Genomic DNA, 57,671 nt, shown 5'->3' on the forward strand with positions numbered 1-57,671 from the left:
GTCCTTTTCTCAGTTCGGCGACAAATTTACTCAACACTCCGGCATCTCACGTCTGATGGAAGACATGGGTGAAGGCCTGCGCACGCCCGGCACCATCATGCTTGGCGGCGGTAATCCGGCGCAGATCCCGGCGATGAATGATTATTTCAACCAGTTGCTGATGCAGATGCATCAGGACGGCAAGCTGAGCGAAGCGCTGTGCAACTACGATGGTCCGCGCGGCAAAGCGCTGCTGCTGGATGCGCTGGCGAAGATGCTGCGTGAAGAACTTGGCTGGCCTTTAACCGCACAAAACATCGCGCTGACCAACGGCAGTCAGAGCGCGTTCTTCTATCTCTTCAATCTGTTCGCCGGACGTCGCGCCGACGGCAGCAAAAAGCGCGTACTGTTCCCGCTGGCACCGGAATATCTCGGCTACGCCGATGCCGGTCTGGAAGAGGATCTGTTTGTCTCCGCCAAGCCCAACATTGAGCTGCTGCCGGAAGGCCAGTTCAAATATCACGTCGATTTCGATCATCTGCCGCTGAATGACGATGTCGGCTTGATTTGCGTATCGCGCCCGACCAACCCAACCGGCAACGTGATCACCGATGACGAACTGCTGCAGCTGGATGCGCTGGCACAGCAGCACGGCGTACCGCTGCTGATTGATAACGCCTACGGCGTGCCGTTCCCCGGCATCATCTTTAGCGAAGCGCGCCCGCTGTGGAATCCCAATACCATTCTGTGCATGAGCCTGTCGAAACTCGGCCTGCCAGGCGCACGTTGCGGCATTATCGTCGCCGATGAGAGCACAATCGCCGCGATTGGCAACATGAATGGGATTATCAGCCTGGCACCGGGCAGCATCGGACCTGCCATTGCCAATGAGATGATTGTGCGCGGGGATTTGCTGCGTCTGTCGGAAGAGGTGATTAAGCCGTTTTATCAGGCCAAAGTGAGCGAGACGATTGCGATTCTGCGCCGCTATCTGCCAGAGGATCGCTGCCTGATTCATAAACCCGAAGGCGCGATTTTCCTCTGGCTGTGGTTCCGCGATCTGCCGATCAGCACCGAAACGCTGTATCAGCGCCTGAAAGCGCGCGGCGTGCTGATGGTGCCCGGCCACTTCTTCTTCCCCGGCCTGGAACACGAATGGCCACATACCCATCAATGCATGCGCATGAATTATGTGCCGGATGCTGAGAAGATTGAGCGCGCGGTGCAGATATTGGCGGAAGAGTTGGAAGCCGCATTTAGCGATTAATAGGCAAGGTCGCCGATAATCGTGCGGTGTTCGGCCAGGTCGCCATAAATGGCGACCCTACAATCCCGCCGGCAACGACAACTGGCACCACTGCGCCAGTTGCTGAATCGCCTGCTCCACTTCGGCATTCCAGCCAAACCCGGCATTGAGTCGAAAACAGTGATCGTAGCGGTGATCGGTGGCGAAAATGTGGCCCGGCGCGATACCGATGCCCGCATTGCGCGCCTTGAGAAACAGCGCGCGCACATTCAACGCGCCGATCGGCATTTCCACCCACAACACATAGCCGCCTTCAGGATCAGAAACCCGCGTGCCCGGTGGGAAGTAGCGCAGCACCGCCTGACGCATATGCTGGATTTGATTCTTCAACTCACGCCGTAGCTTACGCAGATGCGCATCGTAGCCGCCGCTGCGCAGCAGTTCGGCAATCGCCGCTTGCGACAATACCGACGTGCCCATGCTGGTGGTGTATTTCAGCGAGGCGATTTTGCGCATGTAGTTGCTGCTGTGCACCCAGCCAATGCGAATGCCGGGCGCGACGGTTTTCGAGAAGCCGCTGCACAAAATAGCGTTCGGGCTGAAGGCGCGCATCGGGAACGGGCGGCGTTCACCGAATGCGGTATCGCCGAAGATATCATCCTCAATGATCACCACATCGTTCTCGTCGGCCTGACGCGCAATATAAGCTTTCTGCTCGTTGGGAATGCTTTTGCCCAGCGGATTATTGATGTTGTTGATGGTGAGATAGGCCTGCACCGCCTTACGCTGAAACAGCGCGGTGAGTTTCTCCACATTAACGTAGCCTTCCGGCCCGGCTTCCACCTCAATTACCCGAAGATTGAGGTTATGCAGCATCTGCAGCAGCACGAAATAGCAGGGCGACTCCACCGCGACGATATCGCCCGGCCGCGTAGTAGCGCGCAGCGCCAGCGAAATCGCTTCGATGCAGCCGTTAGTGATCAGGATGTCATCAGCGTTGATATTGCAGCCATAATCCACCGCGCGGCGCGCAATTTCATTTTTCAGCGGCGCATAGCCGGTGCCTTTCACGGTGTTGCCGAGCAGCGCCGGTTTGCTGTATCCCATCTGGCGCATCAGTAAACCAATCTTCTTCACCGGATAGAGTGAGATATCGCCGTTGGCCAGATCGAGCCGTACGCGGCAGTCTGAACCGAGCATCGCCAGATGCAGTTCGGTTTGCTCGTCGAGCGGCGCCACTTCGCGCGCTTGCTCGTTGATGACGGTGGGAAACGTTTTATTAGCAGGCTGCGGGGCGACAAAAAAACCGGACTTGGGACGCGCCACCGCGTAGTGCTCATCCTCAAGGGTACGTAATGTTTTCAGCGCGGTGGTCATGCTGACGCTGTACTGCGTCGCCAGCGTGCGCACCGACGGTAAACGGCTGTCGGGCGGCAGCGAGCCGCTGTGAATGGCTTGTTTTATCTGCTCTGCGATTTGACGGTAACGACTGCCCTGTTCCGTTTCACCCGCCATCTGTTCCACCCTATTTCGTCCGGATCTGTGCGTTTTCACCAGATTACATTCAAAGTACTTTAGGCTGCATTAGTTAATTGATAACCATACGCATTAGTTGCAGTGCCGCTTCCGACTAAAAAATTCATTCCGTAGCACCTTCGTGGCCCATTTCCCGTCTGTTGCCGCCAGCACGGCAACAGCGACTTTATTAGCCAAAGGATGAAGTGAAAATGAATAATCTGTCCACCATGATGCGAGAGATTAGTGGATATCTCACCCCGACGATTATCGATTCTGCGCAACACTGTTCACGCCGTTTATTGGCCGCACTTCCCGACGCCGCGCACCCGGAAAATAACCGCGTGCTGCTGGCCTACGGCGGCGGCAAAGACAGCAGCTATATGGTGGCGTACGTGCGCTACATTCAGGGGCTGATCTGGCAGCAGCACGGCAGCACCTTTCAGCTGCGCATCAGCACCAACCGTCATGCGGCGATGAACGACAGCGTGATGGAGAATATCGATCGCGTATACCGCGCGCTGCACATCCTCGATGATGACTTTACCGAATGTCTGGTCACCGACGGCCTGCAAATCCGTCACTTCGACCGCCATTTACCGATGCCCGATAGCGTGCGCCAGCAGAATCGCAACGATGTGCTGATGAATGGCCACCGCTTCCGCGCCGATGCGCGATCCACCTTTTGTAACGCCTGCAATCTCAGCATGGTGAACTCGTTTGGCCTGGCAGCGCATTACGACGGTGGCGTTGATGTGATCATCACCGGCGATTCGCCGCAGGAACAAACCGCTTATCTGGCGTGGGCGCGCCATCTTTCGCGGCTGTTTGATGCGCCGGTGGCGGATAAATCGCGCGGCTTTAGCGGCTTCCTGCAGACGCTGGATGGCGTGGCCGAGCGCTATTTCGCCGATATCTACGGCGCCGACCAGGTGACACCCGCGCACCGCATTACCTGGCAGCTGGAACGCGATCCGCTGTTCTTCAACATCTATCAAGACACCGCGTATGAAGCCGGTGCGCACTGGGCGCTACTGACCGAATTTATGCATTTCCGCTTTGATGAGCTGATGTTCAGCTTCTCCGAATCGGACTGCGGTAACCCGACGTTAATGGCACATATTCGCGGTCTGCGAGCGGAGACGCTGTTGCAGCGTAGCTACGCCGAAGGCATTCGCGAATATGTGCGCTTTGCGCTCGGGCTGATGGTGAAAAAGGATTTCCCGCCGCAGCTGATCGATGAGATGGCGGCACGCTATCAGGACGATGAGGCGATTAAGCGCGCCCGCCAGCGCGCCGCGCAGTTCGCCGAACAAGCATTTGGCCTCAATGAAACCCAACTGGTTTGCATGATCTATTCGCCGTTTATCGCCGAAGGCCATCAGCTGAAAAGCTGGCTGCAACAGCTGGTCGATGCGCCGGACGAAGCGGCGGTGCGCGCCCTGCTGCGCGGCGAAAGCGACGATCTGTTGCTGGCGCAGCAGCTGGAGCAACTTTCTGGTTTGACCGTGGCGCAGATGCGTCACTGCTGGCGCAGCGCGCAGGTGAGTTCACTGCTGGACGATCAGCGCGGCGATGCGCTTTCGCGCGTGCTGCGTTTTGACCCACATAAAGCAGTGATTCAGGTGAATAACGGTGTCATGCAAGACGTCGTCACTGAAGTGATCTCCGGGCGTTAACCCGGTAAGGCAACGCGATGAGAAAGATTTTCCTGCAGATTGGCGCCACCCGCGACGGACAAAATCCTTACTGCGCGGTGGCCAAACGCGAGGGCTACTTTACCGTGCTGGCGGAGATGGGCGACTTCGTCGATTACCAATCGCTGAGCATTCCGTTGCCGTTCGATCTGATTGTGCGGCTCGATCGCCCGGAAAATCCGTGGGATGTGCTGCAAGCCTGTTTGCACGCCGGGTTGATGGAACATCCTCACGTGGTGCTGGCAGGCTTTGAAGCCTACAACGCCAGCGCCGGTCGCGTGCGCGAACTGCTGGCGGGGCCCGACGCTGGTGTGAGCTTTATTCCGCCGGATAAGTACGCGCAGCGCATGGCGTTACGTAAAGCCTGGCAGCGCTTTCCGCAGCCGGAATTTCGCTTTTTTGCCTCGCCGCTCAGCATTCGGGATGCGCGTGAAGCGCTGCTCTATCCCTGCGTGATTAAGCCGGTTGATGGCGGCGGCGGGCTTGGCATCTGGCTGGTGAAAGAGGCCAGCCAGCTTGATGCGGTGATTGGCAAACTGGTCGATACCATGAATTACGGCGGACGCGGCTTCAGCGGATTTATCGTGGAGAGCTGGCTGGCGGGCGATGAGTATTCGCTGCAAGGCGTGGCGGCGGACGGCCACGCCGTGGCGCTGACCTGCTGCCAAAAGGTGATCGAACACCATAGCGATGCCGATGGCTGCGTCAGTTTTTACGAATCCGGTCATGTGGCGGTCGCGGCGCAACAGCTGCCCGCCAGCTTTACCAGCCTGATGAGCTTCTGCTGCGAAACCTTCGGCTATCGTCAGGGCGCGTTTCATATCGACTTTATTTTGGTCAACGGCGAACCGCACTTCCTCGAAATGGGCTTCCGCCTTTCCGGCATGGGCGTGGTGAATCTGGTGCAGGAAGTCACCGGCATCAACTGGGCAGAAGTGGCGTTTCACATTGAAGCCGGTCACGGCATGCCGCCGCTGCATTTCCCGCCGCAGCCGCAGGCGGTGGGCCGCGTGCGTTTGCGTCAGCGCCTGCAGTATGACGCGGCTGAACGCTGGATCGAACAGCATCAACGCGGTCAGCTGTTGCCGCCGCTCAATCTGCCCGCGCTGGCGGTTTCGCCGCGCTCTTCGCTGTATGCCGATTTAACCCGCCACGCCGGCATTCTCGCCACCTTCCGCCTCGCAGCCACCAGCCGCGACGAGATTCTGGCGGTGTTCCATCAGATTCTTGAGGTCTCATCGCTCACCACACGGAGAGATTTACTATGTGCAGAATGATTGTGGCGCACGGCCAATTTGATGCCGCTGCGGTGCTGGACGCCGCGCGTGCCATGAGCTGCGGCGAGACCGCCACGCACGAAGGTCCGATTAAACAGCATCCCAACGGTTGGGGCTGTTTATGGCTGGAACAAGGGCACATTCGCACGCTGCACGGCACCGGCACCTTCGCCGATGCGTTGCCGACCATTGATGTTGATCGCCTGCGCGGCCGCTTTCTGGCGGTGCATGTACGCCACGCTACGCTGAGCAAAAATCACGGTATCGAATTTTCCCATCCGCTGTGGCGCACCAGCGGCGCCACGCAGTGGTACATGATGCATAACGGTTTTTTGCCCACCGTCTATCAGCAATTGGGCATGGCGGAGTCGCGTTTTGATTCCGCTGAGTATCTGGAATATGTAGTGGATCGCGCCACGCCCGCCGATTTCACCCGCGATTATCTGCGCGACAAGATGGCGCAGGTCGCGCCGGGCGGCAGTTCGGCCAACGCCATTTTTGTCACTCGCGATAAAGCCTGGGCATGGCAATGGCATCCCGACGATACGCCCTATCCCAACTATTTCACGCTGCACCGCTTACAGAACAACAACACCACTTTCATCTCTTCTGAACCTATTTCAGCACTGGGCACGGCGTCTGAATGGCGTCGTATGAGTAACCATGAACTTCATGAATTTCCTATTGGGGAGTGATCAACATGGCGATTTTTAATCAGATCCGCGTTATTCATCCGAACATGTTTGTGGAAAGCACCTGGCTGGATGACATCGTCACCGCGCGCGTGCCGTTGCTGGTGTTACGTAACTTCCTCACGCCGGAGGTGCGCGCAGCGGTGGTAGATGATTTGCAGCAGTGTCGCGAACAGGTGCGCGTATCGCACTATCCGAACGGCGCGCTGACCACACTTGGCCCTTATCTGGCGAAGCACACCGCAGCCCCGGAAAACTACTTCACCGAACTGCGCGATATCCAGCCCGCGCTACCGCCGTCGCTGCACTGCCTGCGCGATCAGATCTACAACTGGGTGAAGCACGCGCTGCGCCTGGAAAGCCTGCAAACCGCTAACGAACCTGAACTGGGCGATTACGCCGGTTCGATTGTGCGCTTCCACGCAAACGGCGTCGCCAATCCCCTGCATAACGACAACATCGTGCGCGATGCCGCTGGCAGCGGATTGGCGGTGACCCACATCCTGCATCAACTCAGCTGCGTGGTCTGTTTGCAGGAGTGCAACGCCGGCGGCGAGCTGCGCATCTTCAATAAGAAGTGGCAGCCGGTGGATGAGTACTACAAAACGCCGGGCGAGCTCGGTTATCAAACCGGCGTCATCGAACACAGCGAGGTGTGCGAGTTCTCACCGCGCAGTGGCGATATCTATCTGTTTAACCCTGCGTTTTATCACGAAATTGATCGCGTGGAAGGCGACACGCGCATCACCATGGGCTTCTTCTTTGGCCTGACCGACAAAAAAATGAAACACGCCATCGCCTGGAGTTAATGCCAGGTTTTTGACGAGGAGACGAGCATGAATACCTATGAAAAAGTAGCGGCCCTGCTGGATCAGCATCAGGCGCGTTATCGCGTGGTGGAGCATGAAGCCATCGGCCAGACCGACCTGATTAGCGAGATTCGCGGTAACGATCTTAATCAGGCGGCCAAAGCGATGGTGCTGGAAGTGACGATGCCGGATGGCGCAGATGCGCGCTATCTGCTGGCGATTGTGCCGGGCGACTGCAAGATCAACTTCAAGAGCGCCGCTCGCGCCATTGGCGGCAAGAAGTCGAGCTTTGCGCCGCCAGAGAAAGCGCAGGAGTTAACTCAGTGCGTAATGGGCGCGGTGCCGCCGTTTAGTTTTGATGACCGGCTGGCGCTGCGCGTCGATGCGCGCCTGCGCGACGTCGGCACGCTGTGGTTCAACGCGGGCGCACTGGATCGCTCCATTGCTTTACAGGTGGATGATTTCTTTAAGATTGTCGGTGAAGAATGTTGTGCCGAGATCGCGACACCGGTAACGGCAACTGCCTGATTACGGCAGGAAGGAATGAGTATGTCAGTTAAAGATATGTTGTTAGCCCTGCTGGTTGTGGTGGCGTGGGGCGTGAATTTTGTGGTGATTAAGCTGGGCCTGCAGGACATGCCGCCCTTCTTGCTGGCGGGATTGCGTTTTAGCCTGGTGGCATTTCCGGCGATCTTGTTTGTGAAACGTCCGGCGATTCCGCTGCGCTGGCTGATCGTCTATGGCATGACCATCAGCTTTGGCCAGTTCGCCTTTCTGTTCCTTGCCATCAAGCTGGGTATGCCCGCAGGATTAGCGTCGCTGGTGTTACAGGCGCAGGCCTTTTTCACCTTGCTGTTGGGCGCGCTGTTCCTGGCGGAGAAGCTGCGCTGGAATCACATCGCCGGCATTTTAGTGGCGACGCTAGGCATGTTTATGCTGGCGACCGCAGGCATGGAAGGCCAAACCACCGCGGGCATTACGCTCACCACCATGATGCTGACGCTGGCTGCGGCGCTGTCGTGGGGGCTCGGCAATATCACCAACAAAATCATTTTGCGTAACCGCAAAGTGCCGGTGATGTCGCTGGTGGTGTGGAGTGCGCTGGTGCCGATAGTGCCGTTTTTTGCCTGCTCGTGGCTTTTCGATGGCAAGGCGGCGATTGTGACCAGCCTGCTGCACATCTCGCTGCAAACGGTGTTGGCGCTGATCTATCTCGCCTTTATCGCCACCATTGTCGGCTACGCGATTTGGGGTAACTTACTGAGTCGCTATGAAACCTGGCGCGTGGCTCCGTTGTCGCTGCTGGTGCCGGTGGTGGGAATTCTCAGCGCGGCGCTGATTCTCGGTGAAACCTTGTCGATTCAGCAGATGATCGGGGTTTCAGTGATCATCCTTGGCCTGCTGGTGAACGTGTTTGGCGGCATGGTCAGTCAGCGATTATTGGTGCGCACCTAAACAAAAACGCCGCTTTTCAGCGGCGTTTTTTTCAACTCAGATCCTGATTACAGGATTTCGATACGACGCGGTTTCGCCTCTTCCGGGACGATGCGTACTAAATCGATGCTCAGCAGACCATTTTCCAGACGCGCATCGCGCACCGTGATGTGATCGGCCAGCTGGAATTTGCGCTCGAAGTTGCGCTCGGCGATGCCCTGATACAGGTACTTACGCTCCGGCTGCTCTTCAGGATGCGCGCCGCGCACCACCAGCACGTTGTCATGCGAGGTGATATCTAACTCGCTCTGGGCAAAGCCCGCCACGGCGATGGTGATACGGTAGAAATTCTCATCCACCAGCTCAACGTTATACGGAGGATAGCCACCATTGGCCTGGTTTTGGTTGGACTCAAGCAGGTTAAACAGGCGATCAAAACCAATGGCAGAACGATAAAGTGGAGAGAGATCAAAATTACGCATAATAAGACTCCTGATATTCAGCAAGTTTAGGCAACCTTCCACCATGGACAGGTTGTGCAGTCCGTTGTTGTCCCTTCCGGCAACAGCAACAAGACCGTTCCTTAAAAGTGGGTGCAGCCTGGTCGCTTTCAAGGGCTGATGCGTATTTTTTTACAGCAATTCTGACGATATGACATACACTCAGGGGACGATTCGCCTGAGAATCAAGACGCGGCCATAGAGCTTTGCTTAACGTCAGGTGACACACTCCAGCCAGGGCCATGCCATGACTGAAGGGATGATGATGATGAATATGATGAAACGCTTTCCGCTCACAGCTGTGCTGGTTTGCAGTACCTTCGTTACCTCAGGTTGCTCCAGCGTTATGTCTCACACCGGTGCCAGCCAGGGCTATTATCCCGGCACGCGCGCCAGCGCAGAGATGATCGCCGACGACAACACCAGCTGGGCGATCAAGCCGCTGGCGCTGATCGATCTCCCGTTCTCAGCGGTGATGGATACCGTGCTGCTGCCGTGGGATTATTTCCGTTCTGACGACGATAAAAGTAAGGATTCCATCCACGAGCGCGTGATGCAGAGCGAGAAAATGGCTGGCACGCAATCCAGCCTGGCGACTGCAGCTGCTATGCCCGCGCAGCCGCACTAACGCAAAACAGCTGCCTCCAGCCGTCTACTTCCCGCATATAAGCGATCTTTTCCCCATCCGGTGACCAAACCACCGCATCACCGGATGGCGCCCGATCGCTACGTGGCGTTAAGCGCGTACATTTCCCCGTCGCCATCTCACAGCGCATCACACTGTTATCACAGATAAAGCTTATCGCGCCGCCTTGTGGATGCCAGCTAAACGCCGACTGAATGCTGCTCGCTAACTGCGTCACCTGACGCGGCTGACCGCCATTGGGTGAAACCGTCCACAGCTGAATCACGCCCTGATCGTCCGCCAGCAAAAAGGCGATGGCGCTGCCATCCGCTGAGGCGCGCAGCCAGTGACGCGGCTGCAGTGCCAGGCCGTTGGTGTGCGTGATGCGGCGCTGCTGCACGCCAGCTGGCGGCGCAGGCAATTTATCCGCCGTGCCCTGCAAGGGCGATGCGCCAGCTTTGGCGTAATCGGCTAACGCGGCGGGCAGATCCACCACGAATACTTCCGGCACTTTGTCGCCGTTAGCCGCACGCGTATCGCCGATAAAGGCGATGGCCCAGCGCTGCCAACTGCCATCCGCTTTCTGATAGCCTTGATTCCCGATCCAGCACTCTTCATAGGCGCGGTCGATCTGGTCGCTGCCCGGCTGTGGATCGCGCTGCGTCTGGCTGACCAACACGCAATAATGGCTGCCCTCATATTCACGCGGATGCTGTTTGGGCGGACACACCGGATGAAGCGGCACGGCCACGCCGACGTTGCGCAGGTCATCGCCGGCATCTTTTTCATGCATCACATGATCGTTGTAGGTAAAACTCAGGCGCGAACCGTCCGGGCTGAAGACGTGGACATGCGAGCCACCGCGCAGCGCGCCGGGCGTGTAAGGCGCGGTGATATCGCAGGCGTCGAGGTTCTCAGCGATGCCTTGCTGCACGATCACGCCACGTCGGTGATGAAAATCGTAGCGCCATTGCGCGTCCGGATGTTCCGGGCCATGAATACAGACGTAACGCGATGGCAGATCCGGACTGACGGTCACCACGCCAACGTGTGCACCATCACGCGCCTGATACAGCACCTCAACAGCACCGCTTGCCACGTTGACGCGCTCGATGGTCAGGCTGGTAAAAGAGGCGCCGGAAGGTCGCACATCAAATGCCAGCCACTGGCTGTCGCCGGTCCAGACGTTGATGTTGGTGAGTTGATGATGACGCGCGGCAAAGGTGATTTGTTGTTCTGACATGAGGCAACCTTCCATCTAACAGTTGCCGGATAAATTACGTGATTTGGCGGGGCGATGCGAATAAACCGGGTTGCGGTTATCGTGCTGTTATCGGCAAGGTCGCCATGAATGGCGACCCTACGGGCTGATTAACCTACGCGTTTTACATCACCGACTAACAGGATGTAAGACAGTGCACCGATCAGCGCCACCGCCGAGATATACACCAGCGCCGGCGCAAAGCCGTAATCCTGCGCCAGATAGCCCACCACCAGCGGCACGGTGATGCCGCCCAGGCCGCCAACAAAGTTGAACATGCCGCCGGTCAAACCAATCAGGCGCACCGGTGCCAGCGATGAGACCAGCGACCAGGTAATTGAGGCGAAGCCGTTGCCGAAGAAGGCGATCGCCATCAGCGTCATAATCCAGATGGGGTCATTGGTGTAGTTCGCGCCCATGATGCAGGTGGAGATCAGCAGACCGCAGATGATCGGCGTTTTGCGCGCAAAGCCGAGCGAACGGCCGCTGCGCACCAGACGATCGGCGACGATGCCTGACAGAATCACACCAAAGAATGCCGCGAGGAATGGCACGGTAGTCATAAAGCCCGCGGTGAGCGCCGCGATGTGTTTTTCCTGCGTCAGATAGTTCGGGAACCAGGTCAGGAAGAACCACAGCGTGGATGTCACGGCGAACTGACCGAGATAGACGCCGCACAGCTTGCGGTGGAACACCAGTTTCCAGTCGGCGGCGGTGAGTTTGGTGCGGGTTTTCTTTTCGCTCGGCGCATCGCCATCCACCATCGCGCCGCCTTCACGGATGTATTCCAGCTCGGCTTTATTAATGCCTTTGCTCTGGCTCGGCGCCTGATAGAACTTGATCCAGATAAACGACCAGATGATGCCAATGCCGCCGGTAATAATGAACACCCAATGCCAGCTCAGCAGTTCCTGAATCCAGATCAGCAGTGGCGTGAGGAACGCCAGGCCGACAAACTGTCCGGACGTGTAGAAGCCGACGGCGGAAGCGCGCTCCTGCTCGGGGAACCAGCTGGTTACCAGGCGATTATTGGTGGGGAAAGCCGGCGCTTCAAATATGCCGGTAATCGCACGCAGACCAATTAACGATAATAATCCGCTGGCGAAACCCTGTAATAAGGTCGCAACCGACCAGCCAAAGATGGCAATAAAATAGGTTAAGCGTGAACCCACGCGATCGAGGAACCAGCCGCCGGGAATTTGGCACAGCGTATATAACCAGGCAAAGGCGGAAAATACATAACCCATTTGCGCTTTGGTAATACCGAACTCTTCCTGAATATGCGCGGACGCAACGGCTAAATTAGCGCGGTCGACATAACAAATGACCACCGTAATAAATATCATCAGCAGCGTGATATAACGACGGCGCGTCGGTTTGGCCTGAACAGCAGAGAGATCCATGGTGTTTCTCCGTAATCGTTTTTGCCGTTTAGGCGCGACAGAGCACGCCCCGGCAAATGTAGGGTAGCGATATCAAAGGTAAAACCGCGTCAGCGGTAAATAAGCTGTGCCGGGAAACAGGCTGAGCGAGGCCCTATGCCCTATTTCACCGGCATATAATTATCGAGATTTAATAAAATTTAATACGTATTAATTACCACTCGGCGACAGAACCATCCGGGAATCTCCATAAGGGATTACGCCAGTCGGGAGCATTTTTACTGCGTTCGATCACCAGTTCTTCGTTAATTTCCACGCCGAGGCCCGGTTTATTTAACGGATAGAAATGACCGTCATCCATTTTAAAATCGTCTTTATTGATCACGTAATCAAGCAGTTCGGCGCCCTGATTATAGTGAATCCCCATGCTCTGCTCCTGGAACACCGCATTGCGTGAGACGAAGTCAACGTGCAGGCACGCGGCCAGCGCGATTGGGCCCAGCGGACAGTGTGGAGCCAGCGCCACATCGTAAGATTCGGCCATCGCAGCAATTTTGTAGCACTCGGTGATGCCGCCCGCGTGTGACAGATCCGGTTGCAGAATTGCCAGGCCACCCGCTTCCAGCACGCGTTTGAACTCAAAGCGCGAGAACATGCGTTCGCCAGCGGCGATGGGAATGTGAGTTTGCGCTGCCAGACGCGGATAATATTCCGCCTGCTCCGCCAGCACTGGCTCTTCGATAAACAGCGGGCGATAGGGTTCCAGCTCTTTGATCAGCACTTTTGCCATTGGCGCGCTAACGCGGCCGTGGAAATCGAGGCCAAACTCAATCTCTTTGCCAAAGGCTTCACGGATCTGCGCCACGGTATTCACCGCGTCATCGACTTTGCGCGCGTTATCGATAATGCCCATCTCTTCGCAGCCGTTGAGTTTGAAGGTATCAAAACCGATGGTGCGCAGTTTCTTGATGCCATCAATCACATCTGCGGGACGATCGCCGCCCACCCAGCTGTAAGCTTTGATGCTGTCGCGCACTAAACCGCCAAGCAGTTGATATACCGGCACGCCGAGCGCTTTGCCTTTGATATCCCACAATGCCTGATCGATACCGGCGATGGCGCTCATCAGAATCGGGCCGCCGCGATAGAAGCCACCGCGATACATCACCTGCCATAAATCGTTGATGCGCGCCGGATCCTGACCAATCAGGTATTCCGACAACTCATGCACCGCCGCTTCTACGCTGCGCGCGCGGCCTTCAATCACCGGTTCGCCCCAGCCAACGATGCCTTCGTCAGTTTCGATTTTCAGGAACATCCAGCGCGGCGGCAGGCGATAAGTGGTCAGTTTGGTAATTTTCATCGTACAGCGTCCTTATATGCAGCAATAAATGCGCGAGCCTGTTCCACAGTGCGCGACAGCGGTTGACCGGCGCGATAGAGATCGCTGCCCAGACCCGCGCCAATGCAGCCTGCGGCCATAAATTCATGCAGGTTTTCCGGCGTCACGCCGCCTACGGCAAACACCGGCACTTCCGGCGGCAGCACCGCTTTCAGCGCTTTGATGTAGCCCGGCCCAAAGGCTGACGACGGAAAAATTTTCAGCGCCTGCGCACCGGCCTGTAAGGCGGTGAACGCTTCGGTCGCAGTGGCGCAACCGGCGGCGACGATCATCCCTTTGGCGACCGCCTGACGGATTACCGCAACATCGGTGTTTGGCGTGACGACTAATTTGCTGTTCAGCGTTGCCAGCTCATCGACCTGCGCCGGATTCAGCACCGTACCGGCGCCAATCAGCGCTTTATCGCCGAAGGTCTTCACCATCGCGCCGATGCTTTTCGCCCACTCCGGCGAGTTGAGCGGGATTTCAATCGCATCGAAACCCGCTTCAATCAGTGCGCCGACGTGCGCTTCGGCTTCATCCGGCGTGATGCCGCGCAAAATGGCGATCAGCGGGACTTTAGTTTGCCAGGACATTTGCAATACTCCTTATTCCGTGCTGGAAAGCACGATCGCCTTCCAGCGTGACTGAATCCATGCCGATAAACTGCAGCGCCTGCTGATAACGTTGCGCCAGCGCGCTACCGGCAATAATGGTGATCGGTTGGCTGGTGGCGTTGGCCTGTTGCGTCATCAGCGCCACTTCGTGACCAATCAGCAAGCCTGAAAGAAAGTCACTGATATGGCGGCGATCGCGGGCGCCGAGCACGTGTGAAGCGCGCACTTCAAACAGGCGCGAAAGAATTGAGGCATCGTTGCTTCCCACCTGCACACCTTCGCGGAAAGCCGCCGCGTTCTCTTGCTGCTCGGGTAAACCCGCGCCAATCAGCGACTGTTTCAGCAGCAGATGATGCAGTTCACCGGTCATCACGGTGCGGAAATCCAGCACGCGATCCTGTTCCATCTGCACCCATTTGGCGTGCGTGCCTGGCATCACGTAGAGCGGCGCAGGTTGCAGTTCCACCGCGCCAAGCAGCTGCGTCTCTTCACCGCGCATAACGTTGCAGTTGTCGGCACGTTCGACACTCAATCCCGGCACGATCCACGCTTTATCCTCAACGCGCGTCAGGCGGCTAGCGATTTCGCCCAGCGCCACCGGACAGGAGAGATACGGCACCGACAGCCAGCCGGCATTGCTGCCCACCATGCCCGCCATCACCACCGGCACGTCGTTGACTGGCCAACCGGCAGTGATGCTGGTAAACACTTCCGCTGGCGTACGATCGCCCAGGCGCGTGACGCCGGCTTCTGAACGACGCTCATCGATGCAAACGCCGGTTTGATAATGCCAGGCGCGCAGGTTGGTTGAGCCCCAATCAATCGCGATATAGCTGGTCACATAATCTCCTTGAGTCGCGCCGTTGAGCTGGCAATCATCGCTTTCGCCGCCTGCTCAGCAGCATCGCCATCCTGATGACGAATGGCATCGAACAGTGCTTTGTGTTCGGCGAGCGTGCGCGGCATGTTGCCTTCGTCCGCCATGTAGGTTTGCGCGAACACCGCTTTTTGCAGCTGGCTGATCGCCACGTTGAGCTGCTGCAACACCGGATTGTGTACCGAATTCAGCACCGCTTCGTGATAGCGGATATCCGCTTCATTAAAGGCATCACGATTGAGGTGGTTAGCCACCATCTCGTTGTATGCCAGTTCAATCGCAGCCAGATCGCTTGAGGTGGCGCGTTCGGCTGACCAGCGCGCAATCTGCGGCTCGACCAGCACACGTACTTCGTTCATGGCGGCAATCAGACGCGGGTCCTGATCGTGCGCCAGCGCCCACTGCAATACGTCGCTATCGAGATAGTTCCAGTGATTGCGCGGCGTGACGAACGCGCCGCGATAGCGCTTCATCTCCATCAAACGTTTCGCCATCAGCGAGCGAAATACTTCGCGGATGATGTTGCGCGAGGTGCCGAAGCGCTCACACAGCTCAGCTTCGGCGGGTAACGCCGCGCCCGGTACAAATTTGCCGGCCACAATTTCTTCACCCAGCGTCAGGATGATGCGCTCTGTTTTGCTTAATTGTTCTTGTGTCATGATGTTCCATTCAATGAAAGGCAGTTACGCATCAGATTACTGCTTTCGCGTAGCGAAGCCTAACCGCCGCCCTGACCTGCGCCGCCGATTGTAGTACCATTAAGTTAAGTTGTACTACAATATGGATCACAAAATAGACAATGCATGTGCGATGATGTAATAAGGTCGCCATGAATGGCGACCCTACGATGGCTTGGTGAGGTTTGTAGGGTCGCCATTTATGGTGACCCAATCAAAACGTGAGGAGGAATAAGAAGGGTTTACAGCACCAGCTCTTCAATGGCGTGCGCTACGCCGTCTTCCATATTGGTTTTGGTAATGAACTGTGCGATTTTCTTCACCGAATCAATAGCATTGCCCATTGCTACGCCGGTTCCTGCATACTCAATCATCGCCAGATCATTTTCCTGATCGCCAATTGCCATCACTTCTTCGCGCGCCAGGCCGAGCTTCTCAGCCAGCATTTTCACGCCTTGACCTTTATTCACGCGGGAATCGAGGATTTCGAGGTAGTAAGGCGCGCTTTTGAGAATGGTGTAGTTGTCGCGTGCCTGCTGCGGCAAGCGCTGTATGGCAGAATCCAGCAGATCGGGCTTATCGATCATCATCAGCTTAGGGAAACGCGTGGCGCGATCCATCTCTTCCACGGAACGATAGCGCACCGGAATGCCGGTCAGGCTCGCTTCGTGGATGGTGAATTCGCTGATGTCTTTGTTCGGCGTATAGAGGAAGGATTTGTCGAAGGCCTGGAAGTGGACGCCAAGGTCGCGCGCCAGCTGTTCGATATATAAATAGTCATCAAAACCCAGCGTGATTTCCGCGACGCACTCGCCATCATTAGCGCGATGCACCAGCGCACCGTTGTAGCTGATGCAATATTGGCCTTCATCAACCAGATTCAGCTCCATCAGATAGCGCTGAATGCCGACGAACGGACGGCCGGTGGTGAGCACCACCATCACACCTTTTTTATGTGCGCGCTCAATGGCCGATTTAACTGCAGGCGTGATCTCGTGCTGCGGATTGAGCAGCGTGCCGTCCATATCGATTGCAACCAGTTTTATAGCCATAACGTCCTCGTTGAGTCAGGGTTTTGATCAATGCTAGCGCGATTCAGCTCACATTGACCAGTTTCGCACCCGACTTCAGATTTTTTCCCCGTAAAGAAAAAGGCCATCACGAAAGTGATGGCCCGACATACATGGAGTAAGAGGATGATCTTAGTGGCTCATGGCGTCTTTTTTCATGCCCATTTCTTCTTTCTTCATGGCATCTTTTTTCATGCCCATTTCGTCTTTCTTCATGGCATCTTTCTTCATGCCCATTTCGTCTTTCTTCATGGCATCTTTCTTCATGCCCATTTCGTCTTTCTTCATGGCATCTTTTTTCATGCCCATCGCGTCTTTGTGCATGGCATCTTTCTTCATGCCCATTTCGTCTTTTTTCATGGCGTCTTTGCCCATGGTATCAGCAGCGTAAGCCACAGACATGGTCATCATTGAAGCGATAAAGGTTGCTACGATTACGTTTTTCATCGGGTGTTTCCTTACTTTCTAGGGTTTATAAAAGGTGTTGGCGCAATATGGCACCGAGTTAAGGGATCAGCTTCCGCCGAACCAGTTGTAGCCCTCGTCTTCCCAGTAACCACCGGTATAACGATTGGTTATTTCTATCACCTGAATATGCTTCGGATTTTTGTATCCCAGTTTGGTGGGAATACGGATCTTCATCGGATAACCATATTCAGGCGGTAGAATTCGTCCATCCCAGCTCAGCGCCATGATGGTTTGCGGATGCAGCGCCGATGCCATATCGATGCTGGTGTAATAATCATCCGCACACTTGAAGCTGACGTATTTGGCTGTGGTATCGGCGCCAATCAGCTTCAGAAAATCAGCAAAACGCACGCCGCCCCAGCGACCAATTTCACTCCAACCTTCAACGCAGATATGGCGCGTTATCTGATCAACCTGCTGCATGTTGTAGAGCTCAGGCAGCGACCAGCTACGCTTATCATTCACCAGCCCGGCAATCTCCAGGCGCCACTGGTCGCCATTGATCTGCGGGATATCTTCCTCACCGTAAAACGCGTTAAACGGAAAAGATTGCGAGATACGGTCGGCGCTGTATTCCGGTGACAGATTGGCCGGATTAAACAGCCAGCTCTGCACACGATCGTTGAAGCGGGAAAATTTATTCAGCACGCTATCAACGTCCGGTTTATCAGTGAGATCGCAGCCGGTTAACATCACTACGCCGCCGAGCGTTAAGCCCTGACGTAAAAAGCGACGACGTGAGGATGAATCCAGTTTGCGTGCCAGTAACTGCTGCGCCTCTTTGACCAAGGCATCTGCATCGCTGGGCGAAAGATCAACATCAATTTTTTTCATTTCGCTCTCCTTAGCGTCCGCGCAACATTGCGAGCAGCGTTTTTGGTACCAGCGCCACCATCACAATATGTACCGCGACAAATCCCACCAACGCTGACATGGCATAAAAATGGATGTAACGTGCCGCTTCATAACCACCCAGCAGGTCTCGTAACAGTCCAAACTGCACCGATTTCCACAGCACTAAGCCAGACAGCACCAGCAGCAGGCAAACCACCATCACAAACAGATAAGCGGCGCGCTGTACGTTGTTGTATTGACGTAAATCTGCATGGGCTAATTTGCCTTTCAGCGCGCTGAGTGCATCATGTAAGAATCCGCGCAAACTCAGCGGCAGAAACTTCTTACCGAAGCGACCGGTAAACAGGTTCATCGCCAGATAAACCACACCATTAGCGGCGAAAATCCACATCGCGGCGAAGTGCCATTGCAACGCACCACCCAACCAACCGCCGAGAGTAATCTCACCGGGAAAGCGAAAATCAAAGAGTGGAGAAGCGTTGTAAATGCGCCATCCGCTCAGCGTCATAATCACAATGGCCGCAGCATTCATCCAGTGACAAACGCGTAACCACCACGGATGGATCACGGCTGAACATTTTGATTTATCATCCATCTGCATCTCCATTTAACCGGTCCCAGCAATAAATTCAGGCCGCATTCTGCCGTCATTCCGCCGAGCCGTATGACAAGAAATGTCTCAATAGACGCATGAGCTCATTCTCTGTTTACCTTCCATTTGACTTGATAACGTCAGCCACTTTCCCCGGTGCAGACGCAATAATTTCCATCCATGTCTGACCTCAATCACTCATGTCTGGATGCTATTGTGTCCAATTGTTGTTCACCAAAGCCTCACGTCGAGTTAAACAAAATGTGAAAACTCTGAGGGGTTTTAAGCGGTAATATTGATTAAATTAGCGAAGCAGGAAGGGATGATGTCTGACGCAAAAAAAGTACTTATCGTCGAAGATGACAGCGGGATTGCCGACGTTCTGCGCTTAAACTTTCAGGATGAAGGTTATGATGTAACACATGCCGCAGACGGAAATCTCGCCGTTAAGCTTCTGGAATCTCAGCATTGGGACGCCTTAATTCTCGATCTGATGTTGCCCGGTATAGATGGGCTGGAAATCTGTCGCCGGGCACGCGCCATGAAGCGCTATACGCCGATCATTATGATCAGCGCACGCTCCAGTGAAGTGCATCGCGTGTTGGGTCTTGAGTTGGGTGCAGATGATTATCTGCCGAAGCCTTTTTCGGTGCTGGAATTGGTGGCGCGACTTAAAGCGCTATTTCGGCGTCAGGAAGCGATGAACTTAAATTCACGCATGGAGGCCGGCACCTTACAGCTGGGCGCATTAATGATTGATCCGGTGGCACGTGAAGTCTGGCTGGACAGTAAGCCAATCACCTTAACGCCTCGGGAATTCGATCTGCTCTATCATTTCGCCAAACATCCGGGAAAAGTGTTCTCCCGCCTCAACCTGCTTAATCAGGTTTGGGGCTATCAACACGATGGTTATGAACACACCGTGAATACACACATCAACCGCTTGCGGTTAAAAATTGAAGATAATCCTGCTGAACCGCACTACATCCTTACGGTGTGGGGAAAAGGCTACAAATTCTCGCTACCTGCGAATTAGGTTAATAATAATGAAACGCCTGACACTCAGCCAACGCCTGGCGCTGGTTTTCGCTTCTTTGCTGTTACTTTGCACACTGCTGTCAGGTTGGATGCAGATTCGTATTAACGCACAATATGGTAGCGCAGTGGTGCAGCGTTTGTCCGATGGATTGGCGCGTAGCATCGCCAGCCTCAATCCCAATATGATTGGTGAAAAAGGCGTTAACTTGCCGCTAATGAAGGCACTGTTTAGCGATTTGATGGTGCTCAATCCCAGCGTGGAAGTCTATTTGCTGGACTTGCAGGGCAACATTCTCGCCGATGCGGCGCCGCCAGGCCATATCAAACGCACCCATGTCAGCCTGAAGCCCATACAGGCGCAACTGAATGGCGCGACATCGCCGGTATACGGTGATGATCCGCGTAATCTGCAGGAAAATAAAGTATTTAGCGTGGCACCGCTGGCGCGTAATGGTCAAACGGTGGGCTATCTGTATGTGATATTGCAGGGCGAGAATTATCACCAGCTGGCGCAGGAAGCACAGATTGATATTCTGATGCGCACGTCTTTCTGGTCATCTTTACTGGTGGTGTTATTTGGCCTGACGGCGGGCGCGGTGGCGTTTAGTTTGATCACGCGGCCTATGCGTCAGTTAACGCAGCGCGTTCGCCAACTCAACCGTGAAGACATGACCGAGATAAAACAACTGGCTGATCTCCCGCTGCCAAAACCTCATGAAAAAGATGAAGTGAGTTTGTTGCAAGGTGCCTTTGTCGGCATGGCGCGACGCGTCGCTTTTCAGTGGGAAAAGCTGGCTTATCAGGACCAGCTGCGCCGCGATTTTGTTGCCAATATCTCGCACGATCTGCGTACGCCGCTCACCACTTTGCATGGCTACCTCGAAACCCTGCTGTATAAATCGGACAGCCTGAAATCGGCCGAGAGTCAGCGTTATCTGCACATCGCGCTGTCGCAAAGCCAGAAAGTTAGCATGCTGGCGCAGCAGCTATTTGAGCTGGCACAGCTGGAATATGGCGTGATCAAGCCTAATCGAGAGATGTTTAGCCTCTCGGAACTGACTTACGATGTGGTACAGAAGTTTGAGTTAATGGCCAGCACGCGCAATATCCGCTTTGTGGTGGATATGCCAGAGCAGCTGCCACAGGTGAATGCCGATGTTTCGATGATCGATCGCGTGCTGACCAACCTGTTTGATAATGCGATCAAGCATACGCCGGAAGCCGGCACCATTGAGGTGACGTTACGCAGCGCCGATCGTGAGGTAGAAGTGAGCCTGAAAGATTCCGGGCCGGGCATTCCTGATAATTTACGCGCCACGCTGTTTGAACGTCCATCTGCGTTAACGCATGCCAGCACGCGTAAAAACAGCGGGGGTTTGGGGTTGATGGTGGTGCGCCGCATCCTGCAACTGCATGAGCGTGATATCCGTCTGGATGATCACACATCGGGCGCTTGCTTCCGTTTCTCCGTTCCGCGCTGAAAACAAAAAACCCTTCCACCAGGGAAGGGTTTTTACGTTTTGCTGTGTCGATTAGATATCGATGTTGGCGGCTTTCAGCGCATTCTCTTCAATGAAGGCGCGACGCGGTTCAACCGCATCGCCCATCAAGGTGGTGAACAGCTGATCGGCAGCAATCGCATCCTTGATGGTCACGCGCAACATGCGGCGGCTATCTGGATCCATGGTGGTTTCCCACAGCTGCTCTGGGTTCATCTCACCCAAACCTTTATAACGCTGCACTGACAGACCGCGACGTGACTCTTTCACCAGCCACTCAATCGCCTGCTCGAAGCTGGTGACCGGCTGACGACGTTCGCCACGTTCGATATAAGCATCTTCTTCGATCAGGCCACGCAGCTGTTCGCCCAGCGCACAGATTTTGCGGTATTCCGGTCCATCGATGAACTCGCTATCCAGCGGATAATCAGTATCCACGCCGTGCGTACGCACACGCAGCACCGGTTCAAACAGGTTCTGCTCATGGTTAGCGCGGACGTGCGCCAGGTAGCTGCTGCCGTGCGCTTCACGCTCGGTTAAATAGGCCACTAAACCGTCAATCCAGCCCTTAACGTCGGCTTCATTGCTGAGGTCGCTTAAGGTTGGATGGTAGATCAGGCCGCGTAGCAGAGCCGTAGGGAAACGGCGCTCCATACGTTTGATCATGCGCTGCGTGCCGTTGAAATCAGCCACCAGCGTTTCCAGCGGCTGACCACCCAATGCCGGTGCGCTGGCGTTGGTGTGCAGCGTAGCGCCGTCGAGTGCGATAGAAATCTGATACTGATCCATCGCTTCATCGTCTTTAATGTACTGTTCCTGCTTGCCTTTCTTCACTTTGTACAGTGGCGGCTGAGCAATGTAGACGTGACCACGTTCGACGATTTCTGGCATCTGACGGTAGAAGAAGGTCAACAGCAGCGTACGAATGTGCGAGCCGTCGACGTCCGCATCGGTCATGATGATGATGCTGTGATAACGCAGTTTGTCCGGATTGTATTCATCACGGCCGATACCACAGCCCAGCGCGGTGATCAGCGTGGCAACTTCCTGTGAAGCGAGCATCTTGTCGAAACGCGCTTTCTCTACGTTGAGGATTTTACCTTTCAACGGCAGAATCGCCTGGTTCTTACGGTTACGGCCCTGTTTTGCTGAGCCGCCCGCTGAGTCCCCTTCCACAAGGTAGATTTCAGACAGCGCCGGATCGCGTTCCTGACAGTCGGCCAGTTTGCCCGGCAGTCCGGCCAAATCCAGCGCGCCTTTACGGCGAGTCATTTCACGTGCACGACGGGCAGCTTCACGCGCACGCGCCGCATCGATGATTTTGCCGACCACGATTTTCGCGTCAGACGGGTTCTCCAGCAGGTATTCCGCCAGCAGTTCGTTCATCTGCTGCTCAACCGCCGATTTCACCTCTGAAGAGACCAGCTTATCTTTGGTCTGAGAAGAGAATTTCGGATCCGGCACTTTCACGGAAACTACAGCAATCAGGCCTTCACGCGCATCGTCACCGGTCGCGCTGACTTTGGCTTTTTTGCTGTAGCCTTCTTTGTCCATGTAGGCGTTTAGCGTACGCGTCATTGCCGCACGGAAGCCGGCCAGATGCGTACCGCCGTCGCGCTGTGGAATGTTGTTGGTGAAGCAGTAGATGTTTTCCTGGAAACCATCGTTCCACTGCAGCGCCACTTCCACGCCGATGCCATCTTTCTCAGTCGAGAAGTAGAACACCGTTGGATGAATTGGGGTTTTGTTCTTGTTGAGATACTCAACAAACGCCTTGATGCCGCCTTCGTAGTGGAAGTGATCGTTCTTGCCGTCGCGCTTGTCTTCCAGACGAATCGAGACGCCAGAGTTGAGGAACGACAGTTCACGCAGGCGTTTCGCCAGGATTTCGTACTCAAACTCAATCACGTTGGTGAAGGTTTCGTAGCTCGGCCAGAAACGCACGCGAGTACCGGTTGCATCGGTGTCACCGGAGACCGCCAGCGGTGCCTGCGGCACGCCGTGCTGATAAACCTGCTGATGCACTTTACCTTCACGGCGAATGGTCAGCTCCAGCTTCTGCGACAGGGCATTTACGACGGAAACGCCAACGCCGTGCAGACCACCGGAAACTTTATACGAGTTATCATCAAATTTACCGCCGGCGTGCAGGACGGTCATGATCACTTCAGCAGCAGAGACGCCCTCTTCCGGGTGAATGCCGGTAGGAATACCACGGCCATCATCTTGCACTGAGACAGAGTTATCTGCATGAATAGTAACGGTAATGTCACTACAGTGACCGGCGAGCGCTTCGTCGATTGCGTTATCCACGACTTCGAATACCATGTGATGCAGACCGGTGCCGTCATCCGTATCGCCGATGTACATGCCCGGGCGTTTGCGTACCGCATCAAGCCCTTTCAGGACTTTGATACTTGAGGAGTCATAAGAATTCGACATCAACGTTTCTCGCTCATTTAATCTTCAGGTTGAACCACTATTTTACCCTGTTCCACGCGGAACATCTTGCCCTTTTCATCACTCATGTCGATTACATGCTCGACACCAATGGCGCTGACAAATACTTGAGCCTGCGTGGCTTTTAGGCGTTCAGCTAACAGCCGACGACGGGTGTCATCCAGCTCTGAGGCAAAGTCATCAATCAAATACAAACAGCGTCTTCCGCTGCTGCGCGTCAGGTATTCGCCCTGCGCTAAGCGCAGCGCACACATCAGCAGTTTTAATTGGCCGCGTGAGAGTAAATCTTCCACCGGCGTGCCCTCGGCACGAATACGAAAATCGGCTTTATGCGGGCCGCTGGCGGTGTACGTGAGCGCGCGGTCGCGCTCGAAATTGCGCTCCAGCAGTTCGGCGTAATCGCTCTCTTTATCCCAGCCGCGCTGGAAAGAGAACGCCAACTCAAACTCCGGTAAAAACTGGCCGCAGGTGGCGATGATCTCGCGGGAAATCGCCGCGCTGTATTCGGCACGCCATTGGCTTATCTGCTCGGCCAGCGGCACCAGTTCCTGATCCCACGGACGAATCTGGCTGTAGCGCGAAACCTGACGCAGCGCCGCATTGCGTTGTTTTAGCAGACGACGCAAATTGCTCCAGGCATGGAAAAAACCGGGCGAGGCGTGAAAACAGCCCCAATCGATGTAGGCGCGACGGTATTTTGGACCGCCATTGAGCAGGGTAAAACCTTCCGGCGTAATCAGCTGCATCGGCAGCAGCTGCGCCAGCTCCGCCACTTTGTGACCATCGCTGCCATCAATTCGCACTTTGCTGTCGCCAGCACGATTCTTGGTCAAACCGACCGACAATTCTCGTTCGCTGCCTTCGATGCGACCGTGCAGCACAAAGGCGTCCTGATCGTGACGAATCACGCGGCCCGCTTGCAAACTGCGAAACGCGCGACCGTGTCCCAGCGTGTAAATCGCCTCCAGCACGCTGGTTTTGCCGCTGCCGTTGGCACCGACCAGGAAATTAAAGCCCGGCGCCAAAGCCAGATCGGCCTGCTCGATGTTGCGAAAATCTTTAATCAGGAGGCGGGTTAAAGCCATAACGAATCCAGCGAGAGGGGGATTTTACCTAACATTTGAGATCCAGGCCGTCGGCGGCGCAGCCAGTCTGGTTACGGCCAGCGCGCAGAACTTGGGAGCATACTGAAGTATGTGACCAAGGGCGAGCACTGCCCGGGACCAGAATGGCAAGTAAGCCAGGCCGATATTTATAAACGCATTGGCATGACGACGTAGGCTGCAGCCGGACTGGCAACATCTTCAATCTGCACGCTTGAAACGCCATCGGTCAGCAGCAAACGCACGTTCTCGCACTTCAGCGCATTCAACACATCCAGCACATAGCTGACGTTGAAACCGATCTCCAGATCGGTGCCGTTGTAGGAGACATCCAGCATCTCTTCCGCTTCTTCCTGCTCTGGGTTGTTCGCTGTGATCTTGAGCTGATTTTCGGTGATATAGATGCGAACGCCGCGGAATTTCTCATTCGAGAGAATCGCCGCACGCGCAAACGCCTGCTTCAAAATATCACAACCAGCTTCCAGCGCTTTATCCGGGTTCTTCGGCAATACGCGGCGATAATCCGGGAAACGGCCATCAACCAGCTTCGACGTAAAGATGAAGTCGCCCACGTGTGCGCGGATGTTGCTGCTACCGATTTGCACCTGCAATGGCGTTTCGCCGCCATCGAGCAAGCGCATCAGCTCAATCACACCTTTACGCGGCACGATCACCGAATGGTTCGGCAGCGCCTGACCAATCGGCATTGAGCACACCGCAAGGCGGTGACCATCAGTAGCGACGGTACGCAACTCTTCGCCTTCAGTTTCAAACAGCATACCGTTGAGGTAATAACGCACATCCTGATGCGCCATTGAGAACTGCGTGGCTTCGATCAGGCGTTTCAACGTCGCCTGCGGCAAGGTGAATTCCACCTCGCTTTGCCAGTCATCAAGATTCGGGAAGTCGCTGGCGGGCAACGTTGACAGCGAGAAACGGCTGCGGCCAGAGCGCACCAGCATTCTGTCGCCTTCCAGCGTCAGGCTGATCTCAGCGCCTTCCGGCAAACCGCGACAAATATCGAGGAATTTACGCGCGGGAACCGTGGTCGCGCCCGGCTCGTGTGGCTGCGTCAGCGCAACACGGGCTACCATTTCCATTTCCAGATCGGTACCGGTCAAGCGCAGCGAGCCTTCGCTAACCTGCAGCAGTAAATTTCCCAGGATCGGCAGCGTCGGGCGTCCGCCAAGTGGACCGCTAACCTGTTGCAGTGGCTTCAGTAACTGCTCACGTTCTACAATAAATTTCATATGCGTCAGGAAGATAGTGTTCGAATGAGGTTAGAGAAATCTTCTTTGATGTCGTGGCTCTCTTCACGCAGCTGCTCGATTTTACGGCAAGCGTGAAGCACGGTGGTATGGTCGCGGCCACCAAACGCATCGCCAATCTCCGGCAAGCTGTGGTTGGTGAGCTCTTTCGCCATCGCCATCGCCATCTGGCGCGGACGCGCTACCGAACGCGAACGGCGTTTCGACAGCAAATCCGCCACTTTAATTTTGTAATACTCGGCCACCGTTTTCTGAATATTATCAATAGTGACCAGCTTTTCCTGCAGCGCCAGCAGATCGCGCAGCGCTTCGCGCACGAAATCGATAGTAATGGCGCGGCCGGTAAAGTTCGCGTTGGCAATTACGCGGTTCAACGCGCCTTCCAGCTCGCGAACATTGGAACGCAAACGCTTAGCAATAAAGAAGGCAACTTCACCCGGCAGGCGAATATCGTTTTCATCGGCTTTCTTCATCAGGATCGCGACGCGCGTCTCCAGCTCAGGCGGCTCGATCGCCACGGTTAATCCCCAGCCAAAACGTGATTTCAGGCGATCTTCTACGCCGTTGATCTCTTTTGGATAGCGATCCGAGGTCAGGATGATCTGTTGATTACCTTCCAGCAGCGCGTTGAAGGTATGGAAGAACTCTTCCTGCGAGCGCTCTTTATTGGCAAAGAATTGAATGTCATCGATCAGCAGCGCATCAACCGAGCGGTAGTAACGCTTAAACTCTTCGATGGCGTTGTTCTGCAAGGCTTTAACCATGTCCTGCACAAAACGCTCAGAGTGCATGTACACCACTTTGGCATTGGGCTTGCGCGCAATAATGCCGTTACCCACCGCGTGCAACAGGTGAGTTTTACCCAGGCCGGTGCCGCCATAAAGGAACAGTGGGTTATAAGCGCCGCCAGGATTATCCGCCACCTGACGTGCCGCCGCGCGCGCCAGCTGGTTCGATTTACCTTCAACGAAGTTGTCGAAGTTATGACGGTTATTCACGTTGGAGCGGTAAGTGACATCCGCCGGCGCAGGCACCGAATCCCAGCTTGGACGCAGGATTTGCGTCGGCGCGGGACGATTTTCAATCGGTGCAGGTGCGCTGTAACTGGAAGTGGCCATCGCCGGTTGGCTGGTTGTCACCTGTGCGGCAGGACGCGTGCCGACTTCGAAACGCAGTAACGGCACATTTGCACCGCAGAATTCGTTCAGCAGCCCATTGATACTATTGAGATATTTATCTCTAACCCAGTCGAGTACAAACCGATTTGGTGCATACAAGGTCAGCGTATTGTCGTTCAATTCAGCTTGCAGCGGACGAATCCACATGCTGAATTCGGTGGCAGGAAGCTCATCCTGCAAACGGGCAAGACACTGTTGCCAAAGCGTAAGTGACACGGCGGACTCCACTCGTACAAAATCGATAAGAATTTTAGGCGCTAATAAATAGAAACGTAATTTTTAGACACAGACGGTTGGAAAGCGCCTGCGACCGCTATTCGCGGTAGTCTTCCCCGGCGATCGCAGTGAGGATCGTCAGCGGAAGGGCGGATCATAACGTAAAGCCGCACAGAGATCTTCCCTTTCTACACAGTTTTGATCCAATTTATCCACAGGCTGCTGAAGCGATAATGAGTTTACGCTTTCTGCGAAAAAAGCCAGCGTTAATGTGGCTGAAAGCGGTAATTTTTCTGGCGAGCTCTCGTTTCTGCGCAACAAATCTGCAAATTGATCGCAAGAAGATCCTGCGCGATCCTTGCGCTTTAACCCACAGCCCGTATAATTCCCCACCCGGCATTATTGCGTGAAGCCTTGATGCCCGGAATCAGCGGGCTGTATCTGGGTTTCCAGGTGCCGCGACCAGCGAAGTAAATTGACTCTGGACTGTACAATTATTACAATCCCGCCTCTTTATTAAAGACACATTGAGGCGTTGGTCGATTTACTGGCCCGAAAACGCGTCACCCAGTGAAAATTTTCAAGTTTAGGTAGAAATCGCCATGAAACGCACTTTTCAACCGTCCGTACTGAAGCGCAACCGTTCACACGGTTTCCGTGCTCGTATGGCAACAAAAAATGGTCGTCAGGTTCTGGCACGTCGTCGTGCTAAAGGCCGTTCTCGTCTGACCGTTTCTAAGTAATAAAGCTAACCCTCGTGGTTAAGCTCGCATTTCCCAGGGAGTTACGTTTGTTAACTCCCACTCATTTCACTTTCGTCTTCCAGCAGCCACAACGAGCCGGTACGCCGCAAATCACCATACTCGGCCGACTTAACGCGCTGGGGCATCCCCGCATCGGTCTCACCGTCGCAAAAAAACATGTAAAACGTGCCCATGAACGCAACCGGATCAAGCGATTGACCCGCGAAAGCTTTCGTCTGCGTCAACATGAGCTCCCTGCGATGGATTTTGTGATCGTGGCTAAAAAAGGGATTGCTGACCTGGATAACCGTGCGCTGACGGAAGCGTTGGAGAAACTATGGCGTCGTCACTGTCGCCTGGCTCGCGGCTCCTGATTGCCCTGATACGCGTTTATCAACGCGCCATCAGCCCACTGCTGGGACCTCATTGCCGGTTCCATCCCACCTGTTCGCAGTATGGGATTGAGGCCTTACGCCGCTTTGGCGTTGTAAAAGGCAGTTGGTTGACGATAAAACGCGTATTAAAATGCCACCCTTTGAACCCGGGTGGTGACGATCCTGTGCCGCCAAAAACCTTTGATACCAGAGAACATTAACGATGGATTCGCAACGCAATCTCTTTCTCATCGCTTTTCTGTTCGTGTCTTTTATGATCTGGCAAGCCTGGCAGACGGACCACGCTCCGCAGCCACAGCAAACCCAGACCACGCAAAACACAAGCAGCGCAGCGGGTGATGCCGCCACTTCCGGCGTGCCGGCTAGCGGACAGGGCAAAACGATCACCGTTAAGACAGATGTCCTGTCACTCAACATCAATACGCGTGGTGGCGATATTGAGCAGGCTCAGCTGCTGACTTACCCGGACAAACTGGGTTCAGACGCACCGTTCCAGCTGCTTGAAACCACACCTGCCTTCGTTTATCAGGCGCAGAGCGGCTTAACTGGCCGTAACGGTCCGGATAACCCGAACAATGGCGCACGTCCGCTGTATACCACTTCGCAAGATAGCTTCGTCATGGCTGATGGCCAGAGCGAACTGCGCGTGCCGCTGACCTGGACCGGTGAAAACGGCGTGGTTTACACCAAGACGTTCGTCTTCAAGCGCGGTGAGTATGCGGTAAACGTTGACTACAACATTAACAACACCACTCAGCAGCCGCTGGAAGTGTCGATGTTTGGTCAGCTGAAGCAGACCATCGACGTGCCTAAGCACCGCGATACCGGCAGCAATAACTTTGCTCTGCACACCTTCCGTGGCGCAGCGTACTCAACCAGCGATGCGAAATACGAAAAATATAAATTCGACACCATCGCGGATAACGAGAACCTGAACACCACCACCAGCAATGGTTGGGTGGCGATGCTGCAGCAGTACTTTGCTACCGCCTGGGTGCCACGTACGCAGGGTAACAACACGCTGTACACCACTAACCTCGGCAATGGCATCGCGGCAATTGGCTACAAATCTGCACCGGTTACCGTTGGCGCAGGCGCACAGCAAGATCTCGGCGCAACGCTGTGGGTCGGCCCGGAAATTCAGGACCAGATGGCAGCCATCGCGCCGCACCTGGATCTGACCGTGGATTACGGCTGGTTGTGGTTCATCTCTCAGCCGCTGTTTAAGCTGCTGAAGTTCATCCACAGCTTCATCGGTAACTGGGGCTTCTCCATTATCGTTATCACCTTCATCGTGCGTGGCATCATGTACCCGCTGACCAAAGCGCAGTACACCTCGATGGCGAAGATGCGTATGCTGCAGCCGAAGATTCAGGCGATGCGTGAACGTCTGGGCGATGATAAGCAGAAGCAGAGCCAGGAAATGATGGCGCTGTATAAGGCGGAGAAAGTGAACCCGCTGGGCGGTTGTCTGCCACTGGTTATCCAGATGCCAATCTTCCTGGCCTTGTACTACATGCTGTCAGGCTCGGTTGAACTGCGTCATGCGCCGTTTATTCTGTGGATTCATGACCTGTCAGCGCAGGACCCGTACTACATTCTGCCGATCATCATGGGTATCACCATGTTCTTCATTCAGAAGATGTCACCGACCACCGTGACCGATCCGATGCAGCAGAAGATCATGACCTACATGCCGGTTATCTTTACCGTGTTCTTCCTGTGGTTCCCATCAGGTCTGGTGCTGTACTACATCGTCAGCAACCTGGTTACCATTCTCCAGCAGCAGCTGATTTATCGCGGCCTGGAAAAACGTGGTCTGCATAGCCGCGACAAGAAGAAAGCGTAACGTCTGACTGCAACCAGCAGCAGCGTATAATTAAGGGGCGGCATTTATGTCGCCCTGTTTTTTTGTTTCGAGAAAAGGTGAATCATGAGCCACAGCGACACTATCGTTGCCCAGGCGACGCCTCCCGGCCGCGGCGGCGTCGGCATTCTGCGTATCTCCGGCGCCAAAGCCGCTGAGGTGGCGCAAGCCGTGCTCGGCAAGCTGCCAAAACCGCGCTATGCCGACTATCTGCCCTTTACTGATGCCGATGGCAGCGTGCTCGATCAGGGCATTGCGCTATGGTTTCCTGGCCCGAACTCCTTTACCGGTGAAGATGTGCTGGAGCTGCAAGGCCACGGCGGCCCGGTGATTCTTGACCTGCTGCTGAAACGCATCGTGGCGCTGCCCGGCTTGCGTATTGCCCAACCAGGCGAATTCTCGGAACGCGCCTTCCTCAACGACAAGCTCGATTTAGCGCAAGCCGAAGCGATTGCCGATCTGATCGATGCCAGCTCAGAGCAAGCCGCCCGCTCGGCGGTGAACTCGTTGCAGGGCGCTTTTTCCCTGCGGATTAACGCGCTTGTGGAAGCACTTACTCACCTGCGCATCTATGTGGAAGCAGCTATCGACTTCCCGGATGAAGAGATCGATTTCCTTTCCGACGGCAAAATTGAAGCCCAGCTCAATGTGGTGATCGGCGACCTTGATGGCGTGCGTGCCGAAGCGCGTCAGGGCAGCCTGCTGCGCGAAGGGATGAAAGTGGTGATTGCCGGTCGTCCCAATGCCGGTAAATCGAGCCTGCTGAATGCCTTAGCCGGACGCGAAGCGGCTATCGTCACCGATATCGCTGGCACCACGCGCGACGTCCTGCGCGAGCATATCCACATCGACGGCATGCCGCTGCACATCATCGATACCGCCGGTTTGCGTGAAGCCAGTGACGAAGTTGAGCGCATTGGTATTGAACGCGCATGGCAGGAGATCGAACAGGCCGACCGCGTGCTGTTTATGGTCGATGGCACCACCACTGACGCGACCGAAGCCGCCGCGATCTGGCCGGATTTTGTTGCGCGTCTGCCGGAAGCGCTGCCGATTACCGTGGTGCGCAACAAAGCGGATATGACCGGCGAAGTACTGGGCCTCACTGAAGTGAACGGTCACTCACTGATTCGTCTCTCGGCGCGCACCGGTGAAGGTGTGGAAGCGCTACGCGATCACCTGAAACAGAGCATGGGATTTGCCGGCAACATGGAAGGCGGATTCCTCGCCCGACGTCGCCATCTGCAAGCGCTGGAGTTAGCCGCAACGCATTTACAGCAAGGCAAGCATCAACTGTTAGGCGCGTGGGCCGGCGAATTACTGGCAGAAGAGTTACGCTTAGCGCAGCAGGCGCTGAGCGAAATCACCGGCGAATTCACCTCCGACGATCTGCTGGGCAGAATCTTCTCCAGTTTCTGTATTGGTAAGTAATGACCTGTTACGTGGTCGCTATGAATGGCGACCCTACGGCGCTCTAGTGTAGGGTGCGCAATCCCGTTAATCATGCGTCTTTGTTATTTGGCTCCCCAACGCCTTTGCAGTATAACGATCACTGCCCGGCGAAAAGGTCCTGCTGGGTACATTCATTATTCATGCTAAATATTGGGCGCAAGTTGCTGCCTGAACAGGAGAGAAACATGAGTACAACGCTCGACAGCGTGGCGCTGAACGCGCTGTTCAATGAAGCCCGCACCCACAGCTATTGGCAGGACAACCCGGTTTCGCAGGACGTATTGAAGCAGCTCTATAACCTGACCGCGCTGGGCCCAACCTCCGCTAACTGCTCGCCAGGCCGTTTTGTATTTGTGACCTCGCAGGAAGGCAAAGAGAAGCTGAAACCCGCGCTCTCATCGGGCAACGTCGATAAAACCATGGCCGCACCGGTAACGGTGATCGTGGCGTGGGATCCTGAATTCTACGAAGCGCTGCCAAAGCTGTTCCCGCACGGTGATGCGCGCAGCTGGTTTACCAGCAGCCCGGATCTGGCGAAAGAAACCGCGTTCCGTAACAGCAGCTTGCAAGCAGGTTATTTGATTCTGGCCGCGCGTTCGCTGGGCCTGGATGCGGGCCCGATGTCCGGTTTCGATCCGTCAAAAGTGAACGATGCGTTCTTCAGCGAGAGCAAATGGCAGGTGAACTTACTGATCAATCTCGGCTATGGCGAAGCCAGCAAACTGCACGCGCGTCTGCCGCGTCTGGGCTTTGATGAAGCCAGCACCTTTGCCTGATTGAGAAAAGGCGTCGGGCTGAGTCCACGACGCCGGTTTTAAGCGGTTATCCCAGTGAATGGAAGCCGCTGTTGAAGTAGATCATCGGCTCTGCCGCTTCACCAGGCAGAGCGATCCCCACGATACGCGCCAGCAGCACGCTGTGCGTGTTCCACTCGACCACCTTCTCCAGCTGACAATCAAAGCTCACCAGCGCATCAGCTAAAATCGGCGCGCCGGTATTTAATGTCTGCCACGTACCACTTTGAAAGCGCTCGTCGCGGCGTGAGGATTGGCTGAACTGGGCACATAAATCGTCATGCTGTTCACGCAGCACGTTAACGGCAAAATGGCCGGCGGCGATAAAGGCATCATGGCTGGATGCGCTGCGATTGACGCACACCAGCAAACTTGGTGGCTCAGCCGCCAGCGAACTGACCGACGTCGCAATCAGCCCCAGCTTTTCGCTCTGAAATTCGGTGGTAACCAGAGAAACACCCGCGGTTAAGCGACGCATGCCGTGACGAAACTCATCAAGCGAGATCGATTCCTGGCGAGAAATAGCGGTAACTGACATAGAAAACTCCGACGTGCATGCTTCTAAGATGCGCACGATTGGCAGATGAATGAATTGGTTAGCGCACTTCACTGTGCCTTTTTACTGTCCAAATCCTACACCACATCAGGCCGTTCGGCATCCGTTGAGACACGAATCTGCAAAAGCGTTCTATGCAAAGTTGCCAAATGGGATTGCCGCCTGGCTTCGTCCTTATCTGAAATATCGCCTATTCCATCTTAAGCCGGATGCAAACCCATGAGAAAATTCTTACAATAGCACTGATGATTATTCGACCATTTTCACGGAGCGACAGATGGCTAGTCATTTTGTACGTTGGATAGGTAATCCGCCCTTTTCTTCCGGGAATATGCGGGTGCCACAGGAAGTGATAAACAGCGCTCAGCGCTTCGCTGACAAGCGTCGCGGACGCTTTCTAGCCGCGCGCGAACTGCTGGCGCAACTGATGTTACGCGTTTACGGCATTCGCGAACTCCCCGCGCTGACGACCTCCAGCAGCGGACGCCCCTGCTTTGCCGATGCCAACCTGCCCGACTTCAGCATTTCCTACGCTGGAAACACCATCGGTGTGCTGCTGGCCGAAGAAGGCGGTCGCGCCGGATTGGATATGGAAATTGTGCGCGCGCACAGCCGTCAAACGCAGGACATGCTGACGCAGGATCTCTCCTCCGGCGAAAAGGCCTGGATCAACGCGCAGCAGGATTTCATGGAAGCGCTGACGCAAATCTGGACGCTGCGTCAAAGCATTCTCAAGCTCACCGGCGAAACCGATAGCGGTATTGATTCACTGCGTTTGCATCCTGCGGCTGGTCGGCTGCGTTCCACCGTGTTCCCCGATATTCAGGCGGTGTGTGATGCTGAGCCGACGCTGGTGTGGTCGTGCGCGCTGTCGCCCGGCACCGAGCGCTTACACTTGTGGGAGATTGATGGCGCGCAGCAGTGGCAAGCGCTGCGCGATGTCGAGATGAGCAAACCCAATATCGGGCCGCGTACCTTGCGCCTGACCAGTTTGGTCACGCCGCATGAGATGGGACATCCGTAAAAAAGGCCGCATCAGCGGCCTTTGCTATTTAGTGAGCGTCAATAAAGACGATTTTCAGTACGAACAGCAGCGCAACAACCACCACACACGGGCTGATTTCACGCCAGCGGCCGGTTCCCAACTTCATCACGCAGTAAGAGATAAAGCCCAGCGCGATACCTTCGGTAATCGAGAAGCTGAAAGGCATCATCGCCGCAGTAACGAACGCTGGCACCGCTTCGGTGAGATCGTCCCACTGCACGCGTGACAGCGACGCCGTCATCAATACGCCAACGTAAATCAGTGCACCCGCCGCCGCATAAGAAGGCACCATCGCCGCCAGCGGTGATAGGAACATCACCAGCAGGAACAGAATTCCGGTAATCACCGCCATCAGGCCGGTGCGACCGCCGATCGCCACGCCGGACGAGCTTTCAATGTAGGCGGTCACCGATGAGGTACCAATCAACGAACCAGTCACCGAACTGATGCTATCAACGTACAGCGCCTGCTTCATGCGCGGGAACGTGCCTTTCTCGTCGGTCAGCCCGGCTTTATCGGTTACGCCAATCAGCGTGCCGGATGAGTCGAACAGATTGACCAGCATAAATGAGAAGATCACACCAGCCATCCCGATGTTGAACGCGCCTTTGATGTCGACCTGGCCGACAACGGAAGTGATCGCAGGCGGCGCCGCGAACACGCCGCTGAATTTCACATCGCCAATCATCAGGCCCAGCGCGGTCGTCACCACAATCGATACCAGCACCGCCGCATGGATATTGCGTGAAGCCAGAATCGCGATGATGAAGAAACCGAGCGCCCCAAGCAGCACGCTGTGCGAGGTCAGATTGCCAACGGCAACGATGGTATCGGCGTTTGGCACGATGATACCGGCGTTTTTCAGCCCCATCATGGCGATGAACAGGCCGATACCAGCGGTGATACCCACGCGCAGGCTGAGCGGAATGTTGGCAATCATCCAGTAACGCACGCGCAGCAGCGTGAGGATCAGCAGACCCAACGCGCCCCAGAAAATCGCGCCCATGCCAATCTGCCAGGAATAACCCATGGCGCCGACCACCACAAAGGCGAAGAAGGCGTTCAGGCCCATCGCCGGCGCCAGCGCCACCGGCAGATTCGCCACCAGCCCCATCAGAATGCTGCCGAACGCGGCAATCAAGCAGGTAGTAACAAACACTGCCTGCGTATCCATGCCCGCCACACCGAGAATTTGTGGGTTAACGAAAACGATGTACACCATCGTCAGGAAAGTCGTGCAACCGGCAATCACTTCGGTGCGCACCGTGGTTCCGTGTTCCTGCAGTTTGAAGATGCGCTGCAAAAGGCCCTGATTAGTCATTCCACTGTTCCGCTAAAAAATTTATCGCCGCGTATCCTATAGAGTTTAGCGCGGCAAAACACTGATTTTTCGCAACCGGTTGCTCAGGGTCGCTTTCTGCGCTCAGTGCGCTAGAGTGTCAGCTTATTGTTTAACAAAAGGATGATGTGCGATGTCGGTTGAATGTATTTTTTTTGATTGCGACGGCACGCTGGTCGACAGCGAAGTGATCTGTACGCAAGCTTACGTCAACACCTTTGCCCGCTACGGTATTGAACGCTCACTGCAGCAGATGTTTGAGCAGTATAAAGGGGTGAAGCTCTACGACATCATCCGCGATGTGGCGGCAGAACATCAGGTTGAGTTGCCGCTCGAAGAGGTGGAAGCCGCCTATCGTGCCGAAGTAGCTAGATTGTTTGATCTCGATTTAAAGCCGATTGCCGGTGCCAAAGCGCTGGTGGAAAGTGTCAACGTGCCGATGTGCGTGGTTTCCAACGGCACGGTGAAGAAGATGCAGCATTCGCTGGGATTGACCGGCATGCTGCCGTATCTCGATGGCAAGCTGTATAGCGGTTATGACATTAATCACTGGAAGCCAGATCCTGAGCTGATGTATCACGCCGCCGAGCAGATGCAGGTGCCGATTGAGAAGTGCATTCTGGTGGATGATTCCGAGGCTGGCGCGCGCGCGGGGATCGCGGCCGGGATTCCGGTGTTTTACTACTGCGCCGATGCGCACAATCCTGAATTAGATCATCCGCTAGTGACGCGCTTTGATGATATGGCGCAGTTGCCGGATCTGTGGCGTGCGCGTGGGTGGGATTTGGTAAAATAAGGTGCGGTATTCAGCCAGGTCGGCATAAATGCCGACCCTACGTTCATTCAGGTGTAGGGTCGCCATTAATGGCGACCACAAACTTAACCAATCGCGCCTAACGAATCCTCGTTGCTCTGCTTCTTCGGCAGCAGGAACAGCGTGGCGGCGATATCCAGCAGATAAATCAGCGCCAGCAGCGTAATCGCGGCAGTGAAAGAGATATTGGTCGCCAGCAGGCCAATCACCAATGGACCAAATCCGCCCACGCCACGTCCCAAATTAAACAACACGTTCTGCGCCGTCGCGCGTGCCTGCGGTGGGAAGGTGTCGGAAATCAGCGCGCCGTAGCCGCCAATCATGCCGTTTACAAACATCCCCATCAGCGCGCCGGTAAACAGCATCACAGTTGGATCGCGCAGCTGCGCATACACCACCACCATAACCACCGCGCCGAACTGATACAGCAGGAAGATTTTCCAGCGCGCGAAACGATCGGCCAGCACGCCAAACAGCCAGATGCCGAACGTCATGCCCACCACCGTGACGGCGGTCCACAAACCAGATTTGGTCAGGCTGAAACCGAAGTTGGATGACAGATAGCTCGGCATCCAGATCATCAATCCGTAGTAACCAAAGTTCTGCACCGAGCAGAGAATGAAAATCCCCAGGCTGGCTTTGCTGGTGGCACGATCGGCAAACAGTAATTTAAGACGTGCGGCAAAGGAGAGCTGCGGTGTTTTCTCCACGTGACGCGTAAAGCTCTCCGGCTCGCCCATGCTGCGGCGGATGACAAAAGAGACCAGCGCTGGCAGCAAACCGACGAGGAACATGCCGCGCCAGCCAATCACGCTCAGCAGCGGCGGCGTGATAAAGGCCGCCAACAGCACACCGAGCTGCCAGCCAATTCCCACCCACGCCGAGGCGCGGTTGCGCTTCTCTTTCGGCCAGGCTTCGGCAATCAGCGCCATGCCGATGCCGAATTCGCCACCCAACCCCACACCCGCCAGCGTGCGGTACGCCAACAGATCCCAATAGCCTTGCGCCACCGCGCACAGGCCGGTGAACACCGAGAACACCAGAATGGTGACGGTGAGAATGCGGATGCGGCCATAGCGATCGCTAAGGTGACCAAACACAATGCCGCCGATCACTGCACCGATCAGCGTCCAGGTGACCAGCGAACCGGCCTGAGAAGGATCGAGCGCCAGCGAGACGCTGATCGCCGGCAGCATAAAACCAAGAATCAGCAGATCGAATCCGTCCATCGCGTAGCCGCTGATCGCGGCCACCATGGCTTTCGCCGGTGTAATGGCTTGTTTTTTAGGAGTTGGTGAGGACATTTAACAGCACCTGGCAGAAAAAAGTGCGCCAAGTATAAAGAGAGGGAATCGCCGAGAACAGACAGAATTTAAGCAGGCAGCCCGTTAGCCACAGTGGCAACGGGCCGCCGACACATCAATCAAGAGGGTTTATTGCTGCCGTCGTCGCCCGACAGCAGTTCATCCAGCTTGTCGCCGCCCACATGACGGAAATCCTGACCTTTAACGAAATAGAAGATAATTTCGCAGATGTTCTGGCAGCGATCGCCGATACGCTCGATGGCGCGCGCGCAGAACAGCGCGGTCAGCACGCTTGGAATGGTGCGCGGATCTTCCATCATGTAGGTCATCAGCTGACGCACGATGCCTTCGTACTCTTTATCCACCTTCTTGTCTTCACGGTAGATTTTGATGGCTTCGTTGAGATCCATGCGCGCAAACGCATCCAGCACGTCATGCAGCATCTGCACGGTGTGATGTCCGAGCGCTTCAAGACTCACCAGCAATGGTAGATGCTGCTGGCTGAACTTCTCCAGCGCGGTGCGGCTGATTTTTTCCGCCACATCGCCAATGCGTTCCAGTTCAGAAATGGTCTTGATGATCGCCATTACCAGACGCAAATCGCTGGCGGTGGGCTGGCGTTTGGCGATGATGCGCACGCAGGCTTCATCAATCTCCACTTCCATCATGTTGACCTTCTGGTCGCCGTCGATCACGTGACGCGCCAGCTCGCCATCCTGGTTGTGCATCGCGGTGATAGCGTCCATCAGCTGCTTCTCAACCATGCCGCCCATGATCATCACTTGCGTGCGAATGTGCTCCAGCTCCGCGTTGAACTGACCGGAGATGTGTTTGTTCAGATTTAAATTATCCATGTGCGTCTCCTGAATCAGCCGTAACGACCGGTGATGTAATCTTCGGTCTGCTTCTGTGCGGGCTTAGTGAACAAGGTATCGGTATCGCTGAACTCAATCAGCTCGCCCAGATACATGAAAGCGGTGTGGTCAGAACAACGCGCAGCCTGCTGCATGTTGTGGGTCACGATCACCACAGTGTAATCCTGCTTCAGTTCGGTGATCAGCTCTTCGATACGACCGGTTGAGATCGGATCCAGCGCTGAACAAGGCTCATCCAGCAACAGCACTTCCGGGCGAATCGCGATGCCGCGCGCGATGCACAAACGCTGCTGCTGACCGCCGGAGAGACTGTAACCGCTCTGATGCAGCTTGTCTTTGGTTTCATTCCACAGCGCGGCTTTGGTCAGCGCCCACTGCACGCGCTCATCCATATCGGCACGCGACAGCTTTTCAAACAGACGCACGCCGAAGGCGATGTTGTCATAAATCGACATCGGGAACGGCGTCGGCTTCTGGAACACCATGCCGACGCGCGCGCGCAGCAGGGCGATATCCTGATTAGAAGCCAGAATGTTATCGCCATCCAGCAGGATGTCACCTTCTGCACGCTGCTCCGGATAGAGCGAGTACATTTTGTTGAAGGTGCGCAGCAAAGTCGATTTACCGCAGCCTGATGGGCCGATAAACGCGGTCACCTGGTTTTTGGTGATATCCAGGTTGATGTTTTTCAGCGCGTGAAACTTACCGTAATAGAAGTTCAGATTACGGACCTGAATTTTACCGGCTGATGAAGTCACGTTACTCATTCTCGTCTCTCATAAGCAGCGCCGCCGAAGCCGCGCCGGGAAATTAGTGTTTGCCCTTGGCGAAAACCACACGCGCCACAATGTTCAGCAGCAGCACGCACACGGTAATAATCAGCACACCTGCCCACGCCAGGCTTTGCCACTCGGCAAACGGGCTCATGGCGAATTTAAAGATGGTGACCGGCAGGTTAGCGATCGGCTGCATCATGTCGGTGCTCCAGAACTGGTTCGACAGCGCAGTAAACAGCAGCGGTGCGGTTTCACCGGCGATACGCGCTACGGCCAACAGCACACCGGTGATGATGCCGGAAACTGAGGCTTTCAGCGTGATTGCCGAAATCATCTTCCACTTCGGCGTACCCAGCGCATAAGCCGCTTCACGCATGCTGTCGGGTACCAGACGCAGCATATTTTCGGAGGTGCGAATCACAATCGGGATTTGCAGCAGCGCCAGCGCCACTACGCCGGCCCAACCGGAGAAGTGCTGCATCTGCGATACCACGATGGTGTAGACGAACAGGCCCACCACAATCGACGGTGCTGACAGCAGAATGTCGTTGATGAAGCGAATCACTTCCGCCAGCCAGTGTTTACGGCCATATTCCGCCAGATAAATCCCGGCCATGATGCCAAGCGGCGTTCCGACGATCGTCGACCAGAAAATCAGTAAACCACTGCCGACTAAGGCGTTCGCCAAACCACCGCCCGCGGTATTCGGCGGCGGCGTCGATTCGGTAAACAGCGACCAGCTCAAACCATCAACACCGCGCGTAATGGTGGTGAACAGAATCCACACCAGCCAGAACAGACCGAATGCCATGGTCATCAGCGACAGCGTCAGGGCAATTTTGTTTTTGGTGCTGCGCCACGCCTGCATTTTGCGGCGCGAGGCTTCCAGCTCAGCGCGAGCCTGAACTTCAATAGCGGTCATGAACGGGCTCCTTCACTCTTCGCCAGACGCAGGATCATCAGTTTGGAGATCGCCAGTACGATAAAGGTAATCACGAACAGGATCAGACCCAGTTCCATCAGTGCTGCTACGTGGACGCCGGATTCCGCTTCGGCAAATTCGTTGGCCAGCGCGGAGGTGATGCTGTTGCCCGGCATAAACAGCGAAGCGCTGTCGAGCTGGTAGGTGTTACCGATAATAAAGGTCACCGCCATGGTTTCACCCAACGCGCGGCCCAGGCCGAGCATCACGCCGCCAATCACGCCGTTTTTGGTGAACGGCAGCACGATGCGCCAGATCACTTCCCACGTGGTGCAGCCGATACCGTAAGCCGACTCTTTCATCATCACCGGCGTTTGTTCAAACACGTCGCGCATCACCGAGGCGATGTACGGAATGATCATGATGGCGAGAATCACGCCCGCCGCCAGAATACCGATACCGAATGCCGGGCCAGAGAACAGCGTGCCGACAATCGGCATATTCGACATCACGTTGCCCACCGGCGTCTGGAAATATTCGGCGAACAGCGGGGCGAAAACAAACAGGCCCCACATGCCGTAAACGATGCTGGGGATCGCCGCCAGCAGCTCAATGGCGGTGCCCAGCGGGCGACGCAGCCAGCCTGGCGCCAGTTCCGTCAGAAACAGCGCGATGCCGAAGCTCACCGGCACGGCAATGATCAAGGCAATTATCGAGGTGACGAGGGTGCCGTAAATCGGTACCAGCGCACCAAATTGTTCGTTTGGCGCATCCCAGGTTTTATTCCACAGGAAAGAGAAACCAAATTTTTGGATGCTTGGCCAGGAGGAGAAAATCAGGGAGACGATAATGCCGCCCATCAACAACAACACGATAAGCGCGGATAGCTTCACCAGCGCGCCGAAAATCATGTCGCCTTGTTTACCGGGGGCTTTGAACGTCGGCTTAGTGGCAGCCATAGAATTCTCTGTTCTCAGGGGGATGTCAGGGCGGCACGCAGGCCGCCCATTGGGGTTGGCCAGCCGTCTCGGCTGGCCAGGTAAATCTGTTACTGATACAGCGCTTTACCGGAGCTATCTTTGATGTTCGCTTTCCACGCTGCACGAATCTGGTTAGCAACGCTTTCTGGCAGCGCGGCGTAATCCAGGTCGGTTGCGGTTTTGCTGCCACCTTTGTAAGCCCAGTCGAAGAACTTCAGTACTTCGCTACCTTTTTCCGCATTCGCCTGATCTTTGTAAATCAGGATGAAGGTGGTCGAGGTGATCGGCCATGCTGCGTTGCCTTTCTGGAAGGTCAGATCCTGAGCAAAGGTTTTGCTCCAGTCTGCGCCTTTCGCGGCATTCGCAAAGCTCTCTTCGCTTGGTGCGACCGCTTTACCGTCGGCATCAACCAGTTTGGTGTAGGTCAGGTTGTTCTGCTTGGCGTAAGCGTATTCCACATAGCCAATTGAACCCGGCAGACGCTGTACGAATGCAGCCACGCCGTCGTTACCTTTACCGCCCAGACCGGTCGGCCAGTTAACGGTGTTACCTTTACCGATTTTGCTGTTCCACTCTTCGTTCACTTTCGCCAGGTAGCTGGTGAAGACGAATGAAGTACCGGAACCGTCAGCGCGGCGAACCACGTTGATGTTGGAATCTGGCAGTTTCACGCCTGGGTTCAGTTTAGTGATCGCCGGGTCGTTCCACTTTTTGATGGTACCGAGGTAGATGTCGCCCACGGTTTTACCGTCGAGAGTCAGTTCACCTGATTTCACACCTGGGATGTTAACCGCCAGCACCACGCCACCGATCACGGTAGGGAACTGGAACAGGCCGTTTTTCTGCAGATCTTCTTCTTTCATTGGTGCATCAGACGCACCGAAATCGACGGTTTTAGCGATGATTTGCTTCACGCCGCCTGAAGAACCAATACCCTGATAGTTGATTTTGCTACCGGTGGCTTGCTGGTACTCGGCTGCCCACTTGGCATAAACCGGCGCCGGGAATGTCCCGCCTGCGCCCGTCAGATCGGTTGCTGCAAAAGCAGAGACCGCGCTTACTGCGAAGGTGGCGGCGAGGATTCGGGCTACGGTGCTACGCATCAGTGTCATGTTCCCTCCAGGGGATTTAAAAAAATCAGGCTCAATGCCATTTTAGTAGGAGTCGTGATTGCTGCTGGAGGGAAAATAGGACAGTTTGATGACAGTGAAATGTACGAAATATGACAGTTATATGACAGCGTGCAGAAATGAAGCGGGCCCGTTGTGGGCCCACTCTTATAGCAGTTTATTCAACGGTAACCGATTTCGCCAGGTTACGTGGTTGGTCAACGTCGGTGCCTTTAATCAGCGCCACGTGATACGAGAGCAGCTGTAACGGCACGGTGTAAAAGATCGGTGCAATCACCTCTTCTACATGCGGCAGAGAGATGATTTTCATGCCATCGCTGTCGCTGAAACCGGCATCCTGATCGGCAAACACGTACAGCAAACCGCCGCGCGCGCGTACCTCTTCAATGTTGGATTTCAGCTTCTCCAGCAGTTCGTTGTTCGGCGCGACCACGATCACCGGCATATCCGCATCAATTAGCGCTAGCGGGCCATGCTTCAGCTCGCCCGCCGCATAGGCTTCGGCGTGGATATAGGAGATTTCTTTCAGCTTCAGCGCGCCTTCCATCGCGATCGGATACTGATCGCCACGGCCAAGGAACAGCGCGTGATGCTTATCCGAGAAACCTTCCGCCAGATTTTCGATCACTTTGTCCTGCGCCAGCATCTGCTCGATGCGGCTCGGCAAGGCCTGCAGCGCGTGCACAATCTCGTGCTCGGTTTCGGCTTTCATGCCGTGCAGACGACCGAGTTTCGCCACCAGCATCAGCAATACCGCCAACTGCGTGGTGAAGGCTTTGGTCGAGGCAACGCCAATTTCGGTACCGGCTTTGGTCATCAGCGCCAAATCTGACTCACGCACCAGCGATGAACCGGCCACGTTACAGATCGCCAGCGAACCGAGATAACCCAGCTCTTTTGACAGGCGCAACGCCGCCAGCGTATCGGCAGTTTCACCCGATTGTGACAGCGTGATCAGCAGGCTATTTTTACGCACCGCAGATTTGCGATAACGGAATTCCGAAGCGATTTCCACATCACAAGGCAGGTTGGCCAGCGACTCAAACCAGTAGCGCGATACCATGCCAGAGTTGTATGAAGTACCGCAGGCGATGATCTGGATATGCTCGACCTGGCTCAGCAGCTTCTCAGCATCCGGGCCCAGCTCGCTAAGATCGACTTCGCCGTGATTAAAACGACCGGTGATGGTGTTTTTAATCGCGTTCGGCTGCTCGTAAATCTCTTTCTGCATGTAGTGACGATAGATGCCTTTGTCGCCGGCATCGTATTGCGCGGTCGATTCGATTTCGGCGCGCTTAGCCGTTTTACCGTCACGATCGATAATGGTGACTTCGCGGCGAGTGATCTCGGCAATATCGCCCTCTTCCAGATAGATGAAGCGACGCGTCACCGGCAGCAGTGCCAGCTGATCGGAAGCAATAAAGTTTTCACCCACGCCACGGCCAATCACCAGCGGGCTACCGGAACGCGCCGCCACCAGCAGCGAAGGATCGCGGCTGTCCATGATCACCATGCCATACGCACCGCGCAGCTGCGGAATGACGCGCAGCACCACTTCACGCAGCGTGCCGCCCTGCTTCTGCTCCCAATGCACCAGATGCGCCACCACTTCGGTGTCGGTTTCTGAGGCAAAGTGATAGCCGCGCTCAAGTAACTGCGCGCGCAGCGGCTCATGGTTTTCAATGATGCCGTTGTGCACGATGATGATGTGCTCGGAAACGTGCGGATGCGCATTGGCCTCCGACGGTTCACCGTGTGTCGCCCAGCGCGTGTGTGCGATACCGGTGCCGCCAATCAGCGGCTGCTGCTCTGCGGCTTCCGCCAGGTTCTGCACTTTGCCCAGACGACGCAGGCGCGTCATATGGCCCTGACGATCGACAACGGCTAATCCCGCTGAGTCATAACCGCGATACTCAAGACGACGCAAACCTTCCAGCAGAATTTCTGCGATGTCACGCTGCGCTACTGCACCAACAATTCCACACATAGTAATTTCCTGACTTCATGGCTTTCGGCCATTGCGTTGTCATACGACCTGATTTCCCCGAGCCTTGTAGAGAGTGGGGATATTTTACCCGTCATACTTCAAGTTGTAGGTGCGTTGGCTGCGAGCGCTCACCTCAGTCACTTACTTAAGTAAGCTCCTGAGGATTCACACTCTTGCCGCCTTCCTAAAACTCGAATTATTAAGGGTAATTGGTACTGCAAACAGGCCGATCGTTGTCGGCCTTTAAAATTTATTTTTTCTTAACAGGGCGCTGCCAGCCCGATTTTTGATTCTGCTCTTTACGGTTGTAGACCAGATCCGCAGCTAACACATCTTTCATTATTGTGGTGCCTGCGGCGATGGTGGCGCCGCTCGCCACGCTGACCGGCGCCACCAGCTGGGTATCCGAACCGATAAACACGTTGTCGCCAATGATGGTTTTGGATTTGTTGGCGCCATCGTAGTTACAGGTAATGGTGCCCGCGCCGATATTCACACCCGCGCCAATTTCCGCATCGCCAAGATAAGAGAGATGACCGGCTTTGGAGCCTTTGCCGAGAGTGGCTTTCTTCATCTCTACGAAGTTGCCCACGTGCGCTTCTTCCGCCAGCTCGCTGCCCGGACGCAGACGCGCAAAAGGCCCAACCGTACAGGCGGCGGCTAAGGTGGCATCTTCGATCACTGAATAGGGGCTGATTTCACAGTCGTCAGCAATCACGCTATTTTTGATGATGCAGCCGGCACCGATTTTTACGCGGTCGCCGAGCGTGACCTTGCCTTCGATGATCACGTTGGTATCGATCTCAACATCGCGGCCGTGTTGCAGCGAACCGCGTAGATCGAAACGCGCCGGATCGCGCAGCATCACACCCGCCAGCAACAGCTTCTCTGCCTGCTCGCTTTGATAGACGCGCTCAAGCGTTGCCAGCTGCAGGCGGTTGTTGACGCCGTCGGTTTCGCTGATGCGCGCCGGATGCACCGCATTGATCACGCGGCCTTCGTGGTGCGCCATGGCGATGATATCGGTGATATAGAATTCGCCCTGCGCGTTGTTGTTGTTAAGCTGCGCCAGCCAGCGCTTGAGGTCGCCGCCGTTGGCAATCAGGATGCCGGTGTTAATTTCCTGAATTTTCAGCTGTTCTGGCGAGGCATCTTTCTGCTCGATAATGCCGGTCACCGTGCCGTTTTCACGCACGATACGACCGTAACCGGTTGGGTTATCCAAAACCACGGTGAGTAAACCGATGCCGCCAGCGGGTTTCGCGTCGCGCAGACGTTGCAAGCTGGCCTGCGAAATCAGCGGCACATCGCCGTACAGCATCAGAATATCTTCGTCATCGGCAAAGAAGGGCGCGGCCTGCTGCATCGCGTGGCCGGTACCGAGTTGTTCGGCCTGCAGTACCCAGTTGAGTGCGTTATGCGCTAACGTCGATTGCAGCAAATCTCCGCCGTGGCCATAAACCAAGTGGATCTGCTGGGCGCCCAAACCGGTTGCGGCATCAATCACGTGTTGAACCATCGGTTTACCTGCAAGGGTGTGCAGAACTTTAGGCAGGTCGGAATACATTCGGGTGCCTTTGCCAGCGGCTAAGATCACCACACTCATCGCGTTCGTAGACATAACTATCCTGATTCTCTTCAACTGTCGAAAGTGTAAGGTTTAGCCCTGAGATTACTACATTTTTCTCGGGTCGAAATTAGCGGGGTTGGGGAAAGCGGATTGAGGTCAGCTGGTGTTCGCCATAAATGGCGCCCCTACGAGATGATGGGTTTTGGGCAAAAAAAATGCCAACCCAAAGGGCTGGCATTTCGTGACACATAAAGCCTGATTACATCGCTTTTTTGGTCAGCTCGATGACACGCAGTTTCGCGATGGCTTTCGCCAGTTCCGCAGAAGCCTGAGCATAGTCCACGTCGCCGTGACTGCTGTTCATGTGCTCTTCTGCTTTACGTTTCGCTTCCAGCGCGCGCGCTTCGTCAAGGTCTTCACCGCGAATCGCGGTGTCGGCCAGAACGGTGGTGCTGCCAGGCTGAACTTCCAGCACGCCGCCAGAGAGGTAAATAAACTCCTCTTCGCCGTGCTGTTTCACGATGTGAATCATACCAGGCTTGATGGCTGTCAGCAGCGGGGCGTGGCCAGGACGAATCCCCAACTCACCTTCGCTACCTGACACCTGGATACGCTCGACCAGACCGGAGAACATTTGTTGCTCCGCGCTGACCACGTCCAGATGATAAGTCATAGCCATACCATTCCTCCTGGGAAACCTAAATTACAGTTTCTTCGCTTTTTCTACGGCTTCTTCGATAGCGCCGACCATGTAGAACGCCTGCTCTGGCAGGTGGTCGAATTCGCCTTCCATGATGCCTTTGAAGCCACGGATGGTGTCTTTCAGGGTCACGTACTTACCTGGAGAACCGGTGAAGACTTCAGCAACGAAGAACGGCTGAGACAGGAAGCGCTGAATCTTACGCGCACGTGCCACCAACAGTTTGTCTTCTTCAGACAGCTCGTCCATACCGAGGATGGCGATGATGTCTTTCAGTTCCTGGTAACGCTGCAGCAGAGACTGCACGCCACGCGCAACGTCATAGTGCTCCTGACCCACGATCAGTGGATCCAGCTGACGGCTGGTTGAATCCAGCGGGTCAACGGCTGGGTAGATACCCAGAGAGGCGATCTGACGGCTCAGCGTAACGGTTGAGTCTAAGTGAGCAAAGGTGGTTGCTGGTGACGGGTCAGTCAAGTCATCCGCAGGAACGTAAACGGCCTGAACAGAAGTGATTGAACCAGTCTTCGTGGAGGTAATACGCTCCTGCAACACACCCATCTCTTCTGCCAGCGTTGGCTGATAGCCTACCGCAGATGGCATACGACCCAGCAGTGCTGATACTTCAGTACCGGCCAGGGTGTAACGATAGATGTTGTCGATGAACAGCAGAACGTCACGGCCTTCATCACGGAATTTTTCCGCCATGGTCAAACCGGTCAGTGCTACGCGCAGACGGTTACCCGGCGGCTCGTTCATCTGGCCATACACCAGCGCTACTTTATCGATAACGTTGGAGTCAGTCATTTCGTGGTAGAAGTCGTTACCCTCACGAGTACGCTCACCCACGCCAGCAAATACCGAATAACCTGAGTGCTCAGCCGCGATGTTACGGATCAGCTCCATCATGTTTACGGTTTTACCTACACCCGCACCACCGAACAGACCGACTTTACCGCCCTTAGCGAACGGACACATCAGGTCGATAACCTTGATGCCGGTTTCCAGCAGTTCCTGCGAGTTAGACTGATCTTCATAAGAAGGTGCTGCACGGTGAATAGAGGAAACCTCTACTACAGTGCCGTCGTCATTCTGCAGGTCGCCTTTCATGTCGATTGGCTCACCCAATACGTTCATGATACGGCCGAGGGTTGCTTTACCAACCGGAACCTGGATAGGTTTTTTCAGGTCAGTAACTTCCAGACCGCGCTTCAGGCCGTCAGAAGTACCCATGGCGATGGTACGAACCACGCCACCACCCAGCTGCTGCTGAACTTCCAGCACCAGACGAGCATCACCATTTTTCACCTCGAGAGCGCTGTATACCTGCGGTACCGCGTCCTGAGGGAATTCGACGTCAACTACGGCGCCGATAATCTGGACAATCTTTCCAGCTGCCATCTTGAATCCTCTACCTAATACGAAAATACCCAGCCGCGCTCGCGCGACAGGATATATGCCTGGTTAAACCGCGGAGGCTCCCGAGACGATCTCGGTAAGTTCCTGGGTGATGCTGGCCTGACGAGCTTTGTTGTAAACCAACTGCAGCTCTTTGATCAGGTTTCCGCCGTTATCGGTTGCAGCTTTCATCGCAACCATACGTGCGGCCTGCTCACTGGCCAGGTTTTCCACCACACCCTGATAAACCTGCGATTCGACATAACGGCGCAGCAGGGTATCCAGCAGCGCTTTCGGATCGGGTTCGTACAGGTAATCCCAGGTCTTCGCCTTCATCTCTTCTTCACCTTCCGCTGGCGGTAACGGCAGCAGTTGGGTAATGGTCGGAGTCTGAGACATGGTGTTATTAAACTTGTTGGCAACGATATACAGCTTGTCGATGCGACCTTCATCATAGGCCTGCAACATCACTTTTACCGGGCCGATCAAATCAGACAGTGCAGGCTTATCGCCCATACCGGTGACCTGTGCCACGATGTTGCCACCTACAGAGCCGAAGAATGAATTGCCTTTCGAACCGATAACGGCCAGATCGCTCTGTACGCCTTTATCTGCCCAGCCTTTCATATCTGCCAGCAATTTTTTGAACAGGTTAATGTTCAAACCACCACAAAGCCCGCGGTCAGTCGAAACGACCAGGTAGCCGACGCGCTTAACGTCACGCTCATCCAGGTAAGGGTGCTTGTATTCCAGATTACCCAGAGCAAGGTGACCAATCACTTTGCGCATGGTATCTGCATACGGACGGCTGGCCGCCATGCGTTCCTGCGTTTTACGCATTTTGGAGGCGGCGACCATTTCCATCGCTTTGGTGATCTTCTGCGTATTTTTTACGCTTCCGATCTTACTACGTATTTCTTTTGCGCCGGCCATTAGCTTCTCCTCAAAGCCTTGCGGCCTGCCTTTTCAGACAAGCCGCCAGACATTACCAGGACTGGGTTGCTTTAAACGTTTCGAGGAGGCCTTTCAGCTTCTCTTCGATTTCGTTATTGAAGTTACCCGCTTGGTTGATTTCAGCCATCAGCTCAGCGTGATCGCGATCCGCGAACGCCAGCAGAGCGGCTTCGAAGCTGCCGACTTTCGCCAGTTCAACATCGTTCAGATAGCCGCGCTCAGCAGCAAACAGCACCAGACCCTGTTGCGCGACTGACATCGGCGCATACTGTTTCTGTTTCAGCAGTTCGGTCACTTTCTGACCGTGGCTCAGCTGTTTACGCGTTGCATCGTCCAGATCGGAAGCGAACTGAGAGAACGCAGCCAGTTCACGATACTGTGCCAGCGCGGTACGAATACCACCGGACAGTTTCTTGATGATCTTGGTCTGTGCAGCACCACCAACACGGGATACCGAGATACCCGGGTTAACGGCTGGACGAATACCGGAGTTGAACAGGTTAGATTCCAGGAAGATCTGACCATCAGTAATCGAGATTACGTTGGTCGGAACGAACGCAGAAACGTCACCCGCCTGAGTTTCGATGATTGGCAGTGCGGTGAGAGAACCGGTCTGGCCTTTCACTTCACCATTGGTGAAGCGCTCAACGTAGTCAGCGCTAACGCGTGATGCACGCTCCAGCAGACGAGAGTGGAGATAGAACACGTCGCCAGGGAATGCTTCACGACCTGGTGGACGGCGCAGCAGCAGAGAAATCTGACGGTAAGCAACAGCCTGCTTAGACAGGTCATCGTACACGATCAGTGCATCTTCACCGCGGTCACGGAAGTACTCACCCATCGCACAACCGGCGTACGGTGACAGGTACTGCAGTGCTGCAGATTCAGAAGCAGAAGCGACAACCACGATGGTGTTAGCCAGCGCGCCGTGCTCTTCCAGTTTGCGAACTACGTTAGAAATGGTTGACGCTTTCTGGCCAATCGCAACGTAGACACACTTGATGCCTGAATCGCGCTGGTTGATGATGGCGTCGATTGCCATTGCGGTTTTACCGGTCTGACGGTCACCGATGATCAGCTCACGCTGGCCACGGCCGATTGGAATCATCGCATCGACAGATTTGTAACCGGTCTGAACAGGCTGGTCTACTGACTGACGGTCGATAACGCCCGGTGCAATCACTTCAACAGGCGAGAAGCCGTCGTTTTCGATTGCGCCTTTACCGTCGATCGGTGCACCCAGGGTGTTCACCACACGGCCCAGCAGGCCACGGCCAACTGGAACTTCTAAAATACGACCCGTACATTTTACTTTCATGCCTTCCGCGAGGTCAGCATACGGGCCCATCACTACTGCACCAACCGAGTCACGCTCGAGGTTCAGTGCGATAGCGTAACGGTTGCCCGGCAGGGCAATCATCTCACCCTGCATGACATCGGCCAGGCCGTGTACGCGGATGATACCGTCACTTACAGAAACAATAGTACCTTCGTTGTGAGCTTCACTCACGACATTGAACTGAGCAATGCGCTGCTTGATCAGTTCGCTGATTTCGGTGGAATTCAGTTGCATATGCTCCAGTCCCCTTAAGACTGCAAGACGTCTGCCAGACGATCAAGACGGCCGCGTACGCTGCCATCAATGACCAGGTCACCCGCACGGATAACCACACCTGCCATTACAGACTTATCAATTTTGCAATTCAGCTTAACTTTACGTGACAGACGTTTTTCCATCGCGGCGCTGATTTTAGTCAGCTGACTGTCACTCAGCGTGCTGGCAGAAATCACATCAACTTCGGCTGTCGCTTCATAAGCGTCACGCAGTTGAATGTACTGAGCCAGTACCGCTGGAAGCGCTGTCAAACGTCCGTTTTCGGCCATTACCTTAATCAGGTTCTGGGCGTTTTCATCAAGTTGATCGCCACAAACTGCAATGAAAGAAGCAGATAACGCTTCCGGTGCAAGCGCACCGGAAAGAAGATCTGCGATCTGTTCGTTGCGAGCCACTTCTGCGGCAAACGCCAGCATTGATTGCCAGCGATCGATGCTTTGATGCTCAACAGCAAAGTCAAAAGCTGCTTTGGCGTAGGGGCGAGCTACAGTAATCAGATCAGACATCAGCCCCTCCCTCCTTACAGTTCAGCGACCAGTTTATCAACGATGTCGCTGTTAGCAGCTTCATCCACGGAACGTTCGATGATTTTCTCGGCGCCAGCTAATGCCAGCAACGCGACTTGCTTACGCAGCTCTTCACGGGCACGCGAACGCTCGGCATCAATTTCTGCCTGCGCCTGTGCCACGATGCGGTTACGTTCAGTCTCAGCTTCGGTTTTCGCTTCGTCCAGAATCTGGGCACGGCGTTTGTTCGCCTGCTCGATAATGACCTGAGCGTCTTCTTTCGCTTTTTTCAGCTGGTCGGTCGCATTGGCCTGCGCGAGATCTAAATCTTTCTTCGCGCGCTCAGCAGAAGCAAGGCCTTCAGCAATTTCTTTCTGGCGCTTTTCGATGGCAGCCATAATCGGCGGCCATACGTACTTCATGCAGAACGCGACAAACAGAATGAACGCGATGGCCTGGCCGAGGATTGTTGCATTAATGTTCACAGCACAATGCCTCTTATTAAGTTAACTTGCTCTGCCGCTATCAGAGATAAACGGCAGAATCCGTCCCTCATCACACCAGGTGCCATGAGTGAACAAGGCTACCAGGTTTAAGCGACAGCAAACATCACGTAGAGACCCAGACCTACAGCGATCATCGGGATTGCATCCACCAGACCCATTACAACAAAGAACTGCGTACGCAGCAGAGGGATCAGATCCGGTTGACGCGCGGCGCCTTCCAGGAATTTACCTCCGAGGATGCCGATACCGATCGCAGCACCGATTGCCGCCAGGCCCATCATCACAGCGGCAGCCATGTACAGCAGATCCATATTCAGGTTTTCCATGACAGTCTCCAGTTTGTTTCAGTTAAAAGCTTAAGTGTTGAGATAAAAATCAATGTTCTTCAGATGCCATCGACAGATAGACGATCGTGAGGACCATGAAAATGAAAGCCTGCAGCGAAATGATCAGGATGTGGAAAATGGCCCAAGGCACATTCAACAACCACTGCGACCACCACGGCAGCAAGCCGGCAATCAGGATAAAGATCAACTCACCCGCATACATGTTACCGAACAGTCGCAGACCCAGTGAAACAGGCTTGGACAGCAGGCTAACACCTTCAAGAATCAGGTTAATGGGGATGAAGATCGGGTGATTAAAAGGCTGCAGCGTCAACTCTTTGGTGAAGCCGCCAATGCCTTTCATTTTGATGCTGTAGAACAGAATCAAAATAAATACGCCCAGCGCCATAGACAGCGTGATGTTCACGTCTGCAGACGGCACGACGCGCAGCGCCGGCAGGCCTAAATAGTGCTCGCCGATAAACGGCAGCAAATCGATAGGCAGCAGATCCATGAAGTTCATCAGGAAGACCCAGACGAAAATCGTCAGAGCCAGCGGGGCGATAAGTTTGCTTTTACCGTGGTACATGTCGCGCACGTTGTTATCAACGAAGCCGACAACCAGTTCGATAGCCGCTTGTAATTTCCCTGGAACACCGCTGGTAGCGCTTTTCGCCACTTTACGGAACAACACCAGGAAAATCAGTCCCAGCACCACAGAGAAAAACATGGAATCGATATTTAATACCCAGAACGTCGCGGGAGCGTCGTGCGGATTCACCAACTCGAAAGTACGCAGGTCCAACTGAAGGTTATTCAGGTGGTGACCTATGTATTCTTGCGGAGTAGAGATTTCTCCAGCAGCCATGATGCCTCTTACCCTTTGTTGTTAATTACAGCCGGAGCGACGATCTGCACCACCAGCACCGATAACCACGTGATTGCGAGTGGCCAGAAGACCGCTCCAAACACACCCAACGCCACCGCGAGGAAAATGACGGTTGTGAACACCTTCAACACTTCACCGAGGGCGAAGCTCCAGGCAACACGTCCTTTCGCAGGCGTTTGATCCTGCAGGCGCCAGGCCAAAAACATAAACAACACGTTCGGCAGCCAGGCTGCCACTCCACCCGCGAAGGCGGAGGCGCCCCAGGTAACCTCTTTCAGGGTAAAGAGCGCACCGATGATGACAAAGGTCACCAGCTGAATGATCAGCACGGCCCGGGCTAATTTCACACTGTAAAGAGACACTGACATGACGCTGAACTCTCCTGCCCCGAACGGGGTATGTCGCGTGTCGTATAAGACTGCCTTTACTCATTTGAGTCAAGCAGCAAAAGCCGTGCAAATTATACGGGCGCCACCTGCGATTTCAATCGGTAAGTAGCGAAAAGGTGAACAATTATTTAAATTTCTTTCTGAAGGGCTATTTTTCAAAACATCGTCATTAGGCAATGTCTGACTTAAATGCTGAAAATGCCCGATCGACTTGCTTTTAAAGCGTGCTTTAGATCACATAATAAACAAGGAATGCCTGACTGAATTTGTACCAGTTAAGATTTATACGATTTCAAATTCGACTAAAGCATCTATAAATCAGTGCATTAAATTTATTTATTAGGTGTTGGACTACGATTTTCGAGAAAAACACTCTATTGACATCATGCGCTGCAATAAAAACGCAAAACTGATATTACGCACGCCAATTTATTGCAAAGTTATATTTTCCCCAGTGATTATTTGGTTGGGTAAATACACGCAATAAAGTGATCTAAGTGATAATGAAATGTGAAATGTTCGTTAAATGTAACAGAGCTTTTCGGATAATTTCCGTCGGAGATGTTAACTCGCTCGCCCTGCCCTGCTAAATAAAAGCTTTTACCTAAAAGTGTTCAATCGCTGCTTTTTCGTTCAGGGAAAAGACTAAGGCAAACGGCATGAACTGGCTCAAATCCATACCGTTTAAAAGGCTATTGGCGGGTAATCACCACCAGATGACGTTCACCATCCAGTTCGGGTACCTGCAGCGGTTGAATTTTCTCTACCGTAAAGCCCGCCGGTAATGCAGAAATCTCATCATCCGGACGCACGCCTTTCAGGGCATAAAAGCGACCTTCAGGGCTCGGCAGATGATGACACCAGTTCAGCATATCTTCCAGTGATGCAAATGCACGGCTGATAACACCATCGAATGGCGGCTCAGACGGGAACTCTTCAACGCGGCTCTGCACTGGAGTGACGTTAGTAAGTCCTAACTCATGTTGTACCTGTCGCAGGAAACGTACGCGTTTGCCGAGGCTATCCAGCAAGGTGAAATGCGATTGCGGGCGCACAATGGCCAGCGGAATACCCGGTAAGCCCGGACCGGTGCCCACATCAATAAAGCGTTCGCCCTGCAGATGTGGCTCAACCACCACGCTGTCGAGAATATGGCGTACCAGCATCTGCTGCGGATCGCGCACCGATGTCAGGTTATAGGCCTTATTCCACTTATGCAGCAACTCAACATAGCCAACCAACTGCTGTTTTTGTTGATCGGTAAGGGAAATGTTTGCCGCATTCAGCAGCGAGGAGAGTTTGTTGATCACGACGAGAATTCCATTAACGGGGGCGAGTTGCCTCACCCCAAAGTCTATCAGGCGCTTTTACGCAGCAGGCCCTGTTTTTTCAGGTAAATCAGCAGAATTGAGATTGCCGCAGGCGTGATACCCGAAATACGCGAAGCCTGGCCAATGGACGTCGGTTTGTGATCGTTGAGTTTGGCGATCACTTCATTCGACAAGCCATTAACCTGACGATAGTCGAGCTCAACAGGCAACAAGGTGTTTTCATTCCGCAGCTGGCGATCAATCTCTTCCTGCTGACGCGCAATGTATCCTTCGTATTTCACCTGAATCTCCACCTGCTCAGCGGCTTGCTCATCAGGGAGTGCCGGACCGTAGCTGGCGAGTGACGTCAGCAGCGGATAGGTCATCTCTGGACGACGCAGCAGATCTTCACCGCTGGCTTCTTTGGTAAGCGGCGCGCTGATCACCGCGTTCACTTCAGCCACGTTATCCGATTTCGGATGCACCCACAGATCGCGAAGACGTTGACGCTCCTGCTCAATCGCTTCCAGTTTCTGGTTGTAGCGCGCCCAGCGTGCATCATCAACCAGACCGAGTTCGCGACCGGCTTCGGTCAAACGCAGATCGGCGTTATCTTCGCGCAGCATCAAGCGGTACTCCGCACGCGATGTAAACATGCGGTACGGCTCTTTCGTGCCCAAAGTGCAGAGATCGTCAACCAGCACACCGAGATAAGCTTGATCGCGGCGTGGCGCCCAGCCCTCTTTATCAGCAGAAGCGCGTGCTGCGTTCAGACCAGCCAGCAAACCTTGCGCTGCCGCTTCTTCGTAGCCGGTGGTGCCGTTGATCTGGCCGGCAAAGAACAGGCCGTGGATAAATTTGCTCTCCAGCGTCGGTTTAAGATCGCGTGGATCGAAGAAATCATACTCGATGGCATAACCTGGACGGATGATCTTCGCGTTTTCCAATCCTTTCATCGAACGTACGATCTGCATCTGTACGTCAAACGGCAGGCTGGTGGAGATACCATTCGGGTAGATCTCGTTGCTGGTCAGGCCTTCCGGCTCCAGGAAGATCTGGTGCGCGTTACGATCGGCAAAGCGCATCACTTTGTCTTCGATCGACGGGCAGTAACGTGGACCAATACCTTCGATGATCCCGGCATACATCGGGCTACGATCGAGGTTATTGCGGATCACGTCATGCGTCTGTTCGTTGGTGTAGGTGATCCAGCACGGCACTTGTTGTGGATGCTGTGAAACCTTGCCCATGAACGAGAACACCGGCATCGGATTATCACCGTGCTGCGGTGTCAGCACCGAAAAATCAATCGAGCGTGCGTCGATACGTGGCGGCGTACCGGTTTTCAGACGGTTTACGCGCAGCGGCAGTGCACGCAGGCGTTTTGCCAATGGGATTGATGGCGGATCGCCTGCACGGCCACCGCTGTAGTTATCCAGGCCAATGTGGATTTTGCCATCGAGGAAGGTTCCAACGGTCAGTACCACGGTTTTGGCGCGGAACTTCAAGCCCATTTGCGTTACCGCACCGACTACACGATGGTTTTCCACAATCAGATCGTCAACCGCCTGTTGGAAGATCATCAGGTTCGGCTGATTCTCCAGCGCAGTGCGTACCGCTTGGCGATACAGTACACGGTCAGCCTGAGCACGAGTAGCACGAACGGCGGGGCCTTTGCTCGCGTTTAGTATCCTAAACTGGATACCTGCCTGGTCAATTGCCGTGGCCATCAAACCGCCTAAGGCATCCACTTCCTTCACCAGATGTCCTTTCCCGATGCCACCGATCGCGGGGTTACAGGACATTTGTCCAAGCGTATCAATGTTATGGGTGAGTAAAAGGGTTTGCTGACCCATTCGGGCTGCGGCCATCGCGGCCTCTGTGCCCGCATGACCACCACCGATTACGATGACGTCAAAAGGATCTGGATAAAACATGAAGTGGGTCCTCGTTAGTGTTTCGGACAGGGATCGTTGCCCTGGGCGGTGGATTCTACTGAAATAATGTCGGCGGCGAAAGTCGCGGGATCCTGAGGTTTAAAAGAAAGGATCTTAAGTCTTTTATATGATCTCTCTGTTAGATCTACTATTAGGATCGCACCTTGCTGTTGATAACCCCGAAAAGCGCAGGCTTAACAGCAGATTAGAGAGGATCATTAGCTGTGAATGATCGGTGATCCTGATCCGTATAAGCTGGGATCAAAATAGCCACTTATGCACAGCCTAAAAAAGAAACAGCAGTTGTTCTTTGGATAACTACGGGTTATACGCATGAAACAGCCCATGTTATCCACAGTCGATCGCGTGTTTAAAGTGAAAAAACAGCGAAATCAACTGAGGATCATTCTATTTTCCCGATCCCCAGCCATCGAAGATCGTTTTAAATCTGCGTTTTCCATGTGGCGACCCACACTTCAGCCGCGTCTTCCGGGATCTCATGCTCCAGCACGTCGATCTCCAGGCGATCGCCAATGCGTTTGGCGCCCAACTGGTTCAATTGCTCTTCCAGCAGCTTGATCGCGCCGCAGAAAAGATCGTATTCATGGTTACCGATGCCTACTGCGCCATAACGTAAGCCAGTGAGGTCCGGTTTTGTCTCTTGCAGTGCTTCATATAAAGGAAGCAAATTATCAGGCAGTTCACCGGCACCGTGCGTGGAGGTAACAATCAGCCAGATGCCTTCCGGTTGCAGCTCATCCAGCTCTGGGCCATGCAGCACCTCGGTTGAGAAGCCCGCTTCCTGCAGTTTTTCTTCCAGATGTTCAGCAACATATTCGGCGCTGCCAAGGGTACTTCCACTGATTAACGTAATAT

Annotated in this window: 56 protein-coding genes (2 of these 56 running past the window's edge); 18 read left to right on the plus strand and 38 right to left on the minus strand. The window is 54.7% G+C overall.

Annotated features, from left to right (window positions below; genetic code table 11):
* Positions 1-1,246: the 3' portion of a valine--pyruvate transaminase gene (locus tag BM323_RS19220; RefSeq protein WP_008105277.1), read on the plus strand. The gene continues 2 nt to the left of window position 1, outside the view; the window shows 1,246 of its 1,248 coding nt (coding positions 3-1,248); its start codon straddles the left edge of the window (only 1 of its three bases is visible, at position 1); its stop codon occupies positions 1,244-1,246.
* 57 nt (positions 1,247-1,303) lie between these two features.
* Here the strand turns inward: BM323_RS19220 and BM323_RS19225 are convergent, their stop codons facing one another.
* Positions 1,304-2,740, minus strand: coding sequence for an aminotransferase-like domain-containing protein (locus BM323_RS19225; protein ID WP_008105278.1), 1,437 nt, complete (start codon positions 2,738-2,740; stop codon positions 1,304-1,306).
* A 212-nt stretch (positions 2,741-2,952) separates the two neighbouring features.
* Between BM323_RS19225 and BM323_RS19230 the strand changes: the two genes are divergently transcribed.
* From BM323_RS19230 to BM323_RS19255, 6 genes are read left to right on the plus strand one after another with little or no spacing between them, the layout of a single operon-like run.
* Complete coding sequence (locus BM323_RS19230) at positions 2,953-4,419, plus strand: hypothetical protein (RefSeq protein ID WP_008105279.1); 1,467 nt, start codon at positions 2,953-2,955, stop codon at positions 4,417-4,419.
* A 17-nt stretch (positions 4,420-4,436) separates the two neighbouring features.
* Positions 4,437-5,714 (plus strand): ATP-grasp domain-containing protein, encoded by a 1,278-nt coding sequence (locus tag BM323_RS19235; RefSeq protein WP_008105280.1) that lies wholly within the window; start codon positions 4,437-4,439, stop codon positions 5,712-5,714.
* On the plus strand, positions 5,702-6,409 hold the full coding sequence (locus tag BM323_RS19240; RefSeq protein WP_008105281.1) for a class II glutamine amidotransferase: 708 nt from the start codon (positions 5,702-5,704) through the stop codon (positions 6,407-6,409). Before BM323_RS19235 ends, BM323_RS19240 begins: the two co-directional genes overlap by 13 nt.
* A 5-nt stretch (positions 6,410-6,414) precedes the next feature.
* A complete protein-coding gene (locus tag BM323_RS19245) occupies positions 6,415-7,215 on the plus strand; it encodes a 2OG-Fe(II)-dependent halogenase WelO5 family protein (RefSeq protein WP_008105282.1) in 801 nt (266 codons plus the stop codon).
* Between the two features lie 27 nt (positions 7,216-7,242).
* Positions 7,243-7,743, plus strand: coding sequence for a YbaK/EbsC family protein (locus BM323_RS19250; protein ID WP_008105283.1), 501 nt, complete (start codon positions 7,243-7,245; stop codon positions 7,741-7,743).
* A gap of 21 nt (positions 7,744-7,764) precedes the next feature.
* Positions 7,765-8,670, plus strand: a complete 906-nt coding sequence (locus tag BM323_RS19255) for an O-acetylserine/cysteine exporter (protein ID WP_008105284.1) — start codon at positions 7,765-7,767, stop codon at positions 8,668-8,670.
* Positions 8,671-8,717: 47 nt separating this feature from the next.
* Here the strand turns inward: BM323_RS19255 and ibpA are convergent, their stop codons facing one another.
* Positions 8,718-9,131 carry a small heat shock chaperone IbpA gene (gene ibpA, locus BM323_RS19260; protein WP_008105285.1) on the minus strand — a complete coding sequence of 138 codons (414 nt, stop codon included), beginning with the start codon at positions 9,129-9,131 and terminating at the stop codon, positions 8,718-8,720.
* Between the two features lie 286 nt (positions 9,132-9,417).
* Between ibpA and BM323_RS19265 the strand changes: the two genes are divergently transcribed.
* Complete coding sequence (locus BM323_RS19265; protein ID WP_036648562.1) at positions 9,418-9,777, plus strand: YceK/YidQ family lipoprotein; 360 nt, start codon at positions 9,418-9,420, stop codon at positions 9,775-9,777.
* Here the strand turns inward: BM323_RS19265 and BM323_RS19270 are convergent.
* From BM323_RS19270 to BM323_RS19315, 10 genes are all read right to left on the minus strand, one after another.
* Positions 9,755-11,017: a DUF3748 domain-containing protein gene (locus BM323_RS19270; protein ID WP_008105287.1), complete on the minus strand. Its 1,263-nt coding sequence runs from the start codon at positions 11,015-11,017 to the stop codon at positions 9,755-9,757. The two genes, BM323_RS19265 and BM323_RS19270, sit on opposite strands and share 23 nt — an antisense overlap.
* A gap of 128 nt (positions 11,018-11,145) precedes the next feature.
* Positions 11,146-12,438 (minus strand): MFS transporter, encoded by a 1,293-nt coding sequence (locus BM323_RS19275; protein ID WP_008105288.1) that lies wholly within the window; start codon positions 12,436-12,438, stop codon positions 11,146-11,148.
* Positions 12,439-12,631: 193 nt separating this feature from the next.
* Entirely contained in the window at positions 12,632-13,780 is a 1,149-nt protein-coding gene (gene dgoD, locus BM323_RS19280) for a galactonate dehydratase (RefSeq protein WP_007893527.1), read from the minus strand.
* On the minus strand, positions 13,777-14,394 hold the full coding sequence (locus tag BM323_RS19285) for a 2-dehydro-3-deoxy-6-phosphogalactonate aldolase (RefSeq protein ID WP_008105289.1): 618 nt from the start codon (positions 14,392-14,394) through the stop codon (positions 13,777-13,779). The genes dgoD and BM323_RS19285 overlap by 4 nt, the downstream gene beginning before the upstream one ends.
* The gene (locus tag BM323_RS19290; protein WP_008105290.1) at positions 14,378-15,256 is read right to left on the minus strand and encodes a 2-dehydro-3-deoxygalactonokinase; all 879 of its coding nucleotides are present in this window, start codon (positions 15,254-15,256) and stop codon (positions 14,378-14,380) included. Before BM323_RS19290 ends, BM323_RS19285 begins: the two co-directional genes overlap by 17 nt.
* Positions 15,253-15,951, minus strand: a complete 699-nt coding sequence (locus BM323_RS19295) for a FadR/GntR family transcriptional regulator (RefSeq protein ID WP_008105291.1) — start codon at positions 15,949-15,951, stop codon at positions 15,253-15,255. The genes BM323_RS19290 and BM323_RS19295 overlap by 4 nt, the downstream gene beginning before the upstream one ends.
* A 260-nt stretch (positions 15,952-16,211) precedes the next feature.
* Positions 16,212-17,021 carry a sugar-phosphatase gene (gene yidA / locus BM323_RS19300; protein WP_008105292.1) on the minus strand — a complete coding sequence of 270 codons (810 nt, stop codon included), beginning with the start codon at positions 17,019-17,021 and terminating at the stop codon, positions 16,212-16,214.
* A gap of 150 nt (positions 17,022-17,171) precedes the next feature.
* Positions 17,172-17,486: a hypothetical protein gene (locus tag BM323_RS19305; RefSeq protein ID WP_091004240.1), complete on the minus strand. Its 315-nt coding sequence runs from the start codon at positions 17,484-17,486 to the stop codon at positions 17,172-17,174.
* Positions 17,487-17,552: 66 nt separating this feature from the next.
* Positions 17,553-18,341 carry a molybdopterin-dependent oxidoreductase gene (locus BM323_RS19310; RefSeq protein ID WP_008105294.1) on the minus strand — a complete coding sequence of 263 codons (789 nt, stop codon included), beginning with the start codon at positions 18,339-18,341 and terminating at the stop codon, positions 17,553-17,555.
* Positions 18,342-18,351: 10 nt separating this feature from the next.
* Positions 18,352-18,957: a cytochrome b/b6 domain-containing protein gene (locus tag BM323_RS19315; RefSeq protein ID WP_091004243.1), complete on the minus strand. Its 606-nt coding sequence runs from the start codon at positions 18,955-18,957 to the stop codon at positions 18,352-18,354.
* 322 nt (positions 18,958-19,279) lie between these two features.
* Between BM323_RS19315 and BM323_RS19320 the strand changes: the two genes are divergently transcribed.
* Complete coding sequence (locus tag BM323_RS19320) at positions 19,280-19,990, plus strand: response regulator transcription factor (RefSeq protein WP_008105296.1); 711 nt, start codon at positions 19,280-19,282, stop codon at positions 19,988-19,990.
* A gap of 10 nt (positions 19,991-20,000) precedes the next feature.
* Complete coding sequence (locus BM323_RS19325; protein WP_008105297.1) at positions 20,001-21,473, plus strand: sensor histidine kinase; 1,473 nt, start codon at positions 20,001-20,003, stop codon at positions 21,471-21,473.
* 51 nt (positions 21,474-21,524) lie between these two features.
* Here BM323_RS19325 and gyrB read toward each other — a convergent pair whose 3' ends face one another.
* The 4 genes from gyrB to dnaA all read right to left on the minus strand — a co-directional run bounded on the left by gyrB (position 21,525) and on the right by dnaA (position 27,716).
* Positions 21,525-23,933, minus strand: coding sequence for a DNA topoisomerase (ATP-hydrolyzing) subunit B (gene gyrB, locus BM323_RS19330; RefSeq protein WP_008105298.1), 2,409 nt, complete (start codon positions 23,931-23,933; stop codon positions 21,525-21,527).
* 17 nt (positions 23,934-23,950) lie between these two features.
* Positions 23,951-25,036, minus strand: coding sequence for a DNA replication/repair protein RecF (recF, locus tag BM323_RS19335; RefSeq protein WP_008105299.1), 1,086 nt, complete (start codon positions 25,034-25,036; stop codon positions 23,951-23,953).
* Positions 25,037-25,203: 167 nt separating this feature from the next.
* Positions 25,204-26,304, minus strand: coding sequence for a DNA polymerase III subunit beta (gene dnaN, locus BM323_RS19340; RefSeq protein WP_008105300.1), 1,101 nt, complete (start codon positions 26,302-26,304; stop codon positions 25,204-25,206).
* A 5-nt stretch (positions 26,305-26,309) separates the two neighbouring features.
* A complete protein-coding gene (dnaA, locus tag BM323_RS19345; RefSeq protein ID WP_008105301.1) occupies positions 26,310-27,716 on the minus strand; it encodes a chromosomal replication initiator protein DnaA in 1,407 nt (468 codons plus the stop codon).
* Between the two features lie 602 nt (positions 27,717-28,318).
* Here dnaA and rpmH point away from each other — a divergent pair.
* From rpmH to BM323_RS19375, 6 genes are all read left to right on the plus strand, one after another.
* Positions 28,319-28,459, plus strand: a complete 141-nt coding sequence (gene rpmH / locus BM323_RS19350; protein WP_003849659.1) for a 50S ribosomal protein L34 — start codon at positions 28,319-28,321, stop codon at positions 28,457-28,459.
* Positions 28,460-28,473: 14 nt separating this feature from the next.
* Positions 28,474-28,833, plus strand: coding sequence for a ribonuclease P protein component (rnpA, locus tag BM323_RS19355; protein WP_036648555.1), 360 nt, complete (start codon positions 28,474-28,476; stop codon positions 28,831-28,833).
* A complete protein-coding gene (yidD, locus tag BM323_RS19360) occupies positions 28,797-29,054 on the plus strand; it encodes a membrane protein insertion efficiency factor YidD (RefSeq protein ID WP_007893564.1) in 258 nt (85 codons plus the stop codon). Before rnpA ends, yidD begins: the two co-directional genes overlap by 37 nt.
* 2 nt (positions 29,055-29,056) lie before the next feature.
* Complete coding sequence (yidC, locus tag BM323_RS19365) at positions 29,057-30,703, plus strand: membrane protein insertase YidC (RefSeq protein WP_008105303.1); 1,647 nt, start codon at positions 29,057-29,059, stop codon at positions 30,701-30,703.
* Positions 30,704-30,787: 84 nt separating this feature from the next.
* Complete coding sequence (gene mnmE / locus BM323_RS19370) at positions 30,788-32,152, plus strand: tRNA uridine-5-carboxymethylaminomethyl(34) synthesis GTPase MnmE (RefSeq protein ID WP_008105304.1); 1,365 nt, start codon at positions 30,788-30,790, stop codon at positions 32,150-32,152.
* A 206-nt stretch (positions 32,153-32,358) separates the two neighbouring features.
* Complete coding sequence (locus BM323_RS19375; protein WP_008105305.1) at positions 32,359-32,949, plus strand: malonic semialdehyde reductase; 591 nt, start codon at positions 32,359-32,361, stop codon at positions 32,947-32,949.
* A gap of 46 nt (positions 32,950-32,995) precedes the next feature.
* Here the strand turns inward: BM323_RS19375 and BM323_RS19380 are convergent, their stop codons facing one another.
* Positions 32,996-33,505: a flavin reductase family protein gene (locus tag BM323_RS19380; protein ID WP_008105306.1), complete on the minus strand. Its 510-nt coding sequence runs from the start codon at positions 33,503-33,505 to the stop codon at positions 32,996-32,998.
* Positions 33,506-33,800: 295 nt separating this feature from the next.
* Between BM323_RS19380 and BM323_RS19385 the strand changes: the two genes are divergently transcribed.
* Positions 33,801-34,547 carry a 4'-phosphopantetheinyl transferase family protein gene (locus BM323_RS19385; RefSeq protein WP_008105307.1) on the plus strand — a complete coding sequence of 249 codons (747 nt, stop codon included), beginning with the start codon at positions 33,801-33,803 and terminating at the stop codon, positions 34,545-34,547.
* 28 nt (positions 34,548-34,575) lie between these two features.
* On the opposite strand, the gene BM323_RS19390 is transcribed toward BM323_RS19385, so the two are convergent.
* Positions 34,576-35,889: an NCS2 family permease gene (locus tag BM323_RS19390; protein WP_008105308.1), complete on the minus strand. Its 1,314-nt coding sequence runs from the start codon at positions 35,887-35,889 to the stop codon at positions 34,576-34,578.
* A gap of 151 nt (positions 35,890-36,040) precedes the next feature.
* Here BM323_RS19390 and yieH point away from each other — a divergent pair, with 151 nt between their 5' ends.
* Complete coding sequence (gene yieH / locus BM323_RS19395; protein ID WP_008105309.1) at positions 36,041-36,703, plus strand: 6-phosphogluconate phosphatase; 663 nt, start codon at positions 36,041-36,043, stop codon at positions 36,701-36,703.
* An 83-nt stretch (positions 36,704-36,786) separates the two neighbouring features.
* Here the strand turns inward: yieH and BM323_RS19400 are convergent, their stop codons facing one another.
* The 20 genes from BM323_RS19400 to mioC all read right to left on the minus strand — a co-directional run.
* Complete coding sequence (locus BM323_RS19400; RefSeq protein ID WP_008106703.1) at positions 36,787-38,025, minus strand: MFS transporter; 1,239 nt, start codon at positions 38,023-38,025, stop codon at positions 36,787-36,789.
* A 119-nt stretch (positions 38,026-38,144) separates the two neighbouring features.
* Entirely contained in the window at positions 38,145-38,879 is a 735-nt protein-coding gene (gene phoU, locus BM323_RS19405) for a phosphate signaling complex protein PhoU (RefSeq protein ID WP_007893583.1), read from the minus strand.
* Positions 38,880-38,893: 14 nt separating this feature from the next.
* Positions 38,894-39,667 (minus strand): phosphate ABC transporter ATP-binding protein PstB, encoded by a 774-nt coding sequence (pstB, locus tag BM323_RS19410; RefSeq protein WP_007893584.1) that lies wholly within the window; start codon positions 39,665-39,667, stop codon positions 38,894-38,896.
* A gap of 43 nt (positions 39,668-39,710) precedes the next feature.
* Entirely contained in the window at positions 39,711-40,598 is an 888-nt protein-coding gene (gene pstA / locus BM323_RS19415) for a phosphate ABC transporter permease PstA (RefSeq protein WP_008106705.1), read from the minus strand.
* Positions 40,595-41,557: a phosphate ABC transporter permease PstC gene (pstC, locus tag BM323_RS19420; RefSeq protein WP_008106707.1), complete on the minus strand. Its 963-nt coding sequence runs from the start codon at positions 41,555-41,557 to the stop codon at positions 40,595-40,597. Before pstC ends, pstA begins: the two co-directional genes overlap by 4 nt.
* An 89-nt stretch (positions 41,558-41,646) precedes the next feature.
* Positions 41,647-42,690 (minus strand): phosphate ABC transporter substrate-binding protein PstS, encoded by a 1,044-nt coding sequence (gene pstS / locus BM323_RS19425; protein ID WP_008106709.1) that lies wholly within the window; start codon positions 42,688-42,690, stop codon positions 41,647-41,649.
* 175 nt (positions 42,691-42,865) lie between these two features.
* The gene (gene glmS, locus BM323_RS19430) at positions 42,866-44,695 is read right to left on the minus strand and encodes a glutamine--fructose-6-phosphate transaminase (isomerizing) (protein ID WP_008106713.1); all 1,830 of its coding nucleotides are present in this window, start codon (positions 44,693-44,695) and stop codon (positions 42,866-42,868) included.
* 250 nt (positions 44,696-44,945) lie between these two features.
* Positions 44,946-46,316, minus strand: coding sequence for a bifunctional UDP-N-acetylglucosamine diphosphorylase/glucosamine-1-phosphate N-acetyltransferase GlmU (glmU, locus tag BM323_RS19435; RefSeq protein WP_008106715.1), 1,371 nt, complete (start codon positions 46,314-46,316; stop codon positions 44,946-44,948).
* A gap of 208 nt (positions 46,317-46,524) precedes the next feature.
* Positions 46,525-46,944, minus strand: coding sequence for a F0F1 ATP synthase subunit epsilon (locus BM323_RS19440; protein WP_008106717.1), 420 nt, complete (start codon positions 46,942-46,944; stop codon positions 46,525-46,527).
* 24 nt (positions 46,945-46,968) lie between these two features.
* A complete protein-coding gene (atpD, locus tag BM323_RS19445; protein ID WP_008106718.1) occupies positions 46,969-48,366 on the minus strand; it encodes a F0F1 ATP synthase subunit beta in 1,398 nt (465 codons plus the stop codon).
* Between the two features lie 63 nt (positions 48,367-48,429).
* Positions 48,430-49,296 (minus strand): F0F1 ATP synthase subunit gamma, encoded by an 867-nt coding sequence (gene atpG, locus BM323_RS19450; RefSeq protein WP_007893596.1) that lies wholly within the window; start codon positions 49,294-49,296, stop codon positions 48,430-48,432.
* A gap of 52 nt (positions 49,297-49,348) precedes the next feature.
* Entirely contained in the window at positions 49,349-50,890 is a 1,542-nt protein-coding gene (gene atpA, locus BM323_RS19455; protein ID WP_008106721.1) for a F0F1 ATP synthase subunit alpha, read from the minus strand.
* A gap of 14 nt (positions 50,891-50,904) precedes the next feature.
* Complete coding sequence (gene atpH / locus BM323_RS19460) at positions 50,905-51,438, minus strand: F0F1 ATP synthase subunit delta (RefSeq protein WP_008106723.1); 534 nt, start codon at positions 51,436-51,438, stop codon at positions 50,905-50,907.
* Between the two features lie 14 nt (positions 51,439-51,452).
* Positions 51,453-51,923, minus strand: coding sequence for a F0F1 ATP synthase subunit B (gene atpF / locus BM323_RS19465; protein WP_007893603.1), 471 nt, complete (start codon positions 51,921-51,923; stop codon positions 51,453-51,455).
* 107 nt (positions 51,924-52,030) lie between these two features.
* On the minus strand, positions 52,031-52,270 hold the full coding sequence (atpE, locus tag BM323_RS19470; protein ID WP_003849523.1) for a F0F1 ATP synthase subunit C: 240 nt from the start codon (positions 52,268-52,270) through the stop codon (positions 52,031-52,033).
* Between the two features lie 49 nt (positions 52,271-52,319).
* Positions 52,320-53,138, minus strand: a complete 819-nt coding sequence (gene atpB / locus BM323_RS19475; protein WP_007893608.1) for a F0F1 ATP synthase subunit A — start codon at positions 53,136-53,138, stop codon at positions 52,320-52,322.
* An 8-nt stretch (positions 53,139-53,146) separates the two neighbouring features.
* Positions 53,147-53,527, minus strand: coding sequence for a F0F1 ATP synthase subunit I (gene atpI / locus BM323_RS19480; RefSeq protein WP_008106725.1), 381 nt, complete (start codon positions 53,525-53,527; stop codon positions 53,147-53,149).
* A gap of 713 nt (positions 53,528-54,240) precedes the next feature.
* Positions 54,241-54,858 carry a 16S rRNA (guanine(527)-N(7))-methyltransferase RsmG gene (rsmG, locus tag BM323_RS19485; protein ID WP_008106727.1) on the minus strand — a complete coding sequence of 206 codons (618 nt, stop codon included), beginning with the start codon at positions 54,856-54,858 and terminating at the stop codon, positions 54,241-54,243.
* 47 nt (positions 54,859-54,905) lie between these two features.
* Positions 54,906-56,795, minus strand: coding sequence for a tRNA uridine-5-carboxymethylaminomethyl(34) synthesis enzyme MnmG (gene mnmG, locus BM323_RS19490; RefSeq protein WP_008106729.1), 1,890 nt, complete (start codon positions 56,793-56,795; stop codon positions 54,906-54,908).
* Between the two features lie 442 nt (positions 56,796-57,237).
* Positions 57,238-57,671 carry the 3' portion of an FMN-binding protein MioC gene (gene mioC, locus BM323_RS19495; RefSeq protein WP_008106731.1) on the minus strand. Its footprint extends 7 nt past the window's final position, so 434 of the gene's 441 nt are visible here — the last part of the coding sequence; the start codon falls outside the window, past its right edge — the gene reads right to left on this strand; its stop codon occupies positions 57,238-57,240.

It is taken from the genome of Pantoea sp. YR525 (assembly GCF_900116775.1).
In the GTDB taxonomy this organism is placed as follows: Bacteria; Pseudomonadota; Gammaproteobacteria; order Enterobacterales; family Enterobacteriaceae; genus Pantoea; species Pantoea symbiotica.

Coding starts and splice junctions, on each gene's coding strand:
- BM323_RS19225 (WP_008105278.1), bottom strand. CDS start 2,740: ATGGCGGGTGAAACGGAACAGGGCAGTCGTTACCGTCAAATCGCAGAG.
- BM323_RS19230 (WP_008105279.1), top strand. CDS start 2,953: ATGAATAATCTGTCCACCATGATGCGAGAGATTAGTGGATATCTCACC.
- BM323_RS19235 (WP_008105280.1), top strand. CDS start 4,437: ATGAGAAAGATTTTCCTGCAGATTGGCGCCACCCGCGACGGACAAAAT.
- BM323_RS19240 (WP_008105281.1), top strand. CDS start 5,702: ATGTGCAGAATGATTGTGGCGCACGGCCAATTTGATGCCGCTGCGGTG.
- BM323_RS19245 (WP_008105282.1), top strand. CDS start 6,415: ATGGCGATTTTTAATCAGATCCGCGTTATTCATCCGAACATGTTTGTG.
- BM323_RS19250 (WP_008105283.1), top strand. CDS start 7,243: ATGAATACCTATGAAAAAGTAGCGGCCCTGCTGGATCAGCATCAGGCG.
- BM323_RS19255 (WP_008105284.1), top strand. CDS start 7,765: ATGTCAGTTAAAGATATGTTGTTAGCCCTGCTGGTTGTGGTGGCGTGG.
- ibpA (WP_008105285.1), bottom strand. CDS start 9,131: ATGCGTAATTTTGATCTCTCTCCACTTTATCGTTCTGCCATTGGTTTT.
- BM323_RS19265 (WP_036648562.1), top strand. CDS start 9,418: ATGAATATGATGAAACGCTTTCCGCTCACAGCTGTGCTGGTTTGCAGT.
- BM323_RS19270 (WP_008105287.1), bottom strand. CDS start 11,017: ATGTCAGAACAACAAATCACCTTTGCCGCGCGTCATCATCAACTCACC.
- BM323_RS19275 (WP_008105288.1), bottom strand. CDS start 12,438: ATGGATCTCTCTGCTGTTCAGGCCAAACCGACGCGCCGTCGTTATATC.
- dgoD (WP_007893527.1), bottom strand. CDS start 13,780: ATGAAAATTACCAAACTGACCACTTATCGCCTGCCGCCGCGCTGGATG.
- BM323_RS19285 (WP_008105289.1), bottom strand. CDS start 14,394: ATGTCCTGGCAAACTAAAGTCCCGCTGATCGCCATTTTGCGCGGCATC.
- BM323_RS19295 (WP_008105291.1), bottom strand. CDS start 15,951: ATGACACAAGAACAATTAAGCAAAACAGAGCGCATCATCCTGACGCTG.
- yidA (WP_008105292.1), bottom strand. CDS start 17,021: ATGGCTATAAAACTGGTTGCAATCGATATGGACGGCACGCTGCTCAAT.
- BM323_RS19305 (WP_091004240.1), bottom strand. CDS start 17,486: ATGAAAAACGTAATCGTAGCAACCTTTATCGCTTCAATGATGACCATG.
- BM323_RS19310 (WP_008105294.1), bottom strand. CDS start 18,341: ATGAAAAAAATTGATGTTGATCTTTCGCCCAGCGATGCAGATGCCTTG.
- BM323_RS19315 (WP_091004243.1), bottom strand. CDS start 18,957: ATGGATGATAAATCAAAATGTTCAGCCGTGATCCATCCGTGGTGGTTA.
- BM323_RS19320 (WP_008105296.1), top strand. CDS start 19,280: ATGTCTGACGCAAAAAAAGTACTTATCGTCGAAGATGACAGCGGGATT.
- BM323_RS19325 (WP_008105297.1), top strand. CDS start 20,001: ATGAAACGCCTGACACTCAGCCAACGCCTGGCGCTGGTTTTCGCTTCT.
- gyrB (WP_008105298.1), bottom strand. CDS start 23,933: ATGTCGAATTCTTATGACTCCTCAAGTATCAAAGTCCTGAAAGGGCTT.
- recF (WP_008105299.1), bottom strand. CDS start 25,036: ATGGCTTTAACCCGCCTCCTGATTAAAGATTTTCGCAACATCGAGCAG.
- dnaN (WP_008105300.1), bottom strand. CDS start 26,304: ATGAAATTTATTGTAGAACGTGAGCAGTTACTGAAGCCACTGCAACAG.
- rpmH (WP_003849659.1), top strand. CDS start 28,319: ATGAAACGCACTTTTCAACCGTCCGTACTGAAGCGCAACCGTTCACAC.
- yidD (WP_007893564.1), top strand. CDS start 28,797: ATGGCGTCGTCACTGTCGCCTGGCTCGCGGCTCCTGATTGCCCTGATA.
- yidC (WP_008105303.1), top strand. CDS start 29,057: ATGGATTCGCAACGCAATCTCTTTCTCATCGCTTTTCTGTTCGTGTCT.
- mnmE (WP_008105304.1), top strand. CDS start 30,788: ATGAGCCACAGCGACACTATCGTTGCCCAGGCGACGCCTCCCGGCCGC.
- BM323_RS19375 (WP_008105305.1), top strand. CDS start 32,359: ATGAGTACAACGCTCGACAGCGTGGCGCTGAACGCGCTGTTCAATGAA.
- BM323_RS19380 (WP_008105306.1), bottom strand. CDS start 33,505: ATGTCAGTTACCGCTATTTCTCGCCAGGAATCGATCTCGCTTGATGAG.
- BM323_RS19385 (WP_008105307.1), top strand. CDS start 33,801: ATGGCTAGTCATTTTGTACGTTGGATAGGTAATCCGCCCTTTTCTTCC.
- BM323_RS19390 (WP_008105308.1), bottom strand. CDS start 35,889: ATGACTAATCAGGGCCTTTTGCAGCGCATCTTCAAACTGCAGGAACAC.
- yieH (WP_008105309.1), top strand. CDS start 36,041: ATGTCGGTTGAATGTATTTTTTTTGATTGCGACGGCACGCTGGTCGAC.
- BM323_RS19400 (WP_008106703.1), bottom strand. CDS start 38,025: ATGTCCTCACCAACTCCTAAAAAACAAGCCATTACACCGGCGAAAGCC.
- phoU (WP_007893583.1), bottom strand. CDS start 38,879: ATGGATAATTTAAATCTGAACAAACACATCTCCGGTCAGTTCAACGCG.
- pstB (WP_007893584.1), bottom strand. CDS start 39,667: ATGAGTAACGTGACTTCATCAGCCGGTAAAATTCAGGTCCGTAATCTG.
- pstA (WP_008106705.1), bottom strand. CDS start 40,598: ATGACCGCTATTGAAGTTCAGGCTCGCGCTGAGCTGGAAGCCTCGCGC.
- pstC (WP_008106707.1), bottom strand. CDS start 41,557: ATGGCTGCCACTAAGCCGACGTTCAAAGCCCCCGGTAAACAAGGCGAC.
- pstS (WP_008106709.1), bottom strand. CDS start 42,690: ATGACACTGATGCGTAGCACCGTAGCCCGAATCCTCGCCGCCACCTTC.
- glmS (WP_008106713.1), bottom strand. CDS start 44,695: ATGTGTGGAATTGTTGGTGCAGTAGCGCAGCGTGACATCGCAGAAATT.
- glmU (WP_008106715.1), bottom strand. CDS start 46,316: ATGTCTACGAACGCGATGAGTGTGGTGATCTTAGCCGCTGGCAAAGGC.
- BM323_RS19440 (WP_008106717.1), bottom strand. CDS start 46,944: ATGGCTATGACTTATCATCTGGACGTGGTCAGCGCGGAGCAACAAATG.
- atpD (WP_008106718.1), bottom strand. CDS start 48,366: ATGGCAGCTGGAAAGATTGTCCAGATTATCGGCGCCGTAGTTGACGTC.
- atpG (WP_007893596.1), bottom strand. CDS start 49,296: ATGGCCGGCGCAAAAGAAATACGTAGTAAGATCGGAAGCGTAAAAAAT.
- atpA (WP_008106721.1), bottom strand. CDS start 50,890: ATGCAACTGAATTCCACCGAAATCAGCGAACTGATCAAGCAGCGCATT.
- atpH (WP_008106723.1), bottom strand. CDS start 51,438: ATGTCTGATCTGATTACTGTAGCTCGCCCCTACGCCAAAGCAGCTTTT.
- atpE (WP_003849523.1), bottom strand. CDS start 52,270: ATGGAAAACCTGAATATGGATCTGCTGTACATGGCTGCCGCTGTGATG.
- atpB (WP_007893608.1), bottom strand. CDS start 53,138: ATGGCTGCTGGAGAAATCTCTACTCCGCAAGAATACATAGGTCACCAC.
- atpI (WP_008106725.1), bottom strand. CDS start 53,527: ATGTCAGTGTCTCTTTACAGTGTGAAATTAGCCCGGGCCGTGCTGATC.
- mnmG (WP_008106729.1), bottom strand. CDS start 56,795: ATGTTTTATCCAGATCCTTTTGACGTCATCGTAATCGGTGGTGGTCAT.